Source organism: Halobellus inordinatus, assembly GCF_024464655.1.
Classification (GTDB): domain Archaea; phylum Halobacteriota; class Halobacteria; order Halobacteriales; family Haloferacaceae; genus Haloquadratum; species Haloquadratum inordinatus.
The window spans coordinates 228,315-284,746 of sequence record NZ_JANHAV010000004.1 but is presented as its reverse complement, the minus strand read 5'-3'; the positions used below and the strand labels follow the sequence as shown (position 1 = coordinate 284,746).

Here is a 56,432-nt window from a genome sequence, read left to right as displayed (position 1 = left end):
CTTCGTAAAGGTATTCGTGAAACTCCCAGAGACCCCGCGCCGTTACATCGATTCCACGATTCCAGTGGAACGCAACCGACGCCGGATGGGAGACGACACTGTAGGTCAGCGGGCTGTTGTACTCCCTGAGACACTCTTCGCAGGTACTCGTCACCACGAACGAATCAGCATCGGGTAACGGACTTTCGGGCACCCCAATCACGTCGGCAGATAGGTGTGCCCCGCACTCTGGACACATCTCCCGCCGGATTTGCCTGGCGTCCTCTGCACTACGTAACTTGACGCTCCGCACGAGCGACTCGCCGTCCCGTGTCCTGACCTGTGCGGGCGTGATCGGCTGTCCCGTAACCTGCTTCTCACAGGCCGTACAGTCGATACGAAAGAATTGGTGCGAGAGTTTCGCTTCTAGCGCTTCTTCGCCGCAGAAGACACACACTCCATCGACCGGTTCAGGCCCAAGCGACTCCGGTTGCTCGTAATTCTCCGACAGGAGGAACCGAACGATGCGCTCACCAGCGTGTGAAAGCGAGTACCCATCGTCGCTTTTCCGGAGATAGACCCCTCTGAGCTCCCCGAGGTGGTACGACAGCTTGGACGTGTTCTTCACATCGACGTGATCGTAAATCTCAGAAAACGCGAGCTCAGCAGCCCCCTGACCCGACCTGTTCAACGAGTTCGTAAAGTCCCTTGTGCACTTTCATCACATATCCCTGATCGACCAATCGGGAGAGCCTGCTGGTGACGTTTCCACGTGTATAATTTGTCTGATCGCTGAGATAGTACGGCGTACAGCGTCCTTCGCGGAGGTATTTGAGAATCGCACGATCCGTCGGATTCAGCTGAATGCCGTTTTCGGCGCTCATTATCGGAACATATGCACCGGTCAGCTATGTACCCTCAGAGAGCCTCGATTTTTGAACCTATCTCGGTTATAAAGCAACATTATCCGGTACGTGTGGGTATCACACGCTGAATCTGCCTCTAGTAATGCTATCGGTACGATTGACGACTCACCGCGATATGTCGGCTGATATACTCGAACTGCCTGGAAGTTGGTGACCGACGGGGCCATTTCGACGACTGATGCTGGACGGACATCGTCTTACTCCCTCGTCGATCGTTCCAGTTCTATCGTCACGATGCTCCCTTGCGGATCGTTCTCTTCGAACGACAGGTGGCCGTTCGACCGCGTGACGATCCAGTACACGAACCACAGACCGAGCCCGGTCCCGTGAGACAGCGACCCGATTTCGGCCTCTCCCAGCAGTGTCTCGCGCTCTACAGCGGGGATACCCGGACCAGTATCGGCGACCTGGATCAGAACTGTGTCGGTGTGGCCTTCGACTCGCAGCGTGACCGCTGGATGCGCTTGCTCCGCGTGCACAGCAGCGTTCTCGAGTAACTCCCCCACTGCCCGTTCGACGCCCGGCATCGCGACGACAGCCGTCTCCTCGGGACAGTCTATCTCGACAGTCACGTGTGCCTCAGGATACTCCTGTCGGAACTGCTGCACCTGCGTCCGGAGGCGGCCGACGAGCGAGATCGGACGCGGGGACTCCGACGTCCCGATGAGATCGAGAATGTCACGGTATGTCTCGGCGAGTGACAACATCCCTTCGCTGGTCTGTTCGATCTGTGCCGCATCCGCTGCAGTCTTCCCAGTGGCGGCCGATTGGATGGCCCTCGCCTTCCCGAGGACCACGTTCATATCGTTTCGCAGATTATGTCGCAGAACTCGCGAGAGTACTTTGAGTTGCCGTTCACGCTCTTTAAGCGGCGTGATATCCGTCTGGATAGCGACGAACTCTTCGACGGTGCCGGACTCGTCGGTAGTCGGTGCGATCGTCTGATGGGCGTGATAGAGCGCGCCGCTCTTTTTTTCGTTGAGTATGTTCTCGTCCCACACGTCACCAGCCAGAATCGTCTCCCACAAGGCGGCGAAGTAGTCATCAGACATCTGTCCGGAGTCGAGCAACTTCGGCGTCTGACCGAGAGCCTCCTCGGGCGCGTAACCGGTTACCTCCTCGAATGCGGGATTGACGTACTCGATCGTGCCGTCGTGATCAGTAATGTAGATAGCGTGCCCGGCCGTGTCGATCGCGCGGCGGAAACGCCTGAGATTCTGTTCGCGATCTTTCCGTTCGGTCACGTCGCGTGCCGTGAACAGGACGAGATCGGACTCCTCGGTCGGATGCTGGAGTGGGGCCGTCCGCGCTTCGTACCACGCGGGCTGTTCGTCGGGCTGTTTGACAGGGTACTCGATGCGCTCGCTGTCGCCTGTTCGGTGTGTCGTCTCGGCCGCCTCCTGGATCGCAGTCGCTGCCTCGTCAGATAGGAGCTCGTCGATCGGACGGTCTACGGAGGCTGCCGCCTCCTCATCCGGGAACGTTTCAGTCCCAGCGAGTATCTCGCGACACCGACCGGCCTCATCGACGAGGAAAATCGTGTCCGGCGATCCCTCGAGGACGGCTTGGAGACGGTTTTGATTTGCGCGGAGTTCATCGTTGATCGTTTGCATCCGGTCTTTGAGGGCTGCTTCTTGGCGGACATACTGCAGCAGATAGAGAACGAGTACAACTGTGAGTATGCTTACAATAAATCCCGGCACCTCGCGGAGCCTCGGTGGTGCACCTACCACCGTGAGGGCCTGCCGAATCGCCATCAGGGAGAGCAGTCCGGTGAAGAATACGAACCGTCGGTCACCGACTTGGCGTAACAGAAACAGTGAGAGAACGACTCCCAACACGCGTAACAGGAGCGACAGTAGAAGTGGTAGATTCGCATCAAACATCTCCTGAACGCTATACGCTTCTGACACAGGTGATAAAAACCCGGTGTATCCTTCGAGTCCCCTGTCGGCTGGTAGTACTACCGCTACGTCGTAAGACCATCAACGAATAGATATCTGTGTGGTCACAAATTAATATGGGCGCAGGGCGTAGCAGACGATAATGAGTGAGAAGACGCCGCCCGACCTCAACGTAACCGACGAATGGGCTGCGGCAATGGAGGGACAAACGGTGAAAGATCGGGTGTATGAGGTCGCCACGACACTGACGTCGCCGACGACCGTCGCGGACATCGCAGACCGGGCTGACTGCACGAAAGAGGGAGCACGCTCGCATCTGGAATGGTTCGTCGAACTCGGTGTCCTCGAAAAAGTCGCAGCGAACCCAGCACTCTTTGTGCGGAATGAAGCGTACTTCGAGTTCCGCCGAGTAACCGAGCTCACACGCGAGTTTGAGACGGTCGAGGCGATCGGAGACGCAATCGATGCGTACCGTGATCGAGAGCGGGAACTTGCAGCGCAGTTCGAGGCGACCGCCCCGGAAGCGGTCGTCCTCTCCGACGTCAAGTCCGAGGACCTAGACGATACCTACGACGCGCTGAGCGAGTGGCGCGCAGTAACGCGTCGGCTTCGCGAACTCCACGAGGCAAAGCTTCGTCTCGAATCAGGGTCGAGTCCCGCACCTGCATCGTCTCTCTCCTGAAACAGAAACGATAGATGGGCCAGTCTGACGAGAAACGAAGAGCTACAACCTGGAGCAGATCGATACAGCCGGGCTCGAACCTCGATTCCGGATGAATGGCGATTTCAACAACCAGTACATCGAGACGTGGGATAGCGAGCAGTGGGCGTGCCGCTGGGACCGCCATCCGAACACGCACAATATCCTAGACTATTCACAGAGAGGTGACGACCGCGATTGGGTGGCACCGCAGCGAGACCGATCCGCTCAGTTCCGAATGGGAAGAGACGGCAGCGGAACATCCAGGATCCAGTAGAGACGAACGTCGCCTAAGAGTGCGGCGAGAAGCACCAGGAGTCCGCCGAAGGTGAAGACCAAATACCAGAGCACGTAGTGGTGGAACACATCCAGCAACAGCGCTGCCACCGGTGCGATCAGCCCCACGATCCAGAGCACGACAAAGAGTTCTCCGGCGTTCTGTGGACCGAGGACTGGCGAGAGAATCACGCCGAGTAGGTACGCCGAAAGCGCTGTCGAGATCCATCCGTACGGGAGCGGAAAGAGCAGCCCGAAAAGACCTTCTGGGGCGCGCTGGAGCCGTTGTTTGACGCTCACGGCGGTGTAGAGGTACTTCCCCCAGCAGATGACCCAGGCGTACTTGAGCTTGAGATAGAGCTGCCTCGTTCGAAGCCAGACAACTCGGTTGGGATCCCGATATTGCTCACCCAGGCGGGTATAGTAACGACTGGCAAATAGCCCGCCGATGACGGCGACTCCCGCTGCGAGAATCCACGGCGCGGACGAGAGCAATCCACGACCAAGTCCGGTGACGACGTGTTCGATGCGTTCGGATACTGTGGGGGGCGGCGGCTGCTGTGTGATCGAGAGATCAATTGCACGTCCCTGTCCGCCGGCTTTGTCGTCACCGAAGTAGTAGACTGCCTCCCCGGTGACGGCGTACTCGCCTGGGCTATTGGGACGGATGAAGATCGTCGTGCCTGCCGTCTCGCCGGGGTCGAGATGTACCGTCCGGGTGAACTGACTCGACCCCGCGTCCACGTTACGGGCGCCTGAGACGGCGACACCGCTCGGTGCTTCGAGGATCAACTGCACCGTCAGCGGCTCGGAATTCGTGACGTAATTCGTCGCGCTATACTGAAATACCGCGTACTCCTCGGGACCGACCACAGTGCGAGAGCTTCGTAAATAGATATTGACCCGCTTTGTGTCGATATCAAGTGGTTCTGCGGTCGTGTTTTCGGTGGTGTTGGCACTACTGCTCGCGTTGGCTGTGTCGTCGGCCGCGACTACCACGCCGGCGCCGAGAGAACTGACCAGCAGGAGGACCACGATGAGACCGATCCCGAAGCGGCGTGTCTCTCCGGGCCGTCTTCGTGACACGTTCTGCAGTAGGTTCGTTCAGTAGTGTAAATATACCGGACGGTACGTTGTCGTTACGACGTCACCGTGATCGGGATTTGGACGCTTCGTGACTCTCTGTTTTCTGTATCGTCTCCGAAGTAGTACACCGCATAGCCAGTGATCGTATGCTTTCCAGGGCCGTTCGGCTCGATTTGGATGCGGAGCCCTTTGGACTCCCCTGGATCAAGGACAAACGTGGACGTATACTGTCCCTGGCCGCTCTCGATGAACGCACCTCCAGTCACGGACACCCCGGTTGGGGTTTCAATGATCAATTGGATCGTGAGGTCTCTGTTCCCGACAAGGTTCGCAGCGCTGAATTGCAGGGACGCAGACTCGTCCACCGAAATCCCCGTCTCACTCCCTTTGAGGAGGATGTTCACTTGCTCAGTGTCGACCTGAAGTCGATCCTGATTCGACTCATTGGACGCTTTGGACTGTACGTAGACCCGCTGTACGCTCTCGTCGACCGAACAACCAGGACCACTGCCCAATTCGGCGCAGGCATCTGAATTCGTCACAAATGCGGTTGCGACTCGAAGCGTCGCCGTGAATGCGCCGGGACCGTCTGTCCGAATCGTGACTTTCTCGCCGTCCCGGTAGACCTCGTCGCCCGTTGTGTCTTCGAACTCCCATCGATACGCTTCCGCAGTTGAGTCCGACGCGTCAAACACAATCGGTTCGCCGGCCACGGGGTTCGACGGTTGGTATGTGAACGCCGCCTCGGCCGCGGTAGCCAGGCAACCGGACAGTCCTGCCAACATCCCTGCGGCCCCAAGTGACTGGATGACTCGCCTGCGTCTCATCGGGTTCCAATGATACCTACCGTCTCTTATAACTCGTTTCTTGATGATACGAGATCTGAGAAGGAGTCATAGGAGTCTTCGCATACCTACACGGGAATCGCTCAAGACAGGGGACTCATTGGGCGGCTGTTTCACGCTAATTCCAGCTGGTAATAACCCCTCTTGATGGAGAGTTGCTTTGGGGAGGACAGTATAGGTATCTATCAGTTGGCTCGTTCCAGCGCCTCAATCGTTTCTTCAGTGAGGGTCGCCACAAGTACATCTGCTGGTTGTACCTTCTGGATTAATCCTGCACTCTGTCCTGCAAAAGTGGCAGTTCTTCCACGCCCCATCTATACCGGGAACTGCAAGCGAATCCTCATACCGATGTATCGGTTTGCCATCATCCGTTTCTGCGACAACCTCACCCTCACCCGGGCGTTCGGACTCTGGCTGTCCTACCGCTTTCCAGTCCGCGACAGTCGTGTTTTCAAGGACTCGATGCGACATATCTGGCCAGCCTTTGTCGAAGAGAGCCGAGTAGATCGTTTCGGTCTCGTCCGCTCCGAGTACCTGCTGTCGATATGGTCGATGAATATGGGCTTCTTCCGTTGCGAGAAATCGCGTGCCGGGCCAAGCGCCTGCTGCGCCGAGCGTGAGTACCGCAGCAATTCCGCGTCCATCTGCGATACCACCAGCGGCGATAACAGGTGTGTCAGGAACGGCATCAACGATACGCGGTACCAGCGGGAGTGTGGCGACTTTACTCTGCACGTGCCCACCTACTTCCCATCCCTGTGCAACGAGAATATCTACACCGGCCTCAACAGCGTCCCTCGCCTCTTCGGCACTCCCTACCGTCTGAAGAACAGTGCCGTCGTGCGAGTGGATTTGCTCGATGTAAGGCTCGGCGTCCCCGAATGAAAAAGAGAAAATATCGATACCTTCGTCAAGGCAGACCTCAACGTGGGTCTCCGTTGGAATGTCTTTTGCGTCTGAATCAACGACGATGTTTACTCAGTGAGATGGGTGGTCCTCAAACAAGCCGGGCATCACCACCGCGACTGGAAGAATGAGCACCGCGATCCCCAACAGCAATAGCGGTCCGAGCTGTGGATCTAGCCCGATAAATGATGCAACTGCTGTTGCGATCGGGCGCGTTTCGTTCTCGAGACCTTGGCCAGCGATCCCAGTCGATGCAAGCGCGATCCCAGCAGTGATGAGGGCTGGTGGACCACCCGCTTTCAGCGCCCGAACAGGTCGATTGGAGGGGCCTTGCTTAGACATCTGTGGTAATCTCCTGGAGCATTGTCAGGTTCATTGTGAGACTTAGTTGATGAACTCCCGGGCAAGCGGGTACTCCCACGGGGTTCCGAAGATCGCTTTGATCGTTGCAACGAGCGTGAATAGACTTGTCAGAAGCCACGCCAGCCCAGCAGCGAACAGTAACACCGTCCCCAGCAGGTCGACGATATTGGCGAGTGGTTCGGGGAGTGGTGACCACGAGACCATCTCGCCGCCAACTGTCATCGTATCCGCACCAAAGAGGAACGCCAGGAACGCACCGAAACTGAGAAGCAACACCGAGAAGTGCCAGTTCAGCGCGTTTCGCGCGTTCGCTTTGGTGAACGGGTGATCAGAGACGAGGTAGACGAGTCCAGCTCCGATAACCCCTGTAAAGAGGGCTAATAGATGGACAGCGATACCACCGATGGAACGTTTGGTTAGCAGTTCGGGACCACGATCGGGCGTCATTGTATCTGTATCCATATGTGTGATGGGGAGGATAGCTTCAGCTCGATTCACGTCGTCGGCAGGAGGTGTAACGGGCCAAACCGACTGCGGACCCGATGGACGATTCGTTCGGTGACCAGCAGAATGCCGCTGAACACGAGTACGTTGAACGCCGTCGCCCACAGTGCAATATCGCTCTCGAGGCCGGGATCGAGACCCAGGATGGTCAACAGGCTTCCAGCAGCCAACAGGGCGAGTGACAACTGAAAGCCAGCGAGAACGAGTGTTCGCACCCCGACAGTATCCTGTAGTGTCAGGAAGCCATGAGTGGAGAGCCGATCGAGCGGGGACTCGGCTGTGAGTGCACGTTTCCCTTCCGGCGAGAGTGGCCACTCCGAGTCGGGATACTTGATGTAGTAGAGGGTGACCGAATCAGGATACGCTTCGGTCGCCACTACATCGAGCTCCTGGAGTTCGTTCAGCCGGTTCCGAACTGTGGCTTTACTCACATCGGGTTTCACGCGCGAGGCGAGTTGCCGACTCGAAAAGAACGGCCGGTCGGCTTCGAGCATCGTCTCGACAACGTGTTCTTGTGTGAGCGTGTTATCGAGATTACTGTCGATACGCCTGTCAATCCAGTTCGGGGTGGGGACCACAGCGAACTGACGTATGACAGGGGGATAGAAAAAATGCCGTCCAGATTTCGCGGCCGCAAAACGGTGTTTGTAGCCCTTGAAACGGCTAAATCAGAGCTTAAGTGTGGGATACGACCAGCACCCAGGGCCACAGCACCTACTGAGACGAGCGGTAAACGACCCTCCCCTACTTCGCTCGGGGTCCAAGGACCCGCTCGCTCGTTGAGGGAAGGGCTTTCGCGTGGACTCCCGTTCTACGCCTCACCAGAGGCGGGAGGGTTGTACTCCCCGCTCACGTTCAGCGTCCCGCGATTCAAGCGCACGTCTACGGGTGCGCCTCCGTCGTCTGCGTTTTGCCGGCGACGGAGATACTGCAGTCCAATGTTCTTTGCCGCGTTGTAATCGGCGTGGTTCTGGTAGCCACACTTCAGGCACTCGAAGTCCTCGCCGTCGCGATTGTCCTCGTGGGTAAATCCACACGTCGAACACCGTTTCGACGTGTTTCGTGGGTCTACCTGGACGGCTTCGACACCCTGCTCTGTGGCCTTGTATGCGACGTATTCGTAGAGACGGCGGAACGCCCACAGATGGTGCCACGACGCCTCTGGCACGTTCTCACGAATGTCCGTGAGGTCCTCGAATACGATATGCGAACAGTCGTGTTCGACCGCTTCGGCTACGAGTTCGTTGGCGACGCGGTGTAGGTACATCTCGAAGCGCCCTGCTTCTTTCCGTTTGACACCTGCGATCGCCTCGTGTGCGGCCCGCGTCCCGCACTGTTGGAGGTCGCCACGCCGTATTTCGTACTCGCGTTTCCAGTGGGTGAACTCGGCTGCCGACCAGAACCGCCCGGTGGAAGCGACCGCGAGTTGGGTTACACCGAGGTCCACACCGAGGACTGTTCTGTGCCCGGTGGGTTCGGTGTCGTCATCGTCTTCTTTGAGCATCGACGCGTGCAGATACCACTCGCCGTCACGTCGATGGAGTGTCGCCCGCCGAAACGCGTAGTCCTCGTCGGCGACGTACTTTGTCGGCGGTGTCTCGGCATCGTCAGGAAGGATGTAGTCGCACTCGACTCGTCCGTTGACGGTCGACAGTGACACGTGGTCACGGTGGAACGTGGCGCTTCGCTTGTCGTAGATGGCGGTATCGGCCGTGAACGTCGGCCGGGACGTGTGCTGGCCATTCTTGAGGCGTTCGACGCCGCTTTTGGTGGCTTCGACGGCTTGGCGAATCCCCTTCTGGACGAGGTTCGCTGTCAGTTCGGTGTCTTCACGTAGTTGGTCGTAGAGAGCGCGTTCAGCTTTGGCTTTCGAGAGAATGTGGTAGCCGTCGTCGTCGCCGTGCCAACACCACTTGCTCGCGGTGTTGGCGCAGTGTTTGAATTGCTCGACAGTCTCTCGAAGGTATGCATCCGCACCTTCGGGCGTGTCGAGCTTGATAACGGCAGTTCGACGGTGCTCCACAATATTTCACATATCTACTTGTGGTTTCTTAATGATTGGGAGTTAGTGGGCAACAGTCTGGCGGTTGGTCAGTGCCGGGTCGGCTTCCTCCCCACCCTACTCGCTTGTGCTTCCGCCAGGCGGAAGCCCTGCGCTCCTTGAGGGTGGGGCCTCCGCCTTGACTTAGGTGAAAAGATCTGTCCGTCTACTGGCTTTCGGCGAGTGCGTGTGCGACGTCGAGCAACTGGAGCACAGCAGTATCGCCGATTCGGTAGTACGTCCACTTGCCTTGCCGGCGTGTCTTCACGAGGCCGACGTCTTTGAGCTCGCGTAGGTGACTAGCGACCGTCGATTGCGGGGCATCCAAGACGACCTGGAGTTCACACGCACAGAGTTCACCGTCTCGGAGTGCTTCAAGAATTCGGAGCCGGTGCTCGTTCGCTAACGCTTTGAAGACTGAACGTTGTGCATCGACGTGCTGGTCGTCCGGAGCGAGCTCAAACAGTGATTTCAATCGGTTTTCGGGGTTCTCGTAGAGACGATCGAGCGTCTGTCGCGTCGATTCGGGTACTGAGTCACTCATTTTGTGGGTTGGTGATTTACGGACGTTCTCGATTGGGGGCGTCGCTGTCGGTTACGGTTATTGGTTCCGTCGTGCTGAGATCGAAACGCCAACGGCCGTGTGTACTTTATAGATCGGTCGTCGTCGGTATGATACTGACGGTCAGGTAGTAGGCGATCTTCGAGTCGGGAGGTGGTGGCGACGCTGTACTACAGCAGGAGGTTGAACAGCAACCCAATCACCACGATTCCCGAGGCGACTGTCACCGCGAACGACGCGATGAGCTCTTTCTTCATCACTTTCTTGAGAATCATAAACTGCGGGAGCGAGAGTGCGGCGACGGACATCATAAACGCGAGTCCAGTCCCGACCGGCAGCCCCTTTCCGATGAGCGATTCGACGACCGGGATCACACCAAGAATATTGGTGTAGATCGGCACGCCGACAGCGACGGCGCCGAAGACACCAAGAGGCCCAGACAGGTACTCGGTAACGATCGTCTGCGGAACGAAGCCGTGAATGACGGCCCCGATTCCGACACCGACCACGACGTACGGCACGATGTCGGTGATGATGTCTTTCGCCTCCACATACGCTTGCCGTGCGCGCTCCCGGTGCGTCGGCTCGTCGACGTCGACGTCAGAGTTGCCAAAGTCGAACTCCTTGATGTACCGATCGAGGCCGGCCTTGTTCAGGACGAACCCGCTCGTCATCCCGATCGTGATGCCGCTCACAGCGTACAGCGCGGTCAGCTCGAAGCCGACCACGCCAGGAAGCACGACGAGTGCGGCCTCGTTGATCATCGGCGAGACGGCAAGGAACGTCATCGTGACGCCGAATGGAAGCCCGGCCCCGACCATTCCGAGAAAAATCGGAATCGTCGAGCACGAACAGAATGGCGAGACGATGCCGAGCAGTGCCGCGAGGACGTAGCCCGTAATCGCCCGCTTGCCAGAAAGATAGTCTCTGATCTTCTCGGGCGGGAAGTACGTCCGCAGGTAGCCGACGCCGAAGATCACCGCCACGAGCAAGGCGAGGATCTTCAGCGTGTCGTAGACCCAGAAGTGGACTGCTGCTCTGGGGGCCCCGGTCAGACCGAGCGCATCGACGACCCAGGTCGCGAACTGCTCGAAGACCATCCTATTACAGGTGCTCCTCGATGTACGCTTTCAGCTCGGCTTCAGGCGGGTTCGAGCCGGTGAACACCATCTCATCGTCGATCTCGAATCCGGGCGTGGACATGATGCCCTTCTCAGCGAGCGCCACGGTGTCGCCAACTTTCTCGACGTCGGCGTCGAATCCGTGTTCGTCGACGACGTTCTGCGTCTTGTCTCTCAGGTTCGCACAGTTGCTACAACCGTCTGGTCCGTAGATCGTGATTTGCATAAGTCACCTCTGACAGCCCGACACCGACCCAATGACTGCAGACAGACGTTCTCACCTGTCGATTGGACCGGCCTCTGGCTGCCATTCATATCGATAATACTCGGTATGGCACAAGTACGTTTCGATAATTTTCGATTTGTAGGTGGCTGAGGGGCGTCCGCCAGTTGCGCTCGCAAGATATGCGCTTCCGCTATCAGGGCGTCTCAACGATCTAGACTCCGTGAAATCAGTATATGCCGATCAAAGTGGATTCTGTTCTGGTGGGAATTGTTAGTAGATGTATTGACCAGATCCGATTCGTATATCGGAATGTTAGAAAGCTAATCGGTCTGTTCAGAGTCGAGAGGTGGCTGGACCTGAAGAAATCGCTCGTTCGTCAACAGCGGTCAGCGACTGTCACACACCCGTCTGTGAGGGCTTCAGTCCGACACTCCGTGCTGCTGGTGCAGTCCTCGCTGTGGGTCGCACGCTCGGGCCGTTCTTTGAGTTCGACGAGCGATTCTAGCTGTTGCAGGTGTCCAGCAATTTCGGCCCCCTGATCAGTGAGTGCGTACGTCGTGGTCGGCGGCGTCGTGTCCGTGACAGTGCGCTCTACGAGCCCGTGGCAGGTGAGTTCTTTGAGTCGCTGCGAGCACATCGGCGCTGTGAGACCATCGAGTGCGTCCACGATTGCGTTGAACCCGTGTGAGTCCTCGGACAGCAACCGGAGGATGTGAAACGTCCACTTCGGCCCGAGGATGTCCTGTAAGCCGTGCCACGTCTGTTGCCACCGCTCAGTCTCGGCCATCATATCTATCCCAACACCTGCATTGAAATATACGTTCCCGATGATCCTCGCTTCGTTGCAAGAGGCGGTTTCCATACGCTAACTGCCTTTGTGTCTATTTACTGAGCAATATATGGCGGGTCGGTGGGTACCGGTGAGTGCAATGGACGCCCCAACTGACAGTGCTGCTATCTCGATCGTCGATTCGTCGACCGAATCGTATACACGACGAACAGTGACAGTAGACTTTCTGTACCTCGATACCGAGTCCTGTGACCGATGTATCGGCACCGAAGCAGCCCTCGAGACGGCGCTCGAACGGGTTGCTCCGATTCTCGACGTGCTTGATGTGGAGGTTATCGTTCGCGATCTCCACGTTTCGACGCTGGCCGCTGCCGAAGCGACGCAGCTTGCGGTATCACCGACGATCCGCATCAACGGTCAGGACATCCAGCCCGACTATCTCGAGAACACCTGTGAATCGTGTGGTGACCTCTGTGCGTGTTCGGATGACGTCGACTGCCGACTCTGGCGATACCGTGGCGAAGAACACACGGCAGCGCCCGTCGGGTTGCTCGCCGAGGCACTCACGGTAGCCATCGCGTCACCACAGCCGTCGGCGGTCGACGCCTCCGACAGACAGACTGACGGAGTCTCAGCAAATGTTCGAGCGTTCTTCGAGGATCCGGAGACTGACGACACGAGTTGTGGCTGCGAGTGTTGACCGCGTTTTCCACCGCGTGGTTGGGCCTCACGCACACGCAAAAGCCCACCGTGGGTGCTGTCCGTCTACTTACGAGACGGTGGTCCGGATAGTGACCGAGGCTCGTCGACGTCGCTCCTGCTATAGTAGCGTTTGCAACTGATTACACAGCCAATCGCACGACTACGTACGATTAGGTGCGTGAAGACTTGCAAACGCTACTATAATTCCAGGCGAACTATCTTCCAATATCGTCGCTTACCACGCCCCCGACAATAGACTGAATCACCAACAGACCGTCGCTGAACCTCTGTCCCAACAGTTCGTGGTTTGGACTGTCGACTGTCTATCAATCGGCTACAGTGGGGAGTGCTCGTCTGCTTACTCCGAGTCTGCTCGTGTGCAAAAATGATTGATCCGGAACTTCGTAATACGACTCTCCCGAGCAGGTCGATTACGCCGCCCGGGCAGGTCCAATCTCTTAGATGACGGCCGTGAGCTCACCTCCAGACGCGAGCGACCAGCGCGGACCCGATGACGCCGACGAACGAAAACGCGAGAACGGTCGTGAGCACGTTCGGATCAGAAAACGCGGCCGTTGCGATAAAGAGCGCGATCGCCGCATTCCGAGCGGCCGACGTCGTCGCGAGTACCTCTCGTGCACTCCGTGCCGGGCCGCCAAGCACGTAGCCCAGCAGTAACCAGATGCCTACTGCGACCGCCGAGATACCGAGTATCCCCGTTCCGACGAGTGAGACCATCTCTCCGCTATAGACGACGGCCAACAGTGCGAGCAGACCGACGAACGAGTAGTCTGAGACCTGTTGGACCGGCGGGTGCAGGCGGTCTGCGAGACCGGGGAGATAAAACGCCACTCCGAGGCCCGCGATCAGGGGGACGAGTTGCATCCGGAACACGATGCTACCGATTGCGATCGGGTTCACGGCGACATCTCCGGAGACGAGCAGGGCCAGTGACGCCGGAATCGTGAGAACCGACACTATCCCCAAGACGGCCATCAGCCCGCTCGCGAACGCGATGTCACTGTCCGAGATCTCGGCGAGCTTGGGGCCGAAGGGAGCCCCAGGCGAGACGGCGAGGAGTATGATTCCGGCCGCGTAGCCTGACTCGACTGAAGCGAACTGGACGAGCACGTATGCGACCAACGGGGCCACGACGAGATTCACCAGCAGCGACTTCCCCATCAGCCGCCGGCGTCGGAGAGCAGACGAGAGTTGGCTGATCGACAACTCCAGCCCCATCACGAACATCGTCGAAAGTACGAAGATGGTCGTGGCGTATGCGACGATCACGTCCGTCGATATTCCTGCCATTAGGCGATGGGTTCTGGTCGGAGGTTCAAACTGTTCTCGTTTGTGCCGGAGCGTCACCGCGTTGCCGGCGACGCCTTCACGGCGGGGCTGATCCACACGTGGCTACTCGACGACGATTCCGCACGGGAAGCAGGACGATTTGCTGCGGCCACGGCCGCTCTCAACTGCACGACGACGGGCGCACGCGACACTCTCTCGTCCGAATCCGACGTTCGGGCGTTTCTGAACGATCAGTGAGATGCGGACTCGACGAGACGCTCGACGGCCGCTTCGTCCACGGGGTTCGTCGTCTCGGTACCGTGTTTGAGGGCCGTCCCAACGATCGCGCCATCGGCGAGCGAGAGCAGGTCGGGTGCTGTCTCGGGTGTCACACCGCTTCCGATCAAGATCGGTGCGTCGAGGTCGCGAGCATCCCGGGCCTCGATCACCTGCTCGAGGACGGTCGTATCGACTGCTTCACCCGTGCCAGCCCCGCTCACGACGACGGCGTCGGCACCGCCGCGTTCGACGAGTTCGCTCACCACTTCCACGTAGGACCGTTCGGCAAGTGGCGCAGAATGCTTCACATCGATGTCTGCAAGAATCGTGACGTCGGCATCGAGTCGGTCACGGAGTCGCAACGTTTCGTGGGCCATCCCCTCGATGAGACCCTGATCGGTCAGTCGGACCCCGGTGTGGACGTTCACCCTGACGAATGAACCACCCGTCGCGGCGGCGATGCCGAGTGCACTTTGCACGTCGTTTCTGAGGATGTTCACACCAAATGGGATCGACACTTCGTCGCGGAGCGTGGCAGCGAGTGCCGACACGTCAGCCACGACGTGACGTGGCACGCGGTCCGGATAGAAGGGAGCGTCACCGAAGTTTTCGACCATTATCCCGTCGACGCCGCCCGACTCGAGTGCTGTCGCGTCTCGTCGGAGTCGCCTGCGAATATCGCTTCGGTCGCCCTCGAAACCGGGTGACCCCGGCAACGGCGGTAGGTGGACCATTCCGATGGTCGGTGTTTCGGTACTGAAGACGTCCATACGCCTCCTTGACCGCCCCGTACGCTTAATCCTACAGATCTGCTCACACTTGGTATCCACACGATGGAACTCTGCTCGAGGGGGGTAGAAATCGAATCACAGAGTGACCGCTCGGGACTAAGTTTTCAGCTGTGGGGGAAATGTCATTACTTAACCACAGCGCGTCCGAAACGCACTACAGGTGTCTCACTATGGTTTCCGCACCCCGCCCCGTCGTCCGATTGGCTCCGTTCGTCAGTACTGTGTACTGTCGACAGACTGCGGCTGCCTACCTCGAATAAATGTTCGAACTTCTCCACCGCTACCTCTCGGTCGTGGCCCGCTTTCTGCCCTTCGCGCTGGCGTTCCTTCGTGACCGTCACCGATTCCTCCTGCTTGGGCCCGGACGTCGCGTTGACGAGACGGCCCACCGCCAGCGAGCAGAGCGGATCCGGGACACACTGTTGGATCTCGGGCCGGCGTTCATCAAGATCGGACAGGTGCTCTCTACGCGGCCGGATCTCGTTCCGCAGACGTACGCCGAGGTGTTCGGCACGTTGCAAGACGAGATTCCGGAGGACGCCGGCGGCGACCCACAGACCGTCCTTCGAGAGGAACTCGGCGACGACGTCGACCTCTCGACCCTCGAACCGATCGCCGGTGGCTCACTCGCCTTCGTGTACACGGTCCGTTACGAGGGCGAACGGATCGCACTCAAGGTGCGTCGTCCAGGTGTGAAACCGCTCATCGAACGCGACCTCCGCGTGATTCGGCGACTGTTGCCCCTCATTAGCCTCTTTGTCGACGAGCGGCAGCGCTACTCGCTCCGCAATGCCGCCGACGACTTCGAGGAGATCATTCTAGACGAACTCGACTTCGACCGGGAGGGAGCCATCATGTCCGAAATTCGCTCGAATTTCGCGGACGACGACCGAGTCGTCATTCCCGCGGTTCACGAGCACCTGTCGTCCGAACGCGTGCTCGCGATGGAGTATCTGACCGGCCGGAAACTGACTGACGACGAGGCGTTCGAGGGGACCGACGTCGCACCGCACGAGATGGCGACGCGCATTATGCAGGTTTACCTGCAGATGGGCGTCGTCGACGGCGTGTTTCACGCGGACCCCCATCCGGGGAACCTCGCTGTGACAGCAGACGGTCGACTGTTGATCTTCGATTTCGGAATGAGCGAGCGCCTCCCGCCGGCCGTTCAGGAGGACATCGTCGAACTCTACCGCGCACTCGTGCGGCGGGACGTCGAGACGCTCGTCGACGCGCTCATCGCGTTGGATGTCCTCGACGCGAGCGCAGACCGGACGGAGGTGCGACGCGTGCTCGAACTCGTCATCGAGAACCTCGAAGGCCAGTCCGAGGTCTCCTGGCAGACGATCATCACCGAACTGACGACGCACCTCCGGGACTTTCCGTTCCGCATTCCGCCGGACGTGATGTTGCTCATCCGTGTCGGTACCGTCGGCGAGGGCGTCTGTCGCCAGCTCGATCCGGAGTTCGACTTCCTCGCCGCCGTCCAGTCGTTCCTCGTCGAACAGGGGCTTCTCGGGAGCGAATTGGAGGCGTTCCTCGCGGAGTCGTGGACGGACGTCCGGCAGTCATTTCCCGCGTTGACGCGACTCCCCTCGCGCATCGATCGCACGCTGGACCGCGTCGAACGGGGCACGTTGACCGTTCGAACCGAGCCCACCGACGCGAGTGCGACGGGAGATCGCCACCTTGGTTACGCGGCACTCGCTGGCTCGCTAATCGTCGCCGCCGCGGTCCTCACGTTTCACGAACAGCCCTACGAGGTCCCCGCGATAGTCTTCGCATCAATCTTCCTCGTCGTGTACCTCACACAGCGACGACGGTGAGACTGCGTCTCCGAGCGTGGCAGTACGGAAGACTCGAAGACGCCGTGTACAGGAGCGGCGATTCGTGATACGAGTGTCGGGTGGTTCTATAGCAAACACCTTTGGCGCCGACCCGTTTGATTATAAACCATCTATGAAGTCGAAGCTCGATTCGGACTCGGACCCACACGTGGCGCAGCCTCGAACCAGCAGCACACTACAGACGCACAGCCCCGTGGCGGCCGAATAATCGTGTCTTCCACAGCCGTACTTGATTCGTCGACCGTCTTGCTTGTCGGGACGAGCGAGTGGCTCACGCGGTTCGCAGCGACGCTCGAAGCACGGACTGACGCGACCGTCGACTCGGTTGCATCCAAAGCGGCGGCACTGCGTGCTGTCAAAACGCGGGCCATTGACTGTCTCGTTAGCGAGTATACGCTGCCGGAAAGTACCGGAATCGGCCTCCTCGAGGAGATCCGCACTGAAACGACGGCGCTTCCGGTCCTGCTCTGCGCCACCAACGGAAGCGAAACGATCGCCAGTGAGGCCATCGGAGCCGGCGTCACCGACTACATCGCACTCACGGACCCTGCCGAGCAGATGACCGACGGGCTCGTCGAACGCACCGAACGGGCGATTCGATCCGCACGACGGTCGGCTACCCAGCGGGAGCGCGCTCGCCAATTCGATGCGAGCTTTCACGATGCGCGGACCGCGACGTGGGTTCTGGACGCGGATGGGACTCTCGTTCGGGTGAATCAGACCGCAAGAGAGATGATTGACGACCAGATCGGCGCGATCGTCGGCGAGCCGTTCTGGACGCTCCCGTGGTGGTCCCAGTCGGGCGCGGTCAACGCAGACGTCCAACAACTGGTAGACCGAGTTCTCGACGGGCGATTCGGCAAGGCGGTCGTCCTACAGCCTCCTCACGGTGACGATCCGCGCGTTATCGACCTCTCGGTACGCCCCGTCAAGAACGAACGCGGGGGCCTCGCCTCGGTCGTCGTCGAAGGCGTCGACATCTCCGACCGCGTCGATCTCGAACGTGATCTCCGGCAATCAGAAGAACTGCACCGCGTCACGCTCAACAATATGACCGACACGGTCCTCATGACGGACGAGGCCGGCGAGTACACCTACGTCTGTCCCAACGTTCACTTCATATTCGGGTACACAGCCGAGGAGATCCGAGAGCTCGGAACGATCGAGGAACTGCTCGGAGAGGACCTCTTCGACCGGGCGGAACTCGCGGCCGACGGCGTCCTCAAGAACATCGAAACGACAGCGACTGACAAAGCCGGGCGCGAACATACACTCCTCGTCAACGTTCGCGAGGTCTCGATTCAGGACGGGACACTTCTCTTCAGCTGTCGGGACGTCACGAAACGCAAACAGCGCGAAGAAGCACTCGCTACGCTCCAAGAGACGGCGCGTGACTTTCTCTACGCCGAAACGCATCAGGAAATCGCCCAGCACGTCGTCGACGATACGTCCAGCGTCCTCAATCTCGAGGCGAGTGCCGTCTATCTCTTCGATGCAGACGCCAACGACCTCCGACCCGCCGCACACTCGGCGACGATGGACGAACTGAACGGCCCGCTCCCCACCGTTCACGCCGACGGCGAAACGCTTCCGGGCTACAGTTTCGTCGAGGACGAAGTGCTGTTTTTCGACGACGTCCACGACGCCGCTCGGCTGGAAAACCGCGCTACCGACCTCCGGAGTACGGCTTACATTCCTCTCGGAAACCACGGTGTGTTCGTCGTCGGTTCGAACCAGATCGGGATCTTCGACGACGTGACGCGGGAACTGGCTGATCTGCTCGCAGCCACTGCTGAAGCAGCCCTCGACCGCGTCACACGAGAATCTCGACTCCGGGAGCAAGACCGAACGCTGCAAGCGCAAAACGAGCAGCTGACGGCGCTGAACCGCGTCAACGAGACGATTCGAGAGATCGATCAGGCACTCGTGCAAGCGGAGACGCGCGAAGAGATCTACCACACAGTCTGTGAACTGTTAACCACTGGTGATCGGTTCCGGTTCGCCTGGATCGGGACAACTGACCCAGCGACCGATACGCTCGAACCCCGGGCCTGGGCAGGCACCGAACGGGGGTACCTGGATAGTCAGTCGTTTGCCATCCAAGCGTCGGGGACAGAGCCAGCCGGCCAGGCCGCAGCGACTGGCGATGTCACGATGGTGGCCAACGTCGCTGCCGGTCTTCGCGAGGAAGTCTGGCGGAAGGACGCGCTCTCTCGTGACTACCTCTCCGTACTGAGCATCCCACTGGTGTACAACGATCTCACACACGGCGTGTTGACCGTCTATGCCCCGACTCAGGATGCATTCGGTGAGACGACGAGGGCAGTCCTCGCCGAACTCGGCGACACGATCGCCTCTGCTCTCAGTGCGATCGAACGAAAAAACGCTCTGCTCACGACGTCGATGACGCGTGTCGAGTTCACCATCGACGACCCGACGTTCGTCCTCTCACGGCTCGCGCGGGACGCGGGCTGTACTCTCTCGTATCAAGGTGGCGTCCAGCAATCTACAGAAGGGAGTTACGTGTTCGTGACCGTCGAAGACGGGGCGGTCACGAACGTGGCAAGCGCCGCCTCGCAGTCGGTCGGCATCGACGAAGTACAGCAGATCAGTACCGACGGTGATGGAGGCGTCCTGCGACTTCGGCTCACACAACCGTTTCTCGCCTTGGACCTGGCCGACCACGGCGCCGTCTTCCGTAAGGCGACTGCGGACCCGACCACAACGACGCTCGTCATCGATATCCCGGACAGCATCGACGTCCGAACAGTGATGCAACTCGTCCGCGGGACGTTCAGCGACGTCGAACTCCGTGCCAAGCAGACGCTCGATCAGGCCACAGAACACACGCTCTACTCGAAGTTCCTGGACAAACTGACGGATCGACAACTGGAGGTGATTCAAATGGCGTACTACAGCGGCTTCTTCGAGTCGCCGCGCGAAAGCACGGGCGAAGAAATCGCGGAGAAACTCGGCATCTCTCCGCCCGCGTTCTATCAGCACGCCCGGACCGTACAGCGCAAACTGTTCACAACGCTCTTCGAAGAGAATAGTCTCCCCACAGCCCCCTCTACAGACGTGGTTGAATAACGAACCATATTCTTAGCTATTGGTTTTATACTTAACCATCGAGTATACCGGCCTCCGTGTACTACGTCCGGGTAGAGTGCGCCACTTCACCGGCCGCACTAGTGAACTCACAATGAAAGACGTCGACATCAAACCGGCCGCAGAAGCCGTCTACGAGTGCTTCGAGTGTGGCAACATCCTTCTCACAGAGGAGAACCCCGGCACGTGCCCAGACTGTAGCGGACCAATGCGAAACCGCCAGATGCCGCTAGAGTAGATATTCGATCTGATTGTCGCTGTTCCACCTGAATAGCGAAGAAGCCCGGGCTAGTAGCGAAATCGACCAATGTCAGGGACGGTAGTGCGTTAGATTGTGTTCTGGGTCACGCTCGAGTCAGCCTCGACGGTGACGCTCACTTCTGACTCCCCGGCAGGAGTCCGAACGCCGTAGTTCAGTTCTCTCCCCGGATCGGCGTTTTTGCTGGTCGCCGAGACTGTTCCCTCCCCAGATTCCATCGGATCGAGAACGATATCGAACCCTTTCGGCCGGTACAGAGGGTATGAGAAGTTCACCGCGCCGCGGAACGTCCCGGGGCCATCGCCCACGTTCTCGGCGGACACCGTAATGTCGAAGGTTTCCTCAGGCGCAACTGTGTCGGGGGTGCTCGCAGTCCACTCCCACGCCGGTGGCGGCGTCGTCGCTTTCTCTGTGTCGAGACTCCACTCCCAAGAGTCGGTACCGCGTTCCATTCGGAGCGACGGCGCTGTGTCGAGTTGGGCTGGGGTTTCGAATACGAGCCACCCCCGAGATTCGCCACCTCTTTGTTCGGATGGGTACGGTTCGCCGGGCACGTCGAGGCCGACCGGATAGCGCCCTTGGATGTCTACGGGGTCGTGGATCTCGTCAGCGGTGACAAGCGTGAATGCGTCTCGATCCGGGGCGAGATCCGCCTCACGGGCGTCTACAGTGACGAACACGAACTGGCCGTCCGCTGTCCGGATCGCGTTCCAGTCGACATTTTCGATGTGACGGTACGCGTACTGGACAGCCGCCGCCTCGCTAGTCACCGCGGGGCGAGCGGGTGTGCCGGGCATCGTCGTAACCGTGTCAGCCGAAGACTCGGTCCTCGTCCTGGGTGTGTTGCCGACACAGCCGACGAGGCCGGTGGTTGTCAGACTCACGAGAAACGCGCGTCTGGAGGGCATCACCCGTGGATTCGGCCGTTCGCGGTAAATGTTTTCTGCGCGGTCTATTTTGTCGAGGCCGCATCCGAACTACGGTTTACGAGGATGATTCGCTAGACGAGCGAGACGATCCAAAACAGTACTGCGAGGGTTCCCGCCGTGAGCGTCGCCGACCCATTGTCCAACCCCTGGCTGTGTACGAGCCCGGACCGCCAGATGATCGCACTCCAGAGCGTCGTCGCGCCGGTGAAAAGCGGCTGCCACGTCAGTAGCGGTGCCATCTCCGCTTGGATCCACTCGGCCATCACCGCGGGGTCGTCGCTCGTCGTCACTGTGAGCGGGTCGAGGACCACGAAGAGGACGGCCACCCCGACGACCAGACCGACGAGTGACGGGAGCAGCCCCCACATCGCGACGGCGAAGGAGGTCCCAACTCCATTCTCGCCGTTGAACACCCAGGCGCCGACGTGAAGTGCGCCTCCAACCAGCACGAACACGATCCCCACACCGAGAAGCGCGGGACCGATGAGCTGACCGATGGCGTCTGCGAGGATCGCGTCGATGTTTCGTTCGATCTGCGCTGGCGCATCACACCCGACGTCCATCGAGGCTGCTGCGTGCTCGCAGAACTGCTCGGATGGTCGGTTCGGGTTGTCGACCATCACGGTGCCGTCGACCCGCGCTTTGAGGACCTGCCCGACGCCCCAAACCGCGAGTGGGACTGAGATCAGGTGGAGCAGTATGAGGACCAGCGCGTGCCCGGCGTCGGGATCCCGTTCGGTGAAGAACTGCCCCGGTCGGAGGAGTGGCGTCACAGGAGGCATACGCCCAGTTTGGCGGTCGCCTGCGGAAATACTACTGGTAATTGCAACGAGCGTTTGAGTGTTCGTCGATGTCGTGTGCCCCGGCTCAGATCCGAAGCGAACGCGTGTGTGGTCATATCGAGAAAATGCCCAGTAGCGCGAGCACAGCGACACCAAATCCGGGGATACCGAGCAGTCCGAGGTATTTCAGTTTCTCCCACCGGTAGCCGAAGAACGAAAAGGACCCAGCGAAGGCAAACCAGAACAGAAACAGGGCATTGTGCTGCTCGATTCCTCGGACCCCGATCAGAGAGAGAAAGCCGAGAAAACCGAGCGGCCACACCGGCGGGTCCTCGTTCAGGGGGGACGTATCCGTCGTCATACCGTCGAAAATGTCGGCAGTATATAATAAATGCCGGGTCGTCTCCCATCCAACGGTTCCAGTTCCTCGGAGAGACCGGTATACCTTGTTACGGACTGTCATTCCCCGCCGTCCGAGCCGACTGCGATTCCGCTTCGGTTTGAACCCCCACAACGGAGGGCCCCAACACTACAGTGCCGTTACAGTTCTTCGGGGTTCTCGTCCTCGAAGATTACCGCTTCGAGTTTGTCCAACAGTCCTTCGGGGTCTTCGCGCTGGAAGATGTTCCGCCCGACTGCGAGGCCGTTTCCGCCGACTTCGATCGTCGAGAACACATCTTCGAGGAATGCCTCGTCGCTGCGCTTCGAGCCACCGCTCATCACCGTCTTCATCCCGCCCACGACGTCTTCGAGTTGCTGCCAGCCGTCCTGCGTCCCCGGGTACTTACACTTGACCACGTCGGCGCCGAGTTCGAGGCCCAGGCGGGCGCCGTATGCGACGACCTTCGGATCCGTCTGCCCGCTGTACTCCTCGCTGTTCTGGATGCCCTTGCCACGCGGGTAACTCCACATCACCACGGGGATGCCGTATTTCCGCGCTGCCTCCTGGACGTCGCGGAACTCCTTCCACATCTCGTCTTCGTGGGTTGAGCCCGCGTACATCGTGTATCCGATTGCGTCGGCGCCGAGTTCTTCGACAGCGTACCGCACCGAGCACTGTTTTGGCGAGTAGTAGTCGTCACGTGCCGCCAGGTTCGAGTTACCGTTCAGCTTTACGAGCAGTGGTGCGCCATCGTCGATGCCGTTTGCTTTCTCCCACGATCGATAGTACTCGGCGTTGCCTTTCTGCAGCGCGATCGCCGTCACTGCATCGTGCCGTCCGACGTCGAAGACGTGCGTTGGATCGGCGCTTTTCGGCATCGGCTCGAAGTCCACAGGGCCGTGTTCGGTTCCGTGATCGTACGCGAGGATGAGGGAGTTGCCGTTCCGGACGATCGGACTGTCGTTGATATCTTCCATATTCGGGAATCTACCCATAGCGGGTTTTAATTTTCGCTATTGGACAGCGTCTCGAAAATCGCGTCTCTGTCTTCCGAGGCTGCCGCCTCGCTGGCGTACACGGGCAAAGCTTGCTCTCCATAGTAGCGTTTGCAACTGATTACACACCCAACCGCACGACTGCGTGGGATTAGTTGGGTGAAGACTTGCAAACGCTACTATAGCTCCTATCGGCCGCTGGATCGGTTCCCGTGCTACTCGGTGTCGACCTCTCCAGGTGTTCAGATTTCGTCGATAACCTCGTCGGCGAACGTCGTCATCGCTTGCTGTGGGTTTTCGGCTTCCAACCCGACGATCACGTGATCGAGTCCGAACGCTTCGAGTCGTCGGAAATACTGTCTGAACCATTCGACGCCGGCACGGTAACCGAGGTGGAGATGTTCGGGGTCGGCCGCTGGATCATCGGCGAGCCCGACGCGAACTGCGATCACGAACGGCTTGTCGCCGGCCAGCCCTCGCCAGTCGTCTAGGTGACTCTGGAGCGTGTCGTCCGGGAGGTGATAGAACAGCCAGCCGTCGCCGTGCTCGGCGATCCACTCGATAGATTGGCGAGCGTACCCCGTCGGGAGTAGCGGCAGCGTCTCGGTCGTCGGTTTCGGCACGACGTCTAGGTTGCCATCCATACGTCCCCACGACCCTTCGAGTGTCGGATACTCCTCGCCCCAGAGCGCCCGGAGCGCGTCGACGTGTTCGCGAACCAGCGCGCCTCGATCGTCTGGTTCGACATCGAATGCGGGATACTCGGGATCACGATCCCCGGAGGCGACTCCGAGGACGAGTCGCCCCGCCGACAGTTGATCGACGGTTGCGGCGGACTTCGCGACGTGGATCGGATGGCGTAAGGGGAGGACGATGCTTGACGTCCCGAGCGCGACGTCGTCCGTGTGTGCGGCGACGTGCGAGAGTAACGGCCACGTGTCGAAAGCGCCGCCGGCGTCACCGAACCGCGGCCAGTACGTCGGGACGTCCCGCGCCCAGAGTCCGTCGAATCCGACCGCTTCGGCGTGGCTTGCGAGCCGGACTTCGTCCTCGATGGCCGGGGTTCCCGTCCGTTCGTCGGTGAGCGGGAATCCGACCCCGAAAGAGAGTCCGGTGGAGTCGAATAGTCGTCTGTAGCCGGCGTTCGCACACGCGAGATCAGCCATTAGCTTGTCTTGCCGGTGGAGACGCATGTGCGTTGCTCTCCCGGCATACGCCACGCCAGCATACGCTCGATGAGCTCACGTCCGACGATGTCGCCCCCCACTGCACCCGATGGACACCACACTACCCGAAAGTGGATAGCGGTCTGTCCGTGACTCAGAGGAACGTTTGAGCTATCCGAAACTTGATACAGTCAGTTAACCATCGTTCGTGTATGGGACCCGACACTGATCGTGGTTGTCCGAAGTGCGGACACACAGAGACCGATGTCGGCACGATTTCGACGACCGGCGGTGGTCTCTCGAAGATGTTCGACATCCAGACGAACAGCTTTAAAGTCGTCTCCTGTACGAACTGCGGCTACTCTGAGCTGTACCGAGACACGACCTCTGGGACGAGCGACATAGTTGACGTCTTCCTCGGATGATGACCACTGGCTTCGTGTTCGCCATTTTCTTTCTGCTCAGTATCCTCGGTGCCTTCATTCTCTACACCCTCGTCAGGTCCGAACACGACCAGCGCGAAACGATGGATCGTGAGCGTGCTGAACAGGCAGCACGCCGTGACACTGATGATAAAGACTACTGATCACGAGGGAAGACGGCTGCACAGCGGGCCGCGATTCGAGACGACTCGGTACGGACTTGAGCCGATACTACCTCACACGAACATCTCTTCTCGCGTCCCTCTCCCTACAACCCGGGGTGGGATAGGCATAACTAGCTTGCCCTCCTTGCACTAGAGAGATACTTATGGACATATCCGAGATACTCTCGACGAAGTTCACCGAGTTCGACATCGGGACTCCTCTCTCGAAAGTCGCTGGGGCATTCGAGAATCAGGAACTCGATGCCGTCGTCGTAACGGACGGCGACGAGTATCGTGGCGTCGTCAGTCGCCGACAGTTGGCGTCCTCGTCGAACCAACCGTCTGCGAAGGTCGGCTCACAGGTACAGCACGTGCCGACTGTCGACCGTACCGAGGACGTCCGCGAGGTCGCACGCCTTATGATCGGGAGCGACGCCAAGACGCTTCCCGTCCTCGACGACGACCGTGTCGTCGGTGTGGTGACTGGCGATGCAGTGCTCGAGGCGGTCCGGTCGTTTCTCGATGCGGCAACTGTCGACGACGCCTACACGGAGGAGTTGATCAGTGCGACTCCCGAAACCACGATCGGAAAAGCGCTCAATATGCTTCGAGAAGCCGGAATCGCCCATCTCCCGGTCGTCGACGAGAACGAGCTTGTGGGTATGTTGAGCCTGTACGACGTCATCGAGTTCACGACGCGGGGCGGCAGCAAGAGCCAAGGCGGGTCGTCGAGTGGCTTCGGTGGCCGCGGCGGTGGCGGGCAGAACCGTGGTGGGTTCGGCTCGCGCGAGGGTGATTCCGACCGGATGCTCGACCTTCCGATACGGAACCTGATGTCCGACGCAGTCGTGACGGTCAAGCGGAGCGCACCGCTCGACGAGGTCGTCGGGATGATGTTCGACCGGGAGATCTCCTCGCTCGTCGTCACGGCCGACGACAACGACGAGCCAGTCGGTATCATCACGAAGACGGACGTCATCGAGGCACTCACTTGGGAGCGCGAGGACCGGAACGCGGTCCAAGTGTTCGGACTCGACTTGCTGGAGGGAATGGACTACGACGACGTCTCCGCATTAATCGAGAGTATGGCCTCGAAGTACGGCGATATGAGTGTCATCAAAGCCAGCATCGAACTGCAGGAGCACAAGGAACAGAGCCGGGGCGTGCCACTCGTGCTCGCACGGATTCGACTGGTCACCGACCGCGGCTACTTTACTGCCGATGGGGAGGGGTACGGCGCCTCCCACGCCCTCCGTCTCGCAGCGAACGCTGTCGAACGCCAACTCCTCAAGGGGAAGACCTACGGCCAGTCGAAGAAGCATCCAGATAGAGACGAGCAGGAACAGCTCTACGGCTGGTGGCTCGGTGGGTAAATACACGACGTTTATAGTAGCGTTTGCAAGTCTCCACTCACCGAATCGCACGCAGTCGTGCGATTGGCTGTGTAATCAGTTGCAAACGCTACTATAGCCCACCTATCGGTGGCTTTTCCCATCGCTGGGTCCCTCCAGCGGAAAGGCTTTTTCCGACAGCAATCGTTTGTGAGTCTACATATGTTTGAGGCCTCGACTTGCGAAACCCACGCGTGGGCGTCTGTCGGGGCCGTGGCCCGAGACAGAACGGTTTCCCGCTTCTGCGGGTGCGAGAACTGGCCAGTCTGGGCCCTCGAACCATTTACCCCCGACCACGAACGAGACTGGGATGATACCAGGCTGGCCGAGCGTTAATATGGCTGTCTCGGGCGAGTTGCTGACGCAGGTTTCGATTGGGGCGGTCGCGCTGTACACGCTTGTGACTGCGGCGAGTCGAGCGATCGGCCGGCTGCTGGCGCTCGCCGAGTACTACGACGTCGACGAAGTCCTCGTCGGGATGACCGTCCTCGCGTTGGGTACGAGTCTGCCGGAACTCAGCTCTCACCTCGTCGCGTCACTCGGGATACTCTCTGGCGTCCTCGACTACCAGGTTACCTCGGCTGTCGTCATCGGCGGGAACACCGGCTCTTCAACCGTCCAGCAGTTCCTCCTCGTCGGCGTTCTTCTCATCGGATATGGGACGGTTCACGTTTCTCGGGCGTTCGTCTACGAGAGCTATCTGCCAATGCTGGGTGCGATTGGGGTGACGATGCTGCTCGCTTGGGATGGGACGATTAGTCGGCTTGACGGGTTCCTGCTACTGGGTATCTATTTGGTGTACGTCGGAGTGATAATCTCCCGTCGGGAACGAACCCAATCACTCCGAGAGCCCCCGAGTAAAAACCCTCGCCGAGACGCTGTGGTTGCCGCGGCTCTGCTCGTCCTCGTCCTGCTCTCTGCCTCTCTTATGCTCTCGGTCGTCGAGATAGTCGTCGATACGCTTGCCATCGGTGGATCGATGGTCGGTATCGTGACTATCGGCGTGGCCGCCGCGTTACCGGAACTGACAGCCGTGATGGACGCCATTCGCCGGCGGTCGCCCCACGTCGCGCTCGGCACCCTCGTCGGGAGTAATATCGTCAACCCCCTCGTCGGTATCGGTCTCGGTGGCGCGCTCTCGACTTACTCCGTTCCGTCGGCCGTCATTCTTTGGGATCTCCCGTTCAAGCTAATCGCCGGCGTGGGACTGCTCGGCTGGGCGCTGTACTGGCGAGAGGGGCAGTTCACACGGACCGAAGGGGGCTATATGTTGGGGCTGTACTTCGCTTTCCTGGCAGGACGGCTGCTGTTGTTCCCAGGGCAGTAGACGGCCGAAACGTCACCGTTGCATAGAAAGACGTGACGAGGACGGTCTCCACTTCGTGCACCTGTCCAGAGTGTGAGACAGAGGACGACGTGTTTCTCAACCTCGCCCGGAAAAAGAGCGTTTTCGAGGGTAAAAGGGTGATGCGTCAGCGGTTTTCGGGGGCGCGGATGGGAGCCTCGGGCATTTCGATTCCTTCGCTGGCGAAGGCGGCCATCGAGCGCTCTGTCACGTCCGAGGCGAACGCGAACTCGTCGCGAAGGTCGGCCACATAAGCCTTGCCGCGAATCGTCCGATAGTAGGATTCGTCCTCAACCAGGACCGTGAACGGGTGGTCGTCGTCGACGTAGACGTACTTCGAAGTCACCATTGCCTCCTCGACGATCGCACTCGCTCGATCGACATCGGCAGAGGCGGTGACCGCGAGCTCGACGACAACCATCATCTCTGACTGGCCGGCGTTGGCGTTCGAGACGTTCGCAGTGAACATCGTCGCGTTCGGGATACTGACGGCGCTGTCGTCGGGCGTCCTCAGCGTCGTCGCCCGGAGGTCGATATCTGTTACCTCGCCGTAGTCGCCGCCGATGGAGACCTTGTCGCCGACTTGGTAGGGGCGCTCGGTGACGAGCACCAACCCACCAATTATCGCCGCGAAGAGGTCCTTCAGGCCGAACCCCAGAGCCGCCCCGAACAGTCCCGACACTGCGAGCAACTGTGCGGTCGATAGTTGGAGCAACGGTCCCAAGATCAGATACGCCGCAGTTCCGTAGATGAGAACCCGCGCGATCGGAACAACAATCTTGATTCTGATCCGCCGGTGGGGAAGGCGCTCGGCGACAGCCGTGAGCACGTACCCGACGACCTGAGTGGTCAGGTACGCGGCTACGACCACCCCCACCATTCTCGTGAGCGTCTCCTGGGCTATCCCCAGGTCTACCAGCGCCTGGAGCGCGGTCACAGTATCCGCCCCCGTTCGGTCGCCGGCGCGGCGGCCGGCACTGCCGCCGGTACCAGTTCCACGAGATCGTCCTCAACCGTGACGAGACCGTCGCGCGAGAGGCGCCCGAGGACCCGGTCGAGTCCGTCAACAATTCCCGCGAGCTGTGCCCGGTTGACCCGCTCTTTCGCGAGCACGATCCGCAGACAGAATGCCTCCTCGCGGTCCAAGTCCCGATCGGACGCGGGGACCGCGATGTCGCTCGGGCGTACCTCCGCCCCCTGACGGGTCTCCCAGATCGCCGTGGCGACACCGAGGTTCCCGTTCGAGACCGCAGCGAGCCGGCCGAACGTCACGTCCTTTGGATCCAGATCTCCATCCGAAAACAGGCCCCTGACTGCAACTGGACTTAGCATAGGGACCGGCACCGATACCGACCAGTCCCGCCAGCTAATTTCGTGGTGCGTCGTGACGACCAAGCCGCCCTGATCGGGGTCGTCGGCGACGAATGCTGGCATCCCGTCGTACCGATCTAGCACGAGCTCCGCGATCCGTTCTGCGGGGAGGGGCTGGACCCCAACGGTGACGGGAAACTCCCGGTCGAGGGCCTGCACCGCCGTGAGATACGCCCACGCGTACCGGTTCCAGCCGGTCACTACCGTCGCATCGACGCTTGCAAGGTCGTTGAGGAACGCAGACAGCCCCTCGAAGCCGCTGATACGGCGCTCGTACAGGTGCTGGCAATCCTCGACCACGACCGGTCCGCCTTTGATCTCTCCCCGGACCCGGTCGACGCTGTCGCTCGGGTCGAGGGCGACTCGGGTCGCGTCCAGTTCCTGCACTGCCCGGTCAAGAACGGTCCCGCGTCCGGAGAAGGGACCGCCGACGACGGCGACCGGCCCGGCTACCTCGCCGGAGAGGACCGCCTCGAACGCCTCGTGGTCGTCACCGAGGAGCGATAGGGTATCCGGTCCCCTCATCGGACAGAGAGCGTTGGTTGGCTGGACGTTCGGATGACGCGCTCGGTGGGACTCCCGAGCTGGACCTCGATCGTGCGACCATATGTGCCCAGAGTGACGAGGTCAACGTCGTTCTCGTCGACGTAGGCAAGGAGTTCTCGGGACGGCCATCCACGCCGGATAGGTGTCTCCACACTGAATCCCCGTTCTCGACCCATCGCACTCTCGTCTAGCGCGGTGTCCCCGCTTTCTTTGAGGAGTCCGACGCTGCTCCGGGGGACGTCCTCGTAGGCGTATGTGTTCGTGTCCTCGACGTAGCGGATGTGCACCGCCGCGTTGTCGGTCCGGGCGAGTTCGATCCCGTGGCTGCCGGCCTGTTCGATTTCGCCACTTCCGTCCGTCGGGATGAGAATGTGGTCGTACATAGGCTCCCCTATTGGTATCTACAGTTCGCGTTAGTAAGTACTCACGCGGAGGTCACTCGCCTCGTTTGCCGTACGTCTCTTCCCCCCAGCCAAAATCGGAGGCTTCGTCGTTCCGGTCGAGGTAGTCCTCCAGCGTCTCGTGGACGGCTCGGCCGAGATCCCGTAACGCGGCGTCGATCATCGAAACCGTGCTCGAGTCGAGCGACTCGGTCGCGTCTCGCTCCCGCCAGTCATCCGGTATAGTCGGGGCGTCGAAGCGGAGACGGTCTTCGGTCGGATCCCAGTAGAAGTCGAACGATTGGAACAGGCCGAGGTCGCTGACGATTCGAACGTGCTCTTCGTCGAGGTCCGTGTACTCGGCCCATTCGTTGAACCCCTCCTTCCATGCACCCTCCTGGAGCAGGTCTTCGAGATCTTCGCGGTAGAAGTCCTCTGACCCGAGTGTCTCGTCTTGCAACTCGAACTCCCGTGGCATCCCTCGGTTCGAGAGGTCTGGTGGTTCCGGAACCTCTACATTGAGTACCATACCACATATTACACCTTGAATACAATAAAGGCAAGTAACAATTCCCGGCACCTCCGACTTCTGCGCTCGCGTTGAGTTCTAGGATCATTCTCGACCACGTGCGTTTTGCCTTCCCCACCGTTGAACACGCTCTACAGCACCATCTCTTGACGCTGTGAGCGTACTCAGCGCGACGATGATACTGTCGGACAGAACTAGGTGAAGAATTCCGGCCTCCCGTGAGTGCCAACATAATTCACGAACGTCTGACCGACAGTATGAGTTTCTGTGACACCTCCCTCACCCGGTCGTTCTTGCTGACGGCCTGTTTTATTGCGCTGGGCCGACAACTGTTCACGTATGCGAGGATTCCGAATCGGTTCGGCGTTTGGTATCCCTATCAGGCTCAACTGGACTTTCCTGATCGTCCTTCCGCTCTTCGCCGTATTCATCGCCTGGGACATCGCTGAGTTAGTAGTGGTGATAAACCAGACGTTCGGCGCCACGATGGACCCGAACCAGTTGACGGACGGGACCCTCCCGTGGATACTCGGACTGGCTTCGGCGCTGGGACTGTTTACCGGCGTCCTATTGCACGAGTTCGGACACTCGTTGGTCGCGTTGCGATACGGATACGAGATCGATTCGATCACACTCTGGTTACTCGGCGGCGTGGCTAGCTTCACCGAGTTCCCCGAAGACTGGCGTCACGAGCTGGTGATCGCTATCGCTGGTCCCGTCGTGAGCGTCCTCCTCGGCGTGGGCTCCTATGTGGCATTTACCAGTCTCCCATCGAGTGTCGACGCAGCCCGGTTCGTCTTCGGCTATCTTGCAATCCTGAATATAGTGCTCGCTGCGTTCAATCTGCTCCCCGGCTTTCCGATGGATGGCGGACGTATTCTACGAGCACTCCTCGCTCGAAACCAGCCACACGCAAAGGCAACCCAACAGGCTGCTGCCGTCGGGAAACTGTTCGCGTTCGGTCTGGGGCTTCTCGGGTTGTTCACCAACTGGTTTCTCATCATACTGGCGTTTTTCATCTACATTGCTGCATCCGGCGAGGCCCAACAGACCACGATCAAGGCAGCTTTCGAAGACATCACCGTGAACGACGTGATGACGCCTGGAGAGAACCTCAAGACGGTTTCCGAGGAGACCACTATCTCTGATCTCCTCACGAAGATGTTTACCGAGCGCCATATCGGGTATCCAGTACTGCGAAACGGCAATCTCGTTGGGATGGTGACGCTGGATGATGCAGGTGCTATCGAAGAAGTCGAACGCGATGCATATCGCGTCGAGGACGTGATGTCGACCGACCTCCATACGGTCACCCCTGACACCGACGCAATGACCGCCTTCCAGCAGATGCAGCAGAACGGCGTTGGACGCTTGCCGGTCGTCGACGGATCCGGTGACCTCGTCGGGATCGTTTCTCGGACAGATATGATGCGGGCGTTCAACGTCATCCAGAGCGGCGGGTCGCCAGGGACACTCGGCCAACCGGTCGAACCAAGTCTCCAGTGAGAACCAGTTCTCACGATTCTGGGGCTCGTCCGTGAGACGGTCGCGGCTTCAGACGCGGACTCCCCAGAAGAACGCGATCCCGAGGACGGTGACGATCGAGAGGAGGAATTGTAAGGGTGCGCCGACTCGAATGAAGTCAGAAAACCTGTACCCTCCGGGACCGTAGACGAAGAGATTCGTCTGGTAGCCGACCGGCGTCATAAACGCCGTCGAGGCGGCGAACGTGACCGCCAGGACGAACGCAAACGCGTTCGCCCCGATCGACTGGGCCGCGTTGGCAGCCACCGGAATCATCAACACGACGCTCGCGTTGTTACTGATGACGCTCGTCAACAGCCCCGTCGCGAGGTAGAAGACCCACAGGACGCCGATCGGGGGCAGGAACACCGACGTCGCAGCGACGGCATCGCCAAGCAGCGCCGCAGCGCCCGTTTGCTGCAGGGCGATACCGAGCGGGATGACGCCGGCAAGGAGGAAGATCACGTTCCACTCGACGGACGAGTAGAGTTCTGTCGGCTTGAGGACGCCGGTGAAGATCATCGCCACGACACCTGCAAGTGCTGAGACGACGATCGGGAGGATGTTCAGTGCCGGCAGTGCGACCACGCCGGCGATGATGCCGACTGCGAACGGGATCTTCTCGCTCCGATAAGTCATCTCGTCGAACTCGTGGGCGACGATGAAATCCTCGTTCTCGACGAGTCGCGTAAGGCTATCTGGCGGTGCCTGGACTAATAGCGTGTCACCGACGCGAATACGGATGTCCTCGAATCGGTCCCTGACGACGTCTCCGCGGGTGCGGAAGGCCAGCACGTTCGCGTCGTAGCGCTGTCGAAACGAGGAACTCGCCAGCGTTTCGCCAACGAGAAACGAGCCCGACGGGACGACGACTTCGACGAGCACCGGTTCTTCCTCCTCCGGATGCAGATCGTCCTCTGTTTGCGGGCCGCCCGACAGTGTGAGCCCCTCTGCGTCCATAATGTATTCGAGTGTCTCTCGGTTCGTCCTGAGTCGGAGCGTATCGTGTTCGTGAATCTCCTTTCGAGCGAGAGGTTCGTCGAATTGTTCGCCATAGCGGATCAACTGTAACACGTCGATGTCGAGGTCGTCGTCGCCGAGCGCCTCCCCCACGGTCTGGCCGACCAGTGGTGAGTTCTCCGGGACGACGACGTCAGCGAGGTACTCCTGAAGCGCGTACTCCTCGACGAGGTCCTCGTCAGCCGGAATCCGTTCGGGAAGGAGTCGAACGCCGACCGTCATAAGGTAGAGGGAACCGACAGCGAAGACGACGACACCGAGTTTGGTGAACTCGAACATCCCGAACGCGTGTAGTCCGAGGCCGGGCGATTCCGCGCCGAGTTGGGCCGCGATATCGCTCGCGAGGATGTTCGTCGACGTCCCGATGAGTGTGAGCGTTCCCCCGAGCATCGACGCGAACGACAGCGGCATCAGGAGCTTCGACGGCGACGTTTTCCCCTCGTGTGCGAGATCAGCGATGACAGGGACCAGAATCGCGACGACTGGTGTGTTGTTAATGAACCCCGAGACTGGGCCAGTGACGCCGACCGTCGCGGCGAGTTGCTTCCGTCGGTCAGTCCCGGCGAAGTCGGCCATCTTGCGGCCGATCAACTGGACGATGCCGGTTCGGTTGATCCCCGTACTCAGGATGAGCATCGCCAAAACCGTGATCGTCGCCGGGTTCGCGAACCCCGAGATTCCCTCCCGCGGCGAGATCTGCGTCCACGGCTCGAGCACCATCAACAGGACCATAATCAAGATGGCGGTGACGTCGATCGGAAACCGTTCGGTCGCGAAGAGTACGAGAGCGAGGAGAATGAGGGCAAAGACAACGAACATCTCCGCTGTCACCGGTGTCGAAGCCAGGCTCTGGGTTGCCAGTGGAAGTAAAAACGGAGGCACACTGTATAGAGGTAGTTACGCGGGAAAAGTTCTGGTGTCCCGACTCGCCGGACGACTGGTGGTCCAGTTGCGATCTGATCGGCTATAGTAGCGTTTGCACGTCTTCACGCACCGAATCGCACGCAGTCGTGCGATTGGCTGTGTAATCAGTTGCAAACGCTACTATAGTACCACACGCCGACCGACAAATGTCGTCCAAGGGTAGAACCCTTCTTTGTCTCGCTCTTCTATCTGATGTGGTTGACGCTACCAGAACGTACGCTGACTACGACTCTTTCGCTCGCAGGTGGCACTCAGAGACGCTCAGAGACCGCGATGTGACCCTGGAGACGGCCCGAGAGCGAGGCCTCCTCAACGAACAAGATACGCATCGGCTGTGGCAGTTGTTGGGTCTCCTGGACGAAGACGACGTGTTCATCCAACTTCCGGAGTGGCTCGTCAACGAGAAAACAGACGACGCGCGGGGAAGCCTGGCTACCACATTTGTCGGGTTCATCTCCCGGGAAACCGAGGACGCAATTCTCTTCAAGGACTCGTCGCCGGGTCGTCGTCTGATGCAAATCGCTCACCAGATACACTCGATCGAACACGGAATAGAGAATGCAGTCGATAGCGACCGTCGAAAGCGGTTGAATGAACGGCTACAGGAAGAGTGCCGGAGGTTCGAGGAGCGGGACGACGTCCCGTATCTCTCTGACGAGTGGCTTCCGAAGTCCCGACTTATCACCATCATTCAACGGAGGGAGTAACCTCAACCCCGGTCTGTTCACTGGACTCCACGTGTGGGGCTCGCCCCGACACCTACGTGTACACGTAGGTCCTCAGAAGGAGCCAGGTCGGCCCCGACGAAGAATCCACGACATCAGTCCTCGAATTCACCGTCGTATTGTTCGTAGGTAATGATCAGTCGCCCCGGTGTAGGCTGCTTCGCTGCGTCTCGAAGCGTCCGGAATTCTTCCAAGAGTTCATCGGCGTCGTCCATTCCTTCTCGAACGACCCGTGATTCTTCTCGAATTGTATCGTATACCTGCTCCAGCATACGTCGCGTGGCGTACGAATCAGTCTTCGAGTCTATCTCGAAGGAAGCCTTGTATTGGGACATAGTCGTGGTTGGATCTCCATCGAGATAACTTCCCATCACGGTGAGAATCGTTCGTTTGATCCGAGACGATTCTCGTCCCCTCAGACTTACCAGTCCTGACAGCAGTAAGAACGCTCTCGGGGTCTCCTTCTTCGAGGACGATCGTCTCGCACTGCGCCCGTTGAAGCATCTTCGCAGCGTGGAGGTCGATTGATAGTGATTACTCTCACTGTTTACCGCCGAGCGCCACTCCCGGTGGCGATGGTCGGCGGTAAAAGACGAGAGTAATCACTATGAGACACTGCTTCTGGCGGTTCTGTCGAGATCGAGAATCATAGATCCTATAGTAGCATTTGCAAGTCTTCACGCACCTGACCGCCCGACAGCGTGTGATTGGGCGTCAGTTCGTCGTATACCACGTCAGCCGCGTAGTTTTCCCGGCGTTCTCGCTCGACCGCGGTGACAGTGAGATCCACGAAAACGCGACTGGAGGCCTCCTCGGATTTCTTGCGGGCACACTCGGAGCACGTTCTTGGACCGTATCCCGAGAGTGCTTGAGGCACGAGTGACCGACGGTAATATTGAGATTTGAGTCATTCGAGGACTTTTGAATACTCTCGCTGTAGTCGCCAGTGATGGCCCTCCAGCTATCGAGAGCGTTCACAGACGGTATCGATCGCGTTACGACGCGAACCGGCGGCATCCTGTTCGCACTGTTGCTCCTACAGCAGTTTCTGCTCTTGGCGTCGCTCAACACGGTGCTCGGCGCTCAGGTCCCGCCGGCAGCGGCTGACGCCCTCGGCCTGTCCCTTCCGGTCCCGACCGCTGTCGCCGGTGTGGTCTTGATCGGCGCATTCCTGTTCAGCGCTGTCTACTTCGTGATGCTCTCGCGGGCACTGACACGGCCGAAAGCGCAACTCGCCTCGTTCCCGAGTGAACTGTACACTCGCCGTATCGGCTGGGCGAGTCTCACGATGCTCGTCGCCGGAGTCGTCTCCGCTGTGGCAACGATGATCGGCTTCTTCTTGCTGATCCTTCCGGGGCTGTTCCTCGCTCCCCATTTCGTGTTTCTCATCTTCGCGGTCGGCGTCGAAGACCGCGGTGTCGTCGGGTCGCTGAAACGTTCCTGGGGGCTCGCAAAGGGGAACCGGCTTCGGCTGTTCGTGATCGTCCTCCTCGTCGCGGTCAGCGGGATGCTCATTGGAGTCGTGCCGACGGTCTTCCAACTCGCTGGCGCGCCCGCACTCGGCGACATCGCCTCCGTCTTGATCAACGGCATCCTGTATACGTTCGTCTACGGCATCATCGCCGCAGCGTACGTGCAACTCGCCGACGACACCGGCGATCGCGGTCCTGAGAGCACTACTTCGTCCACCACCCCGAGTGGACGAAGCAGCGCAGAACTCTGATAGTGATTACTCTCACTGTGTACCGCCGAGCGCCACTCCCGGTGGCGATGGTCGGCGGTAAGAGACGAGAGTAATCATTATGAAACAGTCCTCTGACCCTTCGCCGTCTATTTACTACCCGGGTGGGACCCAGAAACGATGCCCTCCGACACACCGCGGTCCACCAGGCGGCGCGTCCTCGCCTCGACGGTTGCCGCGCTGGGCTTGACCGCCCTCGCCGGGTGCAGCGGCAGCGGCTCTGGTTCCGCGTCCTCGCGTGCGGGACCCGACTCCGAACCGCCCGAAGACGCGCTCGTCAGCCCACCACACGTCACACTCCGCGGCCCGGCTACAGAGCCGAACGTCGTGCGCGAGACGGCGGCCGAGAACGAAACACCGTCGCCCGGCACGGAAATCGACGACTGGGCCCACTACGTCCTCGCCAACGGGGCTGACGCCGACGCAGTCACGTTCGCTGACGTTGACGGGGCCGACGAGGCCAAGCGGTTCCTTGAAGCGACGAACTTCGACTCCGAAACCGTCTACGTCGAGCGCCACCTCGTCGGCGAGTGCTACCGCCACCAACTCTGCTGGGTCCGCTGGACCGACGAGGAGATTGAGACTGACTATGCGCGGACCCTCCGCAACGCCGACGCTGCCTGCGAGGCCGACACTCGCGTCGCCGTGACGAACCTGATCCGGCTGCCGGTCGCGCTCGATCCCGACCAGATCTCGGGTTACAGCTCGGGTAGCGGTGGCGGGGCCTGCCGCCGCCCCGAGGGTGAGCGCCGGGAGGAGAGCGGATCGTGACTCACGAACACTGCGAGTCGGACGTCACTCGACGGCGACTGCTCGCGCTCTCGGGCGTCGGGACGCTGGCGTCGCTGGCCGGCTGTTCGGGACTCCTCCACGGAGAGAGCGAGCGGACCGTCGCTGCCGACGCGCTCGCCGATGCCGTCGCCGATGACCCGCCGACGGTTCCGGAGACGCTCCCGATCGAAATCGAGGCGTCGTTCGTCGACGAGCAGCGATCGATGGCAGAGTCCGACCTGGCGGCGGTCCCGGCTCCGTTCGACCGCGAAGAGATCCCGAACGGCGTGATTCGAGCGCGACTGAACGACACCTACGAGTCCGCCACCGACTCGATCGACCGGGTCGGCGAGGCGGAGACGCTATATGGCCGTCTCGGGCGAGCGAACAGTGCGCGTGTCGACGCACACCAGGTCCGGGCGGCGTGGCGAGCCATCGCAGCAGACCTGACGCTGTCGGATCTAGCAGCGGAGGCCGCAGCCGTCGAGGGCGCGATCGACGAAGTCCTCGCACAGTGGTCGTACGTCGGCGACGATCCTGTCCGCGCAGCCGTTGTCCACGAGGAGATCGAGACAGAGATCCAGTCCGCGCGGAACTGGATCTCCGCGGAACCTCGACGGCCCCCTCGGGATGGGGACACAGCGCTCGACGTGGCGGACCTCGCCGAGGACCACGAGCGAGCCCGGACGAGTGTCGCAGTCGCTTCCTATGTCTTCGATCGCTTTCGGACGAGTCTCGATGCGACTGCGGAGCAGCGCTCGCGTTTCGAGGCCGCCCGTGCGGAACTCCGAGAGCGGGTCCGGGCGCGGATGGGGTCGCTTCCGGCCGAAGACGTCGACAACCCGACGGCACTCGTCGATCGGGACGTCGGCGAGACGACGGGGGTACGGGCGCTCGCCAGCTTGGGCTCCGAAGCCAGATACCGCGCAGATGACGCGCTCGAAGCCGACGACGGCTCAACCCTCGCGAGCAGTATCCTCGGCGCAGCTGATGCACTGGTGTACACGCGAGCGTTCAACACGCTGCGCGAGCGGATCGACGGCGGCGACGACGTCGCCGTCGAGAGTGTTACTGACGTCGCCCACCTCCGGGCTGATGCAATCGATGCCGTCGAGCAAGCACGCACCGCCGACCGCGGTGAACTACTCATCCGCGCGATGCTGCCGTGGTACGCCAACGAGATCAGGTGGACAGACGATCAGTTCGAGCGGGAGTCGGGATCAGTCAGCCTCGATTCGGTATCGTTTGATGCCATCGACTACGTCGTCGCGGCCGCGACCTGCCGGGCGGTCGCGCCAGTGAGTGCTGACGTGGCGGCCACGCTTCGGGACCCCTGATCCGGGGTTGTCCGCCCCAATGCCTCTCCGCAAGAACCCAGACCGCCCGTGACTATCCCGCTCGCACTGTTGATCTGGTGACTTCTCGGTTGGGTGGCAATCTCCAAAGATCCGATAGTGCCAATCTCCGTCGGATTCAAGCGACTATGTTGTTGGGGTGCTTGTGGATACTGTCTTCTCACAAGTACAATCGACGTGGACAATCAGCCCACCCCCGCGGATTATTTATCCGAGTATGTTTATCTACCGGTGGTTATCCCTGGCTGGGAGAGGTCGCTATATTGTAAGATCACCGGAATTCAATACCGGGTGATGGCGACGAAATCATCATCGACGAGTGGCGGCTCGATCGTCAGCCTTCCATCCCACCCGATTGGATACGTGACCATCCTCGCGGCACTGGTCACCGGAGTGGTCCACCTACTGTTAGGGCCCCAGGTGATGGGGTTCAGTCAGACGATGGGAATACTGTTTATACTGAACGGACTTGGATTCCTTGGGGGTATTGCCCTCTATTTGAGCCGGTACTGGAATCAAACGCTCTATCTGGTCGCCGCGGGCTACGCACTGCTCACCATCATCGCCCTGTTCGGATTCCAAGGCTTCAGCGTCGAGGCCTTCTATATGCGCGGTGAGCTCAATCCGATGGCCGTCGCCGCCAAGGTGGCAGAACTAGTCGTGGCTGTGGGCGCGCTCTACCTGTATTCGGAATCCGGAGCGTAAGCGACTCCCACCGCGTACTTCGCCACGAATAGGGTCGTTCGCCGTCGGTTGCAACCGGGCGAGTGCCCGTCTGGCCAGCGCAGATGTGGCCCCGAACTCCAAACCAACGCCTCGACGGCGAGCGCTTTGTGTTCGATAGCCCTGTTGAACCCCTTATAAATTGATATATCTGCTCAGATTGCGGTCAGGGTGGAGAACGGTTACAGCACGCACGGAGCGACCCTTTTCTCCTCTCGCTCTGACTCTGCCGCTACGTCTGCGTATGTAACGTGTCGTCAGAGTGATATATTACGGGCCGGAGACTACAGGAAGGGAATAGTGAATGCCGCCGTGAAACAGCTGATGAGGAGCCAGCCGAGATAATTCCACCACGGGACTCCACGGTAGCGCGGCCCAGCGAGGTCGTCTGTATACGTCCAGTGGCCGTCTTCGACACCACGGTGGTCGGTTAGTATGTCGTAGGTGGTGGCGATGACACCGGTTGCGACGACTGCCGCCCAACCATCGGTTACGAGGAGTGCGATTCGGAGTGCAAGATATATGACTGCCATCCAGCCGAACAGGACATAGAGTGGGACGTCACTAACCTTCGGTTCGATGTGATGTTCGAGCCACCCGAGAGTAATGACGAGGGCCTCGGCGACGAACGCGACTACTGCTCCTCCTCCGAACAGTACGAGCGTTGCGGAGACTGGCCACGTGATCGCCGCGTGGGCGAGCGCGATGATGCCCAATGCAACGGTCGTGACGGCAAAGGCACGACTGCTCGTCATAGAAGAAGTCCAAAGTGATGGGGCAAAGAATTGTTGATTGTCTACCCTTTTGTTCGGGTATCTTCACCAAGCGTGATATAGTAGCGTTTGCAACTGATTACACAGCCAATCGCACGACTGCGTGCGATTCGGTGCGTGAAGACGTGCAAACGCTACTATAGCTATGCACGCTGTATGCAGCACGCATCATAGCGTAGGAGGGCGAAAATCCCCCCGAACGAGGAACGAGCCGATCGCTCAGATGCAGTTTTCATCCTCCCGGATTTTTATACGCACATTGACCGAATCAACGTAGTATGCCCTCCATCATACGACGAAAAACCCTGGCACCGCTCACAGAGAGTGTTGCACTCGGAGCGATTGGCGGTGTCACAGCACGTTCGACACGCAACGGTGCTCGATCTGCGCGTGGCCAGTCAAACGGAGACTGTTCAGGATGACCTCGAAATACCAACGCGGCTTCGACATCACTCGTGACAGTCTCCGCATCTTCACCCAGCGGCCGACGCTCCTGGTCCTTCCGGCCTTGAGTCTTCTCGCGGTCGGGAGTGCCTTCGCCGTCCTCGGAGCAATCGTCTTCCAGCAGGGACTCGTCGGGTCGCTGCTCACCAACGACCTCTACAAGTACGGCGTGTTGTTCTGTGCGATTGCGATCTCCTCGAGCGTGGCGACGTTTTTCAACGCCGCAGTGGTGCACTGCGCAGCGCAACTGTTCGATGGGAACCCCACATCTGTGCGGGAAGGCCTCGCTGCGGCGTGGCGCGCTCGCCGGCAGATCGCCCTGTGGGCAGTCGTCGCCGCGACGCTCGGCACGGTCTTGTACATTCTCGACGAGAAGTTCGGCGTGGTCGGGAGCCTGACGCGGATGGTCTTCGATGTCGCGTGGGCGCTGCTGACGTTCTTCATCGTGCCGGTCATCGTCCTCGACGAGCGACGGAGTCTGCGTCGCCAACTTCGTCGGAGCGGGTCGCTCTTCAGAGACACGTGGGGCGAAAGCGTCTCCGCCACGCTCGGCGTGAGTTTCGTCTTCCTGATCGTTGCGCTGCCAGGTGTCGCCCTGGGTGCGGTCGGATACTTCGTTCTCGATGGCGTGGTCGGTGTGGGTGCGCTCGTCGGTGGTGGCGGAATCGTCGTCGCGGCAATCGTGGGCTCGCAGACGGCCGCTGCGGTTGTCCGGACGGCGCTGTACCGCTACGCAACCACGGGTGAACACGTCGGTCCGTTCGATGCTCGGGATCCGGACACGGTCTTCCCCGAGAGCTGACGATGCCAATTTACGACCGACAACCCCCTTCGAAGTACGAGATAATCGATCGGTGGGACGGCGGGATCAGCTGGTTCGCACACCCGAACGAGACCGGTCACCGGACGAGTCACGCCGTCGTCGGCACAGACGGTGGCGTGTGGGTCATCGACCCACTCGATGCCCCAGGGATCGACGAGGAGCTCGCAGCGCTTGGCGACATACGCGGCGTTCTCGTCTGTTCGAACTACCACGTCCGTGATGCGGACCGTTTCGCGACACGTCATAATGTCCCGGTGTACTGTCCCTCCTGGCTTTCCCGCGCAGTATCCAAACTCGATGCTCCAATCGATCCAGAGACGGGTGCGGTCGGTACCTCTGGGTTCGAGTTGCGTTGTTGCTGCCCGTTTCCGGGGTGGTCCGAAGCAGTTGCATATCGTGAATCCGACGAGACACTCTACGTCCCCGACGTACTCGGGACTGCACCGTTGTTCACAGTCGGTGCGGAGCAACTCGGGATGTACCTCCTGTGTCGATTCGTTCCTCCCCGAGCCGTGTTCGATGACCTCACTCCGCGCCGGATTCTCGTCGGACACGGGACTGGCATCTTCGAAAACGCCTCGATCGCTCTGAGGACGGCACTCGATGGGGCACGCCGACGGATGCCGGCGGCACTCCGTTCGAACGGATGGGGACAACTCCGAGCGCTCACAGCGGCACTAGTGGACTGATAACCTCCTACCCCGGGAAATATCGGATACAGGCCCTATTGTTGCTTAAATCTGGTTTTGATACTCCATTCGGTCTAATAGGTTACAACAGTATGTCTTAGACGATGGTACTGGTCTCCGCATTCAAAGATGGATTCGCCGCCCTCCAAGCAAATCCGATCCTGCTCGTCGCCGGCCTCCTCGTCGGGGGTGGGAGCCAACTCCAGAACGTTGAGCACCTGATCGACTCACCGTTGGTTTCCGCGGGTTCATCGCTCGCGTGGTTGATCGTCTTTCCATTCGTTCTCGGTGGCTTCATCGACACCGCCCGAGCTGCGATCGAAGGAACAGACACATCGGTCACTCAGTTTGTGACGGCAGCACAGACACATTACCTCCGGCTGCTACTCGGAACGGTGGTGTTCGTGCTTCTCGTCCTCGGAACCGCTATCGGACTCGGCTTCGTAGGATTCATACTCGGTATCGGGACTCTGGCACTCGCCGCGATTCACGAGATGGCCGCCTTCGCCGCAGGCGTCGGTTCGCTGCTCGTCTGGCTGTTGTCTATCCTCCTCGTCATTATGTTCGTGCAATTCTACGATGTTGCGATCGTTATCGAAGACCAGGGCGTCACGGATGCGTTCCGGAGGAGCGTTTCGCTCGTCCGCTCGAACCTCAAAAGCGTCGCCGGGTTCTCGCTGGTGTGGGTCATCCTGTTGAACGCCTTTTTTATCCCCGAGTACCTGCTCCAGTTGACGTTGACGGATGCCGGGCCTGCTGACGTATTACCGATCGACCCCGGTATTCCGGGAGCTGTCCTCCTTCTGATCGGAATCGTCCTGTCGGCGGTTGGCTTCGCGTACTTCTATACGGTGTACACGGCGTACTACCTGCGACTGATCGCTGCATCACCTGTCTCCATAGAGTCAGTATGACTGCCGACCGACAAATATGACTATCCGACAACAACTACGTACGATGGTATCAAGCGGCCGCTGATCAGAACAGATCTCGATCCACAGCAGTCAACAGCAACTATGTCACGACTCCTTCCGACACAAACGAACGCCGCCGTCAAACGAAGTGACAACCCCTCAGTCTTGAGCCTCGACGACGACGCGACACGAGACGTGATCGAAGCGTTGTCCTCCGAAACCGCCTACGAAATATTCCGGTTGCTCAACGAGACACCGGCGACTCCGTCGCGGATCGCTGACCAACTCGGCCAGAGCGTGCAGAACGTCCACTATCACTTGGAGAATCTCGAAGCAGCTGGAGTAATCGAAGTCACCGACACCTGCTATTCGGAGAAAGGCCGTGAGATGAGTGTGTACGTCGTTTCGGAGGATCCGACGCTCCTCTTCCTTGGCACTGAGGACGACCGGCCGAGCCTCAAACGCGCGTTCAAGGCCTTCGCGTCGCTACTTGGCCCTCCATCGGTCCTGCTCGCAGTCGGTGAATCCATCTCCCAATTCGTCACTGCGGAATGAGCGAACACACCGACTCAGCGGGCAGAAGCGCTTCTACCAGTGGCGACACAACCACGTGTGGCGTGGCACCGACAATCAAAGCCCGAGAAGATGTCGATGGCTGTGGTTGTCTCGAATGCCGCAACATTGAGACAACCACCACCAATCGGACCGTCCTCGACGCGCTCGTTTGGTCGGTTCGCCTGTTTCGGTCCTACCCGTCGATCCTCGCCTTCGCTGGCGTGATTATTTTCACCAATCGACTTCTCGAGATCGACAGTATCACTGTGCTACCGACGCCAGCAATCGGCGTCATCGAGGCTGTGACGGCGTTCGCGTTTATCATTTCGATTCGCGCCTACGTGGGAACGATCGTTGCTGGAGAATTGACCGGCGAGCCCGTCACGATACGTGAGGGACTACGGCGAAGCATCGTTCGAACCCCGGCGTTAGTCGGCGTCATCATTGTCATCGTATTCGTCGTGATGACGGTTCCGTTCTTCGTGTCATTTCCACTCTTCCTTCTGGTCGGCGTGACCCCGGCCACGCCGGTGGAGATGGTTAGTTTCCCTGTCGCTGCAGCAGTCGGTGGGGTTATTTTTGCCGTGCCGTTTCTCTTTCTCCTCTTCAAATTTTGGTTCGCGCCCGAGGCGTGCGTTATCGGCCAGTACGGGCCTATCGAATCACTTTGGGTGAGTTGGCGCATCACAACGAACTACCGTCGAAAAATCTTGCTTATCGCCGTAATCGCTATTGGCAGTGCACTCAGCCTGTATTTGCCAGCAGCTTTCCCCGAGACCGGTACGAGACTAGCACTCGTATCGCCCGTTTTGGATATAATCTCATCAAGCGTCAGTGAACTGCTTTCAGTCGTGTGGGCAAGCGCGTACGCACACATCTACGTCCAAGGGATCGTGTCATAATTCCGCGTGTGTTGTAGTGGGGTTCTGCTCAGCGTTACGCCTGCCTCGATGCCTCGTCAGTTCCCGATCGCATCTCGAAGTACCCCCACATATGGCGAAGTCCGGTACCGATCAAGAACCCCGTCACTCCCAGTGGGAGACCGATCACCACAGCGATCATCAGACCGATGGCTGTCGCGTCGGGGATTCCGACTGTGCCATAGTACTCCGCCGTGAGCCCGTAACGCGCGAACCCGATACCGAATGTCGGTGCCATCGCGAGGGCAGTGGCTGGAATCAATCCCGAATTGAAGCCCGTGAACAGAGTAGCAACAGCGACGATTGCGGCGACGCTGACGAAGACGAGCGGTTCCGGATTCGCCCCCGTCCAGGTGCCGACGGCCATCGACTCGATTTGCCGGTAACTGGTGGTGGTCACGACCCACCACTCGGTTCCAAAGGCAAGGAAGGGCGCACTCAGGAGGGCCGCAACCGAGATATCCTGTCGAACCCCGAAGAGACCTTTTGTTGCGCGTTCCAGCACGTGTCTCGTTCTCTCGGCTCCGAGAGCGGCGCTGAAGTAGCCCCACAGAGCGCCCGTTACTGAGCCAGCCCAGCGTCCCCCCTCTCGAATTGTGTCTCTGGTCTGTCCCACTACCCACGAGCAACCGCTGTATATCCAGGCAAACAGGGCGAACAGGTAGCGCAAGATTGCTCGCAAGCTATTACGAGCAGTGGTTCCGTCGAATTCTATCTGCATAGTGCATAATGAAGGTGGTATCTTCATCAAAGAAGGGATAACTATAATGATCATCGTAGTCTGACGATTCACCCGCCTTCGGCTTCGTACGTCCGCCTGCGTAGCTCAGGGCGGTGTTCGTCGTACCGACGCTGGGAGTCGTCGCCACCGTCCGCGCGGTCAGATAGTCGTTCATCCGTGTAGCGGTGACATTCTATAGTAGCGTTTGCTCACCCAACCGCACGTAGTCGCACGATCGGTTGTATAATCGGTTGCAAACGCTACAATAGGATGCCCCTATACGAGCATAGTTCGGCCGGTCGCTACTCGTGGAGTTCAGTTATTCGATCGCTGACGGCGATATCGTCCCACGCGCGCCGAATAGTGGCTACTCATCTCGGAGATGAGTACGAAAACCGATCGATAATCCTACGGGTGGACCAGAGTCAGGGAATATACCCATTTGTGAAATAGTGTTCAATAGATTTACAACCATCCCCGCTATTGGTTCAATTGCGGGTGGGTCAGAGGCACAACCGGTTATTTACACCACCCCACTTTCCCTTCCAGCAGTACTCCACGTCTGAACACCGTTGGCTTATCGGTAGACTCTCCTTTTTGTCCCCGTGAGCCACTCACTTGCCGTGGTGCCGTCCCTCCGAGTTCACAACTGGTTCTGAGGGAGGGTTACGGCGTCTATAATTATACGATTCCGACACGAGTATTCTCGGAGGTCAGACCGGATATGACACTCCTCGATGGAAAGACCGCGGTGGTCACCGGTGGTAGCTCTGGGATCGGGCGTGGAATCGCACGTGGGTTCGCCGAACACGGCGCGGGTGCGGTCGTGGTCGCCGACGTTCGTGAGGACCCGAAAGAGAGTGGGCCGCCGACGCACGAACTGCTGGCAGACGAGACCGACGCGGCCGCGACGTTCGTGGAGTGCGACGTCACGAACACCGACGACCTCGAGGCCGCTGCCGATGCAGCCGCGGAGTTCGGCGGTCTCGACATATGGGTGAACAACGCCGGTATTTGGCACGCCGAGGATTTTCTTGACGTGACTGAGGCGGAGTACCAGCAGCTGATGGATATCAACACGAAGGGGGCGTACTTTGGGTCCCAGGTCGCTGCAGCACGACTCCGCGACCGTGGAAGTGGCTCCATCATCAACATCTCGAGTATTGCGGGGCTGTTCGGGAACGGAAACTGGCCCACGTACGCCACGTCCAAGGGCGGGTTGACGTTGCTGACGTATTCACTCGCGCACGAACTCGGCGAGCACGGAATCCGTGTCAACGCCATCCATCCCGGCGCTATCCAGACGATGATCGGTGGGGAACAGACAGATCCGGAAGCGGCGGCGGGGGCCGAGCAGTTCACCCAGATGGTACCTCTCGGCCGGTACGGCCAGCCCGAAGATGTCGCCGGTGCGGCGGTCTTCCTCGCGAGCGATCTGGCAGGGTACGTGACCGGTGAATCCCTCGTCGTCGATGGCGGGTGGACGAGCTGGCGATGAGTGACTCAGCTCAGAGCCGCGGATGGGCAGCCGCCGCTCGCACGGGTTGCGGCCGATGAAGGTCGGTGTCCCGGGAGAGACGGTCACGGGCGAGACCCGCGTCGCGCTCGTTCCACCGGTTGCGCGCAAGCTTGTCGATCGTGGCATCGAGGTCCTCGTTGCCGAAGGTGCCGGAGCGGGGAGCAACTGGAGCGACGACGAGTACGCGGCGGTCGGCTGTGAAGTGCTCGCCGACCGGACAGCAGTGTTCGAGCGTGCTGAGGTCATCCTTCAGGTCCGTGGCCTCGGTAGCCGTCGCGACGGCGAGCTGGACCCGTACCGCGAAGGACAGACAGTTATCGGGATGCTCGGGCCGTACGCCGTCGACGACGCGATACTCGAGGTGCTCGCCGAAAGACAAATCACGCTGTTTTCGCTCGAACTCCTCCCTCGGACGGGTCGGGCCCAGGCGATGGACGTGCTCACGTCGATGGCGAGTCTCGGTGGGTACAAGGCAGCTGTTATGGCGGCGAACGAAGTGCCAAAGCTCTTTCCGATGCAGATGACTGCAGCGGGGACTATCTCGCCCGCCTCGGTTTTCGTCGTCGGTGCGGGTGTCGCGGGGTTACAGGCGATCGCGACCGCAAAACGTCTCGGCGCTCGGGTCCGAGCCTACGACATCAGACCCGCCGTCAAAGAGGAGGTCGAGAGTCTCGGGGCGGAGTTCGTAGCGCTTGATCTCGAAACGTCTGATTCCGCCACTGCGGGCGGATACGCCCGAGAACAGGACCCTGAGTTCTACCGGAAGCAACGCGAAGCGATGACTAGCGCGGTCGGCGCGGCGGACGTCGTCATCACCTCGGCGGCGGTCCCGGGTCGGCCCGCCCCGACGCTCGTGACCGAGCCGATGCTCGATGGGATGGCGCCTGGCTCCGTCGTCGTCGACCTCGCGGCCGAAGGCGGGGGGAATTGCGAGCCGACACGTTCCGACGAGACGGTCGAATACGGTGACGTCACTATCTTCGGGCCGACGAACCTCCCGAGTGCCGTCCCTCAGACAGCCAGTCGACTCTTCGCGAACAACGTCACCAACTTCTTGGATCACGTTCTCCGGGAGGGAACTATCGCCACCGACACGACAGACGAAATAATCGACGCCACGCTCCTCACCCACGAGGGCGCGGTCCGTTCCCCACACCGTCGCAGTGAGCCGAACTCGCCGTCGAGTCCTGCCGACACAGACAGTACCGATGCCAGTGACGGCACCGACCAAGAGCCAATTGACGGAGAAACCGATGCCTGAAACACGGGAGTGGTGGTGAATGGGGGTCGTCGAGAATCTGACGCTGTTCGTCCTCGCCGCGTTCGTCGGCTACGAGGTGATCACGAAGATCCCGGCCACGCTGCATACGCCGCTCATCTCGGGGACGAACGCCATCTCCGGCATCACGCTCATTGGCTCGGTCGTCGTCGCGGGAGCGGGCCAGTCGACGCTCGCGACGGTGTTGGGCTTTCTCGCCGTCGTGATGGCGACGACGAACGTCGTCGGCGGCTACCTAGTGAGCCACCGGATGCTCCGACGCTTCCGAGGCCGGGAGGACTGACCTGTGCCGGGAATCGCGGCCGGGCTCCCGCCGGCGGCCCTCTCGCTCGCATACCTCGCCGCTGCGGTCCTGTTCATCCACGGGCTCCGACAGCTGACACACCCCCGGACAGCACGCCGGGGGAATATATTCTCGGCGGCCGGGATGGTCGTCGCAGTCGGTGTCACCGTCCTCTGGTTCGAGATCATCTCACCGATAGTTCTGTTCGCCGGCCTTCTAGTCGGCGCGGCGATCGGCAGCTGGCTCGCGGTCACTGTCGACACGACGGATATGCCCCAGCTCGTCGGCCTGTTCAACGGCTTCGGCGGGGGCGCCTCCGCACTCGTGGCCGGTGCGGAACTCGTCGACCTCTTTGGGCCGTCGGGGCCGACAGTAGCCCCAGTCGAGACGACGACGGCAGCGGCCGCCACCGGGCTCATCGGCGGTGTCACGTTCTGGGGCAGTCTCGTGGCTGCCGGGAAGCTCCAGGGATACGTCGAGGACCCCATCCACTACCCGGGTGAGAATACACTCAAGGCCGCCTTCTTCGGCCTCGCCGTCCTTGCGGGCGTGGCGCTCGTCACGCAGATTGAGATAAGCGTGCTTTCGGCAGCAACGTGGGTACCATCGTACTGGGTGTTGGTCGCAGCCGCGTCGATACTGGGCATCCTGCTGGTCGTCCCCATCGGCGGTGCGGATATGCCGGTCGTTATCGCGCTGTTGAACGCCTGCTCCGGGCTGGCAGCCGCTGCGACCGGGTTTGCGCTCGACAACAGCGTCCTCATCGTCGCCGGGACACTCGTCGGCGCCTCCGGTCTGATTCTCACATTCATTATGTGCGAATCGATGAACCGGACGCTCACGAACGTCCTTTTCGGCGGGTACAGCGCCGATGAGCCAAGTGGCGACGTCGCGGATATCTACACGGGGAACGTGATGTCGACCTCACCCGAGGAGGTGGCGATGTTGCTCGACGTCGCCCGACGCGTGGTCATCGTCCCCGGCTACGGGATGGCTGTTGGAAAGGCCCAGCACGCCGTCGCCGAACTCGCGGCGCTTCTGGAGGCGAACGATGTCGAAGTGATCTTCGGCGTCCACCCGGTGGCCGGTCGGATGCCCGGTCATATGAACGTCCTCCTCGCTGAGGCGAACGTCCCGTACGAACAGATGGCGGAACTGGAAGCGGTCAACCCGATGTTCTCCCAGACCGACGTCGTCATCGTTACAGGCGCAAACGACGTGGTGAATCCGAGTGCCCTCTCGGAGACGTCGAGTCCCATCGCGGGTATGCCTGTTCTCCACGTCTGGGACGCTCAGACGGTAATCGTGAACAAGCGCAGCCTCAGCCCCGGCTACGCTGGGATCCCGAACCCACTGTTCACGTACGACAACACGTATATGCTGTTCGGGGATGCGCGAGAGGCGATGCAGGCGCTCGTCACGGAGTACAAGGACACCCACAGGTGACGTTCACCTCGCCGCTTACGGCTCCGGTTTCGGGGTCGCTTCGAGGTCTTCGGTGTTTCGGAAAATCGACTACTGCACATATACTCCTATCTCGGTGGCTGTATCTGACTGAAGCGGTGCGGAGTAGGAACACGTGGTCGCACTGCCCGAGAACTCCGATGGACGAATCCGATTCCCAAGCTATCTTTAGGTCTCGTTGGCGAAAGCCACTTCGTGCATCGACGTGCCCTCCTCACGACACTCGTCCCTGCCCTTGCTGGGTGCTCACTCGCACCGAGCAGTCCCTCGACGGATCCTTACCCGACTAGTGGACCGAATGTCTTCGTTTCGTTCGACTGGAATCCCGATCAGTCAGCACTGACCGTGACGTTTGACCGCGGCAACCGTGTCACGGCCGAGAACACGAGTCGCTTGTCTGTCGTCACCCCCGACGCTGACGACACCGAGACCGTGTGGGTCGATCGCGATAGCACGGACTCGGCTGCGGCGTTCCCGCTTGCGCCGGGAGCGACACTGACTCACGAGATTCCTGAACCAGCGATGACCCGCATGGTCTGGGTCGCGCCCGAACGGAATACCTCGAGAGCGGTCGCCGTCTGGCGACCGGGGACAACCACACCGGAGGCGAGCGAATGAACCGCCGTACGTTGCTCGCCGGTGCAGGTACGGCGATCCTCGGCGCAGCTACGGGCTACGGCAGTCTTCGAGTCGCTGACGTTCGTCCCTACGACCCGGCGCTCCCAACAGGTGATGCGCCGCGCGAGCGCATCGTTGCGGCGGCTCGACACCGCCACGCCGTCGATCACCGGGCCACCACGAGGGTGCGAGTGCTGGAGGACTGGACCAGCGAGGCACCGTACGATCTCGACGTGCGCAGACAGTGGCACGAACACTCCCGACGACGGCACCTCCACACCTTGACGACGTTTGCAGCCCCGTTGACCCGGAATGACAGCATCGCGGACGAGGCGGACAGGGAGTTCGTCACGCCGCACCAGCTACTGTGGGCGCTGTTTCACTACAACCGGGTCTACAGCGACAGCTACGACCTCCCGTTGACTAACGTGCTGTACGTGACCGACGGGACGATGCTGTATGACTTCGATGCGCCGACGCCGGAAGACGGGCGGGTGCGCATCTCGAAAGGCGACAGCGGAACCGACGTCGTCGCCGACGACGATAACGCTGCCAGAGCGATCCGCGGCGATTTCGTCCGCCCGCACCGGACTGACTGGACGAAAACTGCGGAGAGAGATGGAACGGTCACGTACCGCGTTTCCGGACCGGACGCGTACGCACAGGTCGTTCCGCTCCCGTTCGCGCCCATTTCAGAATTCGGTGACTGCTGGATCGAAGTGACGCTGAACAGGGAGACGGGGCGGCTCCAGCGTATCGTCGACAACCGAGCCCTCGTCGTCGACCTCTGGGAGGGTGCGGTCGAGAAGTCGCTGACGTATCGCATCGAGACCGAGTTCGACCAGTACGGAGATGCAACCGCTCGCCGACCGATTGGGCCTGTCGACCGAAGTCTGGAATCGCGCGCGAAGGCGCTGCTCTTCGATTTGATGACCTACTGATTTCGGTTGCGCTTGCTACGGACTCCCTGCAGGGTTCGGGACGGCCAGATACGCTTATCTCCTCAGAGCGCCAATATGAGGTGATCAATATGGAAAAGAATGTCGGCGGTTACGATCGCACCGCTCGCCTCGTCCTCGGGCCAGTCCTTGGTATCATCTCGCTGGCTGCCCTTGCTGGGTATCTCAGCTTAGGGTTCGGTCCGCTCTCAACGGGAGTTGTCGCCGCGCTGTTCGGTGTACTCAGCCTCGTGTTCATCATCACCGGAGCCACCCAACAGTGCGTCCTCAACCGCGTGCTCGGGCTCAACACCTATCGACCCGAACGCTCGACTGACACCGACGAGCCTATTGAGTCGCGGAAGTCGATCTGAGGCCACGACTTCGACTCACACCAGGACGTCCAATTTTTCGCCGTGGGGAGCTCACTCAGCCACTCGGACGACCTGCTTCCCGATGTTGTCGCCAGAGAACAGCCCGAGGAACGCATCCGGTGCGTTCTCTAAGCCCTCAACGACTGATTCACGATGGTCGATTTCCCCGCTCGCCACCCACGCTGCGAGCTGTTCGGTCGCTTCCCCGAATCGAGTCGCGTAATCGCCGACGAGCAGGCCCTGGACTTTCGCGCGCGGTGCGATGAGCAGGGGCAGCTTTCGCGGTCCTGTCGGGACACTCTCGTCGTTGTAGTGCGCGATCTGTCCGCAGACGGCCACGCGAGCGTCGAGGTTCAGTTTCGTGAACACGGCGTCCGTGATCGGGCCACCGACGTTGTCGAAGTAGACGTCGACGCCTTCTGGTGCGGCGTCCTCCAGCGCGGCTCCGTAATCGTCGGTCTCTTTGTAGTTGATCGCGGCGTCGAACCCGAGATCGTCTGTGAGCCAGCGCGTCTTCTCGTCGGACCCGGCGAATCCGACGACGCGGCAGCCGTTCAGCTTCGCGATTTGTCCGACAACCGATCCAACTGCGCCGGCTGCCCCCGAGACGACGACGGTATCGCCGGGCTTGGGCTCGCCGACGTCGAGCAACCCGAAGTACGCCGTCCGACCCGGCATTCCGAGGACGCCGAGATAGGCCGGCAGGTCAGCGACCTCGGGGTCGACGGGGGCGACGTCACCCGTATCGAGCACGCTGTAGTCTGCCCACGTGCCCTCACCGGTCACGAAGTCGCCTTCGTCGAACTGTGCACTGTTGCTTTCGACGACTTCGCCGACGACACCGCCTTTGAGGACGTCTCCGACGTCCCACGGCTCCGCGTACGATTCGCTGTCGCGCATTCGGCCGCGCATATACGGGTCGACAGAGAGATACTCGACACGGACGAGCAGTTCACCGTCGCCCGGCTCTGGGACGTTTTCCTCTCTGAGCTCGAAGCAGTCCGCGTCTGGTTCACCTGCTGGTCGCTCTGCGAAGTACCAACTGCGGTTTGAATTTGCCACACCTCTGATTGACTCGTTGCATCAAAGAGACTTCGGAAGGCGGTAGGCACATCTGCTTAATTCGAGGAGTTGACATCACGTCGAGTGAAACAGAAAATGATACCCGTATGGAAACCAGCCTGGAGAATGTCCCGAAAGGGACAGATCCGAGCCCCACTACCTGGTTGCTCGGTATATTGCCGGGCTTGCATCCCGACACCACTGCTTTTGATAATCCTACTCCTTCCGAGCTCGGAACTTGCCCAGGCCACTCTATAGACGGGGTGAATTCGACAATGTCCTCTTTCACCTACCGTTCGATGGCATACCTGAATATTTCTCGAACCATTCACTTCCGCTTGCTTCGTGCTTCCCGTACACCGTTGCCATCTCGGACGAGATCTTCACAGTTTGGGCAGACACGAACCGTCTCCGCGTCTCCGGGGGCGAACACGTTCACGTAGCGCTGTGTGACGAACCCATCACAGTTGTTGCAGGTTGGCATATCTCGTGTTCTTGATGCGTCTAGTATAGGCTTTCTGCCCAGAAGTGGCTGAAAAACCCCTACGACTGCCGCCAGGACGCCACAGCACGTGCCCCGAGCGCACCGATAACAGTGCCGGCGACCAACGGCGTCGTCCAGTCTGGGAGTGTGGGTAGAGAAAGGACGTCCTCTGCTGTCGTTCCTGATGTAGGATCACCGCCGACCTTCGCCAACCAGGCTACTTCACCCGCGTGTCCATCGGTAGACGCTGCGCCACCGACGAGCAGGCCACCGTCTCCGAGGGGCTGAACAGCGAACCCCCCGGTCCCGGGCTCGGCCTGGTACTCCCAGACGACCTGTCCCTCGGCATCCACGCGAAGTAGCCACGCACCGCGAGCGTCGGCATCCGTGTCTGGCTCCGCCGCCCGCGTCCCCACGAGAACGTACCCGGTTTCGACCGACGCAATGCCGTGGTGCCAGTTCCATCCGTCCTGTGGGTAGGTCTGCTCCCAGCGTTTCTGTCCGTCGCTATCGAGCGCGACCAGCCAACCGACACCCCGATCGTCAGCACTGAAGCCACGGCGCCCGACGGCGACCACGCCTCCGTTCGGGGCGGGCGCTAGGTCTTCGATGCGGTCTCCCGCGTTGTGGTCGACGTGCCACTGCCAAGTGAGGCTCCCGCTGTTGGTGAGTTTGCCGATCCAGGCAACCTCCTGTCGACCACTGGGGGCAGGCGAATCGGCGCCTACTGGCCCGGTCGAGCCAGCAATGATGATACCCCCCGGGACGCTAGTTATCGCGTTGACGCTGCCCGCGCGCTCGCTGTGCCACGTCCAGCTACGAGTGCCGTGAGAGTCCAGGTGGGCTGCCCACAGTCGCTCGCCGTTCCCGACAGTCTCGTTGCCGGCGACGACGTATCCATCAGTCACGTTTGCTATTGCGGTCGCTCGTCCATCTGCTGCACTTGGCTGATAGGTGTGTGTCCACGTGACGTCGCCGTCTGCTCCGACGCGAAGAGCGTACGGATCAGCGTGTCTGGGTGCTAGGTGACTCGCTGTGAGGTTGGTACCGCCGGCGGCAACGATTCCATCGGCGTCGTCTCTCGATGGAGTCCCCGCGAGGAGTCTACTCTGTCCCGTCTCATCGAGGTGATGCCAGCGTGAACGGCCCGCTGCGTCCACGCGTCCAATCCAGCCGTGATAGTGGTCAGAACCACCAGCGAGGCCGACGAGTGCGACGCCGTTTGTCATCGGGACGATGTCACGAACGAGCGCACGCCCCTCATTCGTGACGGCCGTTGCTGGGGCGTAGGTGCGCGTCCAGGTACGTGTTGGAGCGGTGGTCGCGGCGGCTGAAGCAGTGGTCGTGTTGGCGAGGGGGACCGAACCGGCCACGCCGCCAACACCGAGGAGGAAGTCGCGTCTGGAGGGCATCTTCCCGTGATTGAGGAGCGAGAAATATATACGCTGTCCTCGGGGGCCATACAGCGGGTGTGGTCTTGGTTTGATCCGCTCTCAAATGTTATCTGTAAGTGGCCAGCATTATATACAATAGATACTCATCTACAAGTGACATATGAGCGGTGACCCTCCAATCGACACCGGCGGATTCGCTACCTCCGCCACGGTGATCGGTCTCGTTGTGATTCTTCTCGTCTCGGCCGTCGGCGGAGTGATGGCGTTCGAAGGCGTCAACGAAGGGAACGTAAAGGTCGTCAAGAACCAGGGTTCGGTTACGGGCAACATCCTCGAACCTGGCTGGCACTTCATCACTCCCATTATCGAAGGGACAGTTAGTATTCCAACACGACCGCAGACGTACACGATGAGTTCCCAGAGCGGCGAGGGAGACAATGCGAATCAGGACGACTCGGTGCGCGTTCTCACACAAGACGGCCTGCACGTCGATGTCGACGTGACTGTCCGCTACCGCGTCACCCCCCGTGACGCCCCCCGGTTCCACGAGGAGTACCGCGATCTCCCGACCGCAGAGACACGCCTCATCCGCCCCACCGTTCGCTCGGTCCTGCGGACGGAAGGTGGCAATATCGACGTCACGGACATCTATACTGGCGAGGGACAGACTCGCCTGAAGCTCGCCGTTGAAAAGGCGCTCAAGACGGAAACTGATGGAAGCGGTATCGTAATCGAGAGCGTCCAGATCCGAAACGTCCGGCTTCCGAGTGAGTACGCCAAGTCTATCGAACAGAAGAAGGTCAAACAACAGAAGATTGAGGAGGCGGAGTACGAGATCCAAGTCGCCGAGAAGAACAAACAACGCCAGGTGATCGAAGCTGAGGCCGAGGCCGAACAGATTCGAATCAAGGGTAAGGCCCTCCGGCAGAACCCCGAGGTCCTCGATCTGCGTTACATTGAGGCGCTGCGAGAGAACGACAACACCATCTATGTCCCAGCGGAGGGTGGCGTTGCCCTCACGCGTGATGTGACCGATGACGCCACGTCCACAAACGAGAGCACACGCTAACTGGATCTCCAGATGCGACGGTACATCAAATTCGCAACGGTTGTTGGCGTCGCATTCGTGCTGCTCGTAGCAATGGCTCGCGTATCGGGCTTCCTCTTGCTGCCACTGGCACTCGCGTTGCTTCTCGGACTCGGTTACGTAGCAGTTCAGATTTTGACTGGGTCGCCATCACCCTATCCGCGGATCGCATCGGGCGTGTTCGAACGAACCGAGTCCACAGCGGTGCAGCTCTCCGAACGGGGCCCCTGTGAGTCCTGCACCGATCGGAAGGGTCCGGGAGAACGCCGCACCACCCATAAGGAACTCGTATTCCTTGGTGTCCCACTTGTTCGCCTGTCGACGACACAGACTGTCCTCTGTGAAGTGTGCGCTGACCCGCTTGCGGCCATCGAAGACCAAGAGCTGGACGCTATCGATCG

General features: G+C 60.2%; 60 protein-coding genes (2 of these 60 cut by a window edge). 29 read left to right on the top strand and 31 right to left on the bottom strand.

Going from position 1 to position 56,432, the window contains the following annotated elements; translation table 11 throughout:
* The 3 genes from NO347_RS10155 to NO347_RS10145 form a co-directional block, all read right to left on the bottom strand.
* A protein-coding gene (locus tag NO347_RS10155; protein WP_256289487.1) for a DUF7351 domain-containing protein crosses the window boundary here: on the bottom strand, positions 1-607 show its 5' portion. It extends 158 nt beyond the left edge of the window; only the first 607 of its 765 coding nucleotides appear in the window; its start codon is at positions 605-607; the stop codon falls past the left edge of the window.
* A gap of 34 nt (positions 608-641) precedes the next feature.
* A complete protein-coding gene (locus tag NO347_RS10150) occupies positions 642-863 on the bottom strand; it encodes a helix-turn-helix transcriptional regulator (RefSeq protein WP_256289486.1) in 222 nt (73 codons plus the stop codon).
* 239 nt (positions 864-1,102) lie between these two features.
* Positions 1,103-2,662 (bottom strand): PAS domain-containing sensor histidine kinase, encoded by a 1,560-nt coding sequence (locus NO347_RS10145; protein WP_256289485.1) that lies wholly within the window; start codon positions 2,660-2,662, stop codon positions 1,103-1,105.
* Positions 2,663-2,951: 289 nt separating this feature from the next.
* On the opposite strand from NO347_RS10145, the gene NO347_RS10140 reads away from it, so the two are divergent.
* The gene (locus NO347_RS10140) at positions 2,952-3,491 is read left to right on the top strand and encodes a DUF7342 family protein (protein ID WP_256289484.1); all 540 of its coding nucleotides are present in this window, start codon (positions 2,952-2,954) and stop codon (positions 3,489-3,491) included.
* A gap of 246 nt (positions 3,492-3,737) precedes the next feature.
* Here NO347_RS10140 and NO347_RS10135 read toward each other — a convergent pair whose 3' ends face one another.
* The 10 genes from NO347_RS10135 to NO347_RS10090 all read right to left on the bottom strand — a co-directional run bounded on the left by NO347_RS10135 (position 3,738) and on the right by NO347_RS10090 (position 12,229).
* Complete coding sequence (locus NO347_RS10135) at positions 3,738-4,871, bottom strand: hypothetical protein (protein WP_256289483.1); 1,134 nt, start codon at positions 4,869-4,871, stop codon at positions 3,738-3,740.
* Between the two features lie 53 nt (positions 4,872-4,924).
* Positions 4,925-5,584, bottom strand: a complete 660-nt coding sequence (locus NO347_RS10130; protein WP_256289482.1) for a hypothetical protein — start codon at positions 5,582-5,584, stop codon at positions 4,925-4,927.
* Positions 5,585-5,935: 351 nt separating this feature from the next.
* Positions 5,936-6,613: an NAD(P)H-dependent flavin oxidoreductase gene (locus NO347_RS10125; RefSeq protein ID WP_256289506.1), complete on the bottom strand. Its 678-nt coding sequence runs from the start codon at positions 6,611-6,613 to the stop codon at positions 5,936-5,938.
* 393 nt (positions 6,614-7,006) lie between these two features.
* Positions 7,007-7,447 carry a DUF4870 domain-containing protein gene (locus NO347_RS10120; RefSeq protein ID WP_256289481.1) on the bottom strand — a complete coding sequence of 147 codons (441 nt, stop codon included), beginning with the start codon at positions 7,445-7,447 and terminating at the stop codon, positions 7,007-7,009.
* A gap of 32 nt (positions 7,448-7,479) precedes the next feature.
* Positions 7,480-8,067: a helix-turn-helix domain-containing protein gene (locus NO347_RS10115; RefSeq protein WP_256289480.1), complete on the bottom strand. Its 588-nt coding sequence runs from the start codon at positions 8,065-8,067 to the stop codon at positions 7,480-7,482.
* 233 nt (positions 8,068-8,300) lie between these two features.
* The gene (locus NO347_RS10110; RefSeq protein ID WP_256289479.1) at positions 8,301-9,512 is read right to left on the bottom strand and encodes an RNA-guided endonuclease InsQ/TnpB family protein; all 1,212 of its coding nucleotides are present in this window, start codon (positions 9,510-9,512) and stop codon (positions 8,301-8,303) included.
* Positions 9,513-9,696: 184 nt separating this feature from the next.
* A complete protein-coding gene (locus NO347_RS10105; protein WP_256289478.1) occupies positions 9,697-10,074 on the bottom strand; it encodes an ArsR/SmtB family transcription factor in 378 nt (125 codons plus the stop codon).
* A gap of 188 nt (positions 10,075-10,262) precedes the next feature.
* Positions 10,263-11,192: a permease gene (locus tag NO347_RS10100; RefSeq protein WP_121570531.1), complete on the bottom strand. Its 930-nt coding sequence runs from the start codon at positions 11,190-11,192 to the stop codon at positions 10,263-10,265.
* A 4-nt stretch (positions 11,193-11,196) separates the two neighbouring features.
* A complete protein-coding gene (locus tag NO347_RS10095; protein ID WP_256289477.1) occupies positions 11,197-11,439 on the bottom strand; it encodes a thioredoxin family protein in 243 nt (80 codons plus the stop codon).
* A 376-nt stretch (positions 11,440-11,815) separates the two neighbouring features.
* Positions 11,816-12,229, bottom strand: a complete 414-nt coding sequence (locus NO347_RS10090; RefSeq protein ID WP_256289476.1) for a winged helix-turn-helix transcriptional regulator — start codon at positions 12,227-12,229, stop codon at positions 11,816-11,818.
* A gap of 211 nt (positions 12,230-12,440) precedes the next feature.
* On the opposite strand from NO347_RS10090, the gene NO347_RS10085 reads away from it, so the two are divergent.
* The gene (locus NO347_RS10085; protein ID WP_256289475.1) at positions 12,441-12,929 is read left to right on the top strand and encodes a DUF2703 domain-containing protein; all 489 of its coding nucleotides are present in this window, start codon (positions 12,441-12,443) and stop codon (positions 12,927-12,929) included.
* Between the two features lie 479 nt (positions 12,930-13,408).
* Here NO347_RS10085 and NO347_RS10080 read toward each other — a convergent pair whose 3' ends face one another.
* Entirely contained in the window at positions 13,409-14,242 is an 834-nt protein-coding gene (locus NO347_RS10080; protein WP_256289474.1) for a bile acid:sodium symporter family protein, read from the bottom strand.
* A 42-nt stretch (positions 14,243-14,284) separates the two neighbouring features.
* Between NO347_RS10080 and NO347_RS10075 the strand changes: the two genes are divergently transcribed.
* Positions 14,285-14,479, top strand: coding sequence for a PfkB family carbohydrate kinase (locus NO347_RS10075; RefSeq protein ID WP_256289473.1), 195 nt, complete (start codon positions 14,285-14,287; stop codon positions 14,477-14,479).
* Here the strand turns inward: NO347_RS10075 and NO347_RS10070 are convergent.
* Positions 14,473-15,270, bottom strand: coding sequence for a BtpA/SgcQ family protein (locus NO347_RS10070; protein WP_256289472.1), 798 nt, complete (start codon positions 15,268-15,270; stop codon positions 14,473-14,475). The genes NO347_RS10075 and NO347_RS10070 overlap by 7 nt on opposite strands.
* Before the next feature lie 281 nt (positions 15,271-15,551).
* Between NO347_RS10070 and NO347_RS10065 the strand changes: the two genes are divergently transcribed.
* The 3 genes from NO347_RS10065 (at position 15,552) to NO347_RS10055 (ending at position 20,484) form a co-directional block, all read left to right on the top strand.
* Positions 15,552-17,117, top strand: coding sequence for an ABC1 kinase family protein (locus NO347_RS10065; protein ID WP_256289471.1), 1,566 nt, complete (start codon positions 15,552-15,554; stop codon positions 17,115-17,117).
* A 228-nt stretch (positions 17,118-17,345) separates the two neighbouring features.
* Positions 17,346-20,228 (top strand): bacterio-opsin activator domain-containing protein, encoded by a 2,883-nt coding sequence (locus NO347_RS10060; protein WP_256289505.1) that lies wholly within the window; start codon positions 17,346-17,348, stop codon positions 20,226-20,228.
* Between the two features lie 112 nt (positions 20,229-20,340).
* Positions 20,341-20,484, top strand: a complete 144-nt coding sequence (locus tag NO347_RS10055) for a rubrerythrin-like domain-containing protein (protein WP_121570540.1) — start codon at positions 20,341-20,343, stop codon at positions 20,482-20,484.
* Between the two features lie 89 nt (positions 20,485-20,573).
* Here the strand turns inward: NO347_RS10055 and NO347_RS10050 are convergent, their stop codons facing one another.
* From NO347_RS10050 to NO347_RS10030, 5 genes are all read right to left on the bottom strand, one after another.
* On the bottom strand, positions 20,574-21,413 hold the full coding sequence (locus NO347_RS10050) for a hypothetical protein (protein ID WP_256289470.1): 840 nt from the start codon (positions 21,411-21,413) through the stop codon (positions 20,574-20,576).
* Positions 21,414-21,505: 92 nt separating this feature from the next.
* Complete coding sequence (locus tag NO347_RS10045) at positions 21,506-22,216, bottom strand: YIP1 family protein (RefSeq protein WP_256289469.1); 711 nt, start codon at positions 22,214-22,216, stop codon at positions 21,506-21,508.
* A gap of 112 nt (positions 22,217-22,328) precedes the next feature.
* The gene (locus tag NO347_RS10040) at positions 22,329-22,577 is read right to left on the bottom strand and encodes a hypothetical protein (protein ID WP_256289468.1); all 249 of its coding nucleotides are present in this window, start codon (positions 22,575-22,577) and stop codon (positions 22,329-22,331) included.
* A gap of 179 nt (positions 22,578-22,756) precedes the next feature.
* Positions 22,757-23,575: a class I fructose-bisphosphate aldolase gene (locus NO347_RS10035; protein WP_256289467.1), complete on the bottom strand. Its 819-nt coding sequence runs from the start codon at positions 23,573-23,575 to the stop codon at positions 22,757-22,759.
* 260 nt (positions 23,576-23,835) lie between these two features.
* Positions 23,836-24,759: an LLM class oxidoreductase gene (locus tag NO347_RS10030; protein WP_256289466.1), complete on the bottom strand. Its 924-nt coding sequence runs from the start codon at positions 24,757-24,759 to the stop codon at positions 23,836-23,838.
* Between the two features lie 212 nt (positions 24,760-24,971).
* Between NO347_RS10030 and NO347_RS10025 the strand changes: the two genes are divergently transcribed.
* The 4 genes from NO347_RS10025 (at position 24,972) to NO347_RS10010 (ending at position 28,063) form a co-directional block, all read left to right on the top strand.
* Positions 24,972-25,184, top strand: coding sequence for a zinc ribbon domain-containing protein (locus tag NO347_RS10025; RefSeq protein ID WP_256289465.1), 213 nt, complete (start codon positions 24,972-24,974; stop codon positions 25,182-25,184).
* On the top strand, positions 25,184-25,345 hold the full coding sequence (locus tag NO347_RS10020) for a DUF8143 family protein (RefSeq protein WP_256289464.1): 162 nt from the start codon (positions 25,184-25,186) through the stop codon (positions 25,343-25,345). Before NO347_RS10025 ends, NO347_RS10020 begins: the two co-directional genes overlap by 1 nt.
* Before the next feature lie 164 nt (positions 25,346-25,509).
* A complete protein-coding gene (locus tag NO347_RS10015) occupies positions 25,510-26,718 on the top strand; it encodes a CBS domain-containing protein (protein WP_256289463.1) in 1,209 nt (402 codons plus the stop codon).
* A gap of 355 nt (positions 26,719-27,073) precedes the next feature.
* Positions 27,074-28,063, top strand: a complete 990-nt coding sequence (locus NO347_RS10010; RefSeq protein WP_256289462.1) for a sodium:calcium antiporter — start codon at positions 27,074-27,076, stop codon at positions 28,061-28,063.
* Between the two features lie 145 nt (positions 28,064-28,208).
* On the opposite strand, the gene NO347_RS10005 is transcribed toward NO347_RS10010, so the two are convergent.
* From NO347_RS10005 to NO347_RS09990, 4 genes are read right to left on the bottom strand one after another with little or no spacing between them, the layout of a single operon-like run.
* Positions 28,209-29,018, bottom strand: coding sequence for a mechanosensitive ion channel family protein (locus tag NO347_RS10005; protein WP_256289461.1), 810 nt, complete (start codon positions 29,016-29,018; stop codon positions 28,209-28,211).
* Positions 29,015-29,977, bottom strand: coding sequence for a hypothetical protein (locus NO347_RS10000; protein WP_256289460.1), 963 nt, complete (start codon positions 29,975-29,977; stop codon positions 29,015-29,017). The genes NO347_RS10005 and NO347_RS10000 overlap by 4 nt, the downstream gene beginning before the upstream one ends.
* Positions 29,974-30,381 carry a universal stress protein gene (locus tag NO347_RS09995; protein ID WP_256289459.1) on the bottom strand — a complete coding sequence of 136 codons (408 nt, stop codon included), beginning with the start codon at positions 30,379-30,381 and terminating at the stop codon, positions 29,974-29,976. Before NO347_RS09995 ends, NO347_RS10000 begins: the two co-directional genes overlap by 4 nt.
* Positions 30,382-30,433: 52 nt before the next feature.
* Positions 30,434-30,907, bottom strand: coding sequence for a DUF7992 family protein (locus NO347_RS09990; protein WP_256289458.1), 474 nt, complete (start codon positions 30,905-30,907; stop codon positions 30,434-30,436).
* 339 nt (positions 30,908-31,246) lie between these two features.
* Here NO347_RS09990 and NO347_RS09985 point away from each other — a divergent pair, with 339 nt between their 5' ends.
* Complete coding sequence (locus tag NO347_RS09985; protein WP_256289457.1) at positions 31,247-32,413, top strand: CBS domain-containing protein; 1,167 nt, start codon at positions 31,247-31,249, stop codon at positions 32,411-32,413.
* A gap of 48 nt (positions 32,414-32,461) precedes the next feature.
* Here NO347_RS09985 and NO347_RS09980 read toward each other — a convergent pair whose 3' ends face one another.
* Complete coding sequence (locus tag NO347_RS09980) at positions 32,462-34,270, bottom strand: SLC13 family permease (RefSeq protein ID WP_256289456.1); 1,809 nt, start codon at positions 34,268-34,270, stop codon at positions 32,462-32,464.
* Between the two features lie 251 nt (positions 34,271-34,521).
* On the opposite strand from NO347_RS09980, the gene NO347_RS09975 reads away from it, so the two are divergent.
* Positions 34,522-35,082, top strand: coding sequence for a hypothetical protein (locus NO347_RS09975; protein ID WP_256289455.1), 561 nt, complete (start codon positions 34,522-34,524; stop codon positions 35,080-35,082).
* Between the two features lie 113 nt (positions 35,083-35,195).
* On the opposite strand, the gene NO347_RS09970 is transcribed toward NO347_RS09975, so the two are convergent.
* Positions 35,196-35,435: a hypothetical protein gene (locus tag NO347_RS09970; RefSeq protein WP_256289454.1), complete on the bottom strand. Its 240-nt coding sequence runs from the start codon at positions 35,433-35,435 to the stop codon at positions 35,196-35,198.
* 614 nt (positions 35,436-36,049) lie between these two features.
* On the opposite strand from NO347_RS09970, the gene NO347_RS09965 reads away from it, so the two are divergent.
* From NO347_RS09965 to NO347_RS09950, 4 genes are all read left to right on the top strand, one after another.
* Positions 36,050-36,823, top strand: coding sequence for a DUF7847 domain-containing protein (locus tag NO347_RS09965; protein ID WP_256289453.1), 774 nt, complete (start codon positions 36,050-36,052; stop codon positions 36,821-36,823).
* A gap of 138 nt (positions 36,824-36,961) precedes the next feature.
* A complete protein-coding gene (locus NO347_RS09960) occupies positions 36,962-37,612 on the top strand; it encodes a hypothetical protein (RefSeq protein WP_256289452.1) in 651 nt (216 codons plus the stop codon).
* The gene (locus NO347_RS09955; protein ID WP_256289451.1) at positions 37,609-38,949 is read left to right on the top strand and encodes a hypothetical protein; all 1,341 of its coding nucleotides are present in this window, start codon (positions 37,609-37,611) and stop codon (positions 38,947-38,949) included. The genes NO347_RS09960 and NO347_RS09955 overlap by 4 nt, the downstream gene beginning before the upstream one ends.
* A gap of 312 nt (positions 38,950-39,261) precedes the next feature.
* Entirely contained in the window at positions 39,262-39,672 is a 411-nt protein-coding gene (locus tag NO347_RS09950) for a DUF7475 family protein (protein WP_256289450.1), read from the top strand.
* A 302-nt stretch (positions 39,673-39,974) separates the two neighbouring features.
* Here the strand turns inward: NO347_RS09950 and NO347_RS09945 are convergent, their stop codons facing one another.
* On the bottom strand, positions 39,975-40,445 hold the full coding sequence (locus NO347_RS09945) for a carotenoid biosynthesis protein (RefSeq protein ID WP_256289449.1): 471 nt from the start codon (positions 40,443-40,445) through the stop codon (positions 39,975-39,977).
* Positions 40,446-40,881: 436 nt separating this feature from the next.
* Between NO347_RS09945 and NO347_RS09940 the strand changes: the two genes are divergently transcribed.
* The 5 genes from NO347_RS09940 to NO347_RS09920 all read left to right on the top strand — a co-directional run bounded on the left by NO347_RS09940 (position 40,882) and on the right by NO347_RS09920 (position 44,790).
* Complete coding sequence (locus tag NO347_RS09940; RefSeq protein WP_256289448.1) at positions 40,882-41,709, top strand: DUF6159 family protein; 828 nt, start codon at positions 40,882-40,884, stop codon at positions 41,707-41,709.
* Positions 41,710-41,711: 2 nt separating this feature from the next.
* Positions 41,712-42,419 (top strand): MBL fold metallo-hydrolase, encoded by a 708-nt coding sequence (locus tag NO347_RS09935; protein ID WP_256289447.1) that lies wholly within the window; start codon positions 41,712-41,714, stop codon positions 42,417-42,419.
* A gap of 104 nt (positions 42,420-42,523) precedes the next feature.
* A complete protein-coding gene (locus NO347_RS09930) occupies positions 42,524-43,333 on the top strand; it encodes a DUF7847 domain-containing protein (protein WP_256289446.1) in 810 nt (269 codons plus the stop codon).
* Positions 43,334-43,435: 102 nt separating this feature from the next.
* Positions 43,436-43,888, top strand: a complete 453-nt coding sequence (locus NO347_RS09925) for an ArsR/SmtB family transcription factor (RefSeq protein ID WP_256289445.1) — start codon at positions 43,436-43,438, stop codon at positions 43,886-43,888.
* On the top strand, positions 43,885-44,790 hold the full coding sequence (locus NO347_RS09920; protein WP_256289444.1) for a DUF7847 domain-containing protein: 906 nt from the start codon (positions 43,885-43,887) through the stop codon (positions 44,788-44,790). Before NO347_RS09925 ends, NO347_RS09920 begins: the two co-directional genes overlap by 4 nt.
* 34 nt (positions 44,791-44,824) lie before the next feature.
* Here NO347_RS09920 and NO347_RS17475 read toward each other — a convergent pair whose 3' ends face one another.
* Positions 44,825-45,529: a DUF8071 domain-containing protein gene (locus NO347_RS17475; protein ID WP_484494529.1), complete on the bottom strand. Its 705-nt coding sequence runs from the start codon at positions 45,527-45,529 to the stop codon at positions 44,825-44,827.
* Between the two features lie 724 nt (positions 45,530-46,253).
* On the opposite strand from NO347_RS17475, the gene NO347_RS09910 reads away from it, so the two are divergent.
* From NO347_RS09910 to NO347_RS09885, 6 genes are all read left to right on the top strand, one after another.
* Positions 46,254-47,027, top strand: a complete 774-nt coding sequence (locus NO347_RS09910; protein ID WP_256289442.1) for a glucose 1-dehydrogenase — start codon at positions 46,254-46,256, stop codon at positions 47,025-47,027.
* A gap of 55 nt (positions 47,028-47,082) precedes the next feature.
* Positions 47,083-48,309 (top strand): NAD(P) transhydrogenase subunit alpha, encoded by a 1,227-nt coding sequence (locus NO347_RS09905; RefSeq protein ID WP_256289441.1) that lies wholly within the window; start codon positions 47,083-47,085, stop codon positions 48,307-48,309.
* A 19-nt stretch (positions 48,310-48,328) separates the two neighbouring features.
* Positions 48,329-48,610 carry an NAD(P) transhydrogenase subunit alpha part 2 gene (locus NO347_RS09900; protein ID WP_256289440.1) on the top strand — a complete coding sequence of 94 codons (282 nt, stop codon included), beginning with the start codon at positions 48,329-48,331 and terminating at the stop codon, positions 48,608-48,610.
* A gap of 3 nt (positions 48,611-48,613) precedes the next feature.
* Positions 48,614-50,056 carry an NAD(P)(+) transhydrogenase (Re/Si-specific) subunit beta gene (locus tag NO347_RS09895; RefSeq protein ID WP_256289439.1) on the top strand — a complete coding sequence of 481 codons (1,443 nt, stop codon included), beginning with the start codon at positions 48,614-48,616 and terminating at the stop codon, positions 50,054-50,056.
* Between the two features lie 632 nt (positions 50,057-50,688).
* Entirely contained in the window at positions 50,689-51,633 is a 945-nt protein-coding gene (locus NO347_RS09890) for a hypothetical protein (protein WP_256289438.1), read from the top strand.
* Positions 51,634-51,722: 89 nt separating this feature from the next.
* Positions 51,723-52,004 carry a YgaP family membrane protein gene (locus tag NO347_RS09885; protein WP_121570563.1) on the top strand — a complete coding sequence of 94 codons (282 nt, stop codon included), beginning with the start codon at positions 51,723-51,725 and terminating at the stop codon, positions 52,002-52,004.
* 51 nt (positions 52,005-52,055) lie between these two features.
* On the opposite strand, the gene NO347_RS09880 is transcribed toward NO347_RS09885, so the two are convergent.
* The 3 genes from NO347_RS09880 to NO347_RS09875 all read right to left on the bottom strand — a co-directional run bounded on the left by NO347_RS09880 (position 52,056) and on the right by NO347_RS09875 (position 54,962).
* A complete protein-coding gene (locus NO347_RS09880) occupies positions 52,056-53,066 on the bottom strand; it encodes an NADP-dependent oxidoreductase (protein ID WP_256289437.1) in 1,011 nt (336 codons plus the stop codon).
* Between the two features lie 328 nt (positions 53,067-53,394).
* Complete coding sequence (locus tag NO347_RS17385; RefSeq protein WP_199723101.1) at positions 53,395-53,550, bottom strand: DUF7563 family protein; 156 nt, start codon at positions 53,548-53,550, stop codon at positions 53,395-53,397.
* Between the two features lie 59 nt (positions 53,551-53,609).
* A complete protein-coding gene (locus tag NO347_RS09875) occupies positions 53,610-54,962 on the bottom strand; it encodes a hypothetical protein (protein ID WP_256289436.1) in 1,353 nt (450 codons plus the stop codon).
* 142 nt (positions 54,963-55,104) lie between these two features.
* On the opposite strand from NO347_RS09875, the gene NO347_RS09870 reads away from it, so the two are divergent.
* Positions 55,105-56,013, top strand: coding sequence for a prohibitin family protein (locus tag NO347_RS09870; RefSeq protein ID WP_256289435.1), 909 nt, complete (start codon positions 55,105-55,107; stop codon positions 56,011-56,013).
* 12 nt (positions 56,014-56,025) lie between these two features.
* A protein-coding gene (locus tag NO347_RS17470) for a DUF8108 domain-containing protein (RefSeq protein WP_484494528.1) crosses the window boundary here: on the top strand, positions 56,026-56,432 show its 5' portion. 22 nt of this gene lie beyond the right edge of the window; 407 of the gene's 429 nt are visible here — the first part of the coding sequence; the start codon lies at positions 56,026-56,028; its stop codon lies off the right edge, out of view.

Bases quoted from the DNA above. Each gene is read 5' to 3' on its own strand.
- NO347_RS10015 (WP_256289463.1), top strand. From the start codon at position 25,510: ATGGACATATCCGAGATACTCTCGACGAAGTTCACCGAGTTCGACATC.
- NO347_RS09940 (WP_256289448.1), top strand. From the start codon at position 40,882: ATGACCTCGAAATACCAACGCGGCTTCGACATCACTCGTGACAGTCTC.
- NO347_RS09875 (WP_256289436.1), bottom strand. From the start codon at position 54,962: ATGCCCTCCAGACGCGACTTCCTCCTCGGTGTTGGCGGCGTGGCCGGT.
- NO347_RS10010 (WP_256289462.1), top strand. From the start codon at position 27,074: ATGGCTGTCTCGGGCGAGTTGCTGACGCAGGTTTCGATTGGGGCGGTC.
- NO347_RS10100 (WP_121570531.1), bottom strand. From the start codon at position 11,192: ATGGTCTTCGAGCAGTTCGCGACCTGGGTCGTCGATGCGCTCGGTCTG.
- NO347_RS09885 (WP_121570563.1), top strand. From the start codon at position 51,723: ATGGAAAAGAATGTCGGCGGTTACGATCGCACCGCTCGCCTCGTCCTC.
- NO347_RS09900 (WP_256289440.1), top strand. From the start codon at position 48,329: ATGGGGGTCGTCGAGAATCTGACGCTGTTCGTCCTCGCCGCGTTCGTC.
- NO347_RS09910 (WP_256289442.1), top strand. From the start codon at position 46,254: ATGACACTCCTCGATGGAAAGACCGCGGTGGTCACCGGTGGTAGCTCT.
- NO347_RS10080 (WP_256289474.1), bottom strand. From the start codon at position 14,242: ATGGCAGGAATATCGACGGACGTGATCGTCGCATACGCCACGACCATC.
- NO347_RS09965 (WP_256289453.1), top strand. From the start codon at position 36,050: ATGGCCCTCCAGCTATCGAGAGCGTTCACAGACGGTATCGATCGCGTT.
- NO347_RS09960 (WP_256289452.1), top strand. From the start codon at position 36,962: ATGCCCTCCGACACACCGCGGTCCACCAGGCGGCGCGTCCTCGCCTCG.
- NO347_RS09990 (WP_256289458.1), bottom strand. From the start codon at position 30,907: ATGGTACTCAATGTAGAGGTTCCGGAACCACCAGACCTCTCGAACCGA.
- NO347_RS10140 (WP_256289484.1), top strand. From the start codon at position 2,952: ATGAGTGAGAAGACGCCGCCCGACCTCAACGTAACCGACGAATGGGCT.
- NO347_RS09995 (WP_256289459.1), bottom strand. From the start codon at position 30,381: ATGTACGACCACATTCTCATCCCGACGGACGGAAGTGGCGAAATCGAA.
- NO347_RS09870 (WP_256289435.1), top strand. From the start codon at position 55,105: ATGAGCGGTGACCCTCCAATCGACACCGGCGGATTCGCTACCTCCGCC.
- NO347_RS10070 (WP_256289472.1), bottom strand. From the start codon at position 15,270: ATGGACGTCTTCAGTACCGAAACACCGACCATCGGAATGGTCCACCTA.
- NO347_RS10105 (WP_256289478.1), bottom strand. From the start codon at position 10,074: ATGAGTGACTCAGTACCCGAATCGACGCGACAGACGCTCGATCGTCTC.
- NO347_RS09970 (WP_256289454.1), bottom strand. From the start codon at position 35,435: ATGTCCCAATACAAGGCTTCCTTCGAGATAGACTCGAAGACTGATTCG.
- NO347_RS09890 (WP_256289438.1), top strand. From the start codon at position 50,689: ATGAACCGCCGTACGTTGCTCGCCGGTGCAGGTACGGCGATCCTCGGC.
- NO347_RS09945 (WP_256289449.1), bottom strand. From the start codon at position 40,445: ATGACGAGCAGTCGTGCCTTTGCCGTCACGACCGTTGCATTGGGCATC.
- NO347_RS10030 (WP_256289466.1), bottom strand. From the start codon at position 24,759: ATGGCTGATCTCGCGTGTGCGAACGCCGGCTACAGACGACTATTCGAC.
- NO347_RS10035 (WP_256289467.1), bottom strand. From the start codon at position 23,575: ATGGAAGATATCAACGACAGTCCGATCGTCCGGAACGGCAACTCCCTC.
- NO347_RS09925 (WP_256289445.1), top strand. From the start codon at position 43,436: ATGTCACGACTCCTTCCGACACAAACGAACGCCGCCGTCAAACGAAGT.
- NO347_RS10065 (WP_256289471.1), top strand. From the start codon at position 15,552: ATGTTCGAACTTCTCCACCGCTACCTCTCGGTCGTGGCCCGCTTTCTG.
- NO347_RS09975 (WP_256289455.1), top strand. From the start codon at position 34,522: ATGTCGTCCAAGGGTAGAACCCTTCTTTGTCTCGCTCTTCTATCTGAT.
- NO347_RS09935 (WP_256289447.1), top strand. From the start codon at position 41,712: ATGCCAATTTACGACCGACAACCCCCTTCGAAGTACGAGATAATCGAT.
- NO347_RS10050 (WP_256289470.1), bottom strand. From the start codon at position 21,413: ATGCCCTCCAGACGCGCGTTTCTCGTGAGTCTGACAACCACCGGCCTC.
- NO347_RS09905 (WP_256289441.1), top strand. From the start codon at position 47,083: ATGAAGGTCGGTGTCCCGGGAGAGACGGTCACGGGCGAGACCCGCGTC.
- NO347_RS10025 (WP_256289465.1), top strand. From the start codon at position 24,972: ATGGGACCCGACACTGATCGTGGTTGTCCGAAGTGCGGACACACAGAG.
- NO347_RS10145 (WP_256289485.1), bottom strand. From the start codon at position 2,662: ATGGCGATTCGGCAGGCCCTCACGGTGGTAGGTGCACCACCGAGGCTC.
- NO347_RS09920 (WP_256289444.1), top strand. From the start codon at position 43,885: ATGAGCGAACACACCGACTCAGCGGGCAGAAGCGCTTCTACCAGTGGC.
- NO347_RS09985 (WP_256289457.1), top strand. From the start codon at position 31,247: ATGCGAGGATTCCGAATCGGTTCGGCGTTTGGTATCCCTATCAGGCTC.
- NO347_RS10055 (WP_121570540.1), top strand. From the start codon at position 20,341: ATGAAAGACGTCGACATCAAACCGGCCGCAGAAGCCGTCTACGAGTGC.
- NO347_RS09930 (WP_256289446.1), top strand. From the start codon at position 42,524: ATGGTACTGGTCTCCGCATTCAAAGATGGATTCGCCGCCCTCCAAGCA.
- NO347_RS09950 (WP_256289450.1), top strand. From the start codon at position 39,262: ATGGCGACGAAATCATCATCGACGAGTGGCGGCTCGATCGTCAGCCTT.
- NO347_RS10095 (WP_256289477.1), bottom strand. From the start codon at position 11,439: ATGCAAATCACGATCTACGGACCAGACGGTTGTAGCAACTGTGCGAAC.
- NO347_RS09980 (WP_256289456.1), bottom strand. From the start codon at position 34,270: ATGTTCGTTGTCTTTGCCCTCATTCTCCTCGCTCTCGTACTCTTCGCG.
- NO347_RS17385 (WP_199723101.1), bottom strand. From the start codon at position 53,550: ATGCCAACCTGCAACAACTGTGATGGGTTCGTCACACAGCGCTACGTG.
- NO347_RS10150 (WP_256289486.1), bottom strand. From the start codon at position 863: ATGAGCGCCGAAAACGGCATTCAGCTGAATCCGACGGATCGTGCGATT.
- NO347_RS10040 (WP_256289468.1), bottom strand. From the start codon at position 22,577: ATGACGACGGATACGTCCCCCCTGAACGAGGACCCGCCGGTGTGGCCG.
- NO347_RS10120 (WP_256289481.1), bottom strand. From the start codon at position 7,447: ATGGATACAGATACAATGACGCCCGATCGTGGTCCCGAACTGCTAACC.
- NO347_RS10020 (WP_256289464.1), top strand. From the start codon at position 25,184: ATGACCACTGGCTTCGTGTTCGCCATTTTCTTTCTGCTCAGTATCCTC.
- NO347_RS10045 (WP_256289469.1), bottom strand. From the start codon at position 22,216: ATGCCTCCTGTGACGCCACTCCTCCGACCGGGGCAGTTCTTCACCGAA.
- NO347_RS17475 (WP_484494529.1), bottom strand. From the start codon at position 45,529: ATGCAGATAGAATTCGACGGAACCACTGCTCGTAATAGCTTGCGAGCA.
- NO347_RS10000 (WP_256289460.1), bottom strand. From the start codon at position 29,977: ATGAGGGGACCGGATACCCTATCGCTCCTCGGTGACGACCACGAGGCG.
- NO347_RS10090 (WP_256289476.1), bottom strand. From the start codon at position 12,229: ATGATGGCCGAGACTGAGCGGTGGCAACAGACGTGGCACGGCTTACAG.